53 protein-coding genes, 3 tRNA genes and 3 pseudogenes (2 of these 59 cut by a window edge) are annotated in these 55,972 nt (G+C 70.0%); 28 read left to right on the top strand and 31 right to left on the bottom strand.

Annotation, left to right across the window (positions count from 1 at the left end; translation table 11 throughout):
• The 3 genes in view from AB0B94_RS04925 to AB0B94_RS04915 are tightly spaced (at most 14 nt apart) and all read right to left on the bottom strand, a layout consistent with a single transcriptional unit that may run on beyond the window.
• Positions 1-191: the 5' end (the start) of a saccharopine dehydrogenase family protein gene (locus tag AB0B94_RS04925; protein ID WP_357268283.1), read on the bottom strand. It extends 961 nt beyond the left edge of the window; the window shows 191 of its 1,152 coding nt (coding positions 1-191); its start codon is at positions 189-191; its stop codon lies off the left edge, out of view.
• Positions 188-1,237 carry a saccharopine dehydrogenase gene (locus AB0B94_RS04920; protein WP_357268281.1) on the bottom strand — a complete coding sequence of 350 codons (1,050 nt, stop codon included), beginning with the start codon at positions 1,235-1,237 and terminating at the stop codon, positions 188-190. The genes AB0B94_RS04925 and AB0B94_RS04920 overlap by 4 nt, the downstream gene beginning before the upstream one ends.
• A gap of 14 nt (positions 1,238-1,251) precedes the next feature.
• A complete protein-coding gene (locus tag AB0B94_RS04915) occupies positions 1,252-1,947 on the bottom strand; it encodes a class I SAM-dependent methyltransferase (RefSeq protein WP_357268279.1) in 696 nt (231 codons plus the stop codon).
• A 652-nt stretch (positions 1,948-2,599) separates the two neighbouring features.
• Between AB0B94_RS04915 and AB0B94_RS04910 the strand changes: the two genes are divergently transcribed.
• The 5 genes from AB0B94_RS04910 (at position 2,600) to AB0B94_RS04890 (ending at position 7,908) form a co-directional block, all read left to right on the top strand.
• The gene (locus AB0B94_RS04910) at positions 2,600-2,980 is read left to right on the top strand and encodes a nuclear transport factor 2 family protein (RefSeq protein ID WP_357268276.1); all 381 of its coding nucleotides are present in this window, start codon (positions 2,600-2,602) and stop codon (positions 2,978-2,980) included.
• A gap of 20 nt (positions 2,981-3,000) precedes the next feature.
• Positions 3,001-4,734: a thiamine pyrophosphate-binding protein gene (locus AB0B94_RS04905; protein WP_357268274.1), complete on the top strand. Its 1,734-nt coding sequence runs from the start codon at positions 3,001-3,003 to the stop codon at positions 4,732-4,734.
• A 64-nt stretch (positions 4,735-4,798) separates the two neighbouring features.
• Positions 4,799-5,992, top strand: a complete 1,194-nt coding sequence (gene metK, locus AB0B94_RS04900; protein WP_357268272.1) for a methionine adenosyltransferase — start codon at positions 4,799-4,801, stop codon at positions 5,990-5,992.
• A 46-nt stretch (positions 5,993-6,038) separates the two neighbouring features.
• Positions 6,039-6,986, top strand: coding sequence for a carbohydrate kinase family protein (locus tag AB0B94_RS04895; protein ID WP_357268270.1), 948 nt, complete (start codon positions 6,039-6,041; stop codon positions 6,984-6,986).
• 49 nt (positions 6,987-7,035) lie between these two features.
• Positions 7,036-7,908: a hypothetical protein gene (locus AB0B94_RS04890; protein ID WP_357268268.1), complete on the top strand. Its 873-nt coding sequence runs from the start codon at positions 7,036-7,038 to the stop codon at positions 7,906-7,908.
• A 10-nt stretch (positions 7,909-7,918) separates the two neighbouring features.
• Here the strand turns inward: AB0B94_RS04890 and AB0B94_RS04885 are convergent, their stop codons facing one another.
• From AB0B94_RS04885 to AB0B94_RS04870, 4 genes are all read right to left on the bottom strand, one after another.
• Positions 7,919-8,941, bottom strand: coding sequence for a 3-oxoacyl-[acyl-carrier-protein] synthase III C-terminal domain-containing protein (locus tag AB0B94_RS04885; protein ID WP_357268266.1), 1,023 nt, complete (start codon positions 8,939-8,941; stop codon positions 7,919-7,921).
• A 37-nt stretch (positions 8,942-8,978) separates the two neighbouring features.
• Complete coding sequence (locus AB0B94_RS04880; RefSeq protein WP_357268264.1) at positions 8,979-10,295, bottom strand: MFS transporter; 1,317 nt, start codon at positions 10,293-10,295, stop codon at positions 8,979-8,981.
• Positions 10,296-10,747: 452 nt separating this feature from the next.
• Positions 10,748-10,820: transfer RNA gene (locus AB0B94_RS04875), tRNA-Arg, on the bottom strand.
• Between the two features lie 35 nt (positions 10,821-10,855).
• Positions 10,856-10,946 (bottom strand) — tRNA-Ser (locus tag AB0B94_RS04870).
• A 585-nt stretch (positions 10,947-11,531) separates the two neighbouring features.
• Here AB0B94_RS04870 and AB0B94_RS04865 point away from each other — a divergent pair.
• A complete protein-coding gene (locus AB0B94_RS04865) occupies positions 11,532-12,380 on the top strand; it encodes a hypothetical protein (RefSeq protein ID WP_357268262.1) in 849 nt (282 codons plus the stop codon).
• Between the two features lie 4 nt (positions 12,381-12,384).
• Here the strand turns inward: AB0B94_RS04865 and AB0B94_RS04860 are convergent, their stop codons facing one another.
• Positions 12,385-13,155 carry a CPBP family intramembrane glutamic endopeptidase gene (locus AB0B94_RS04860; protein ID WP_357268260.1) on the bottom strand — a complete coding sequence of 257 codons (771 nt, stop codon included), beginning with the start codon at positions 13,153-13,155 and terminating at the stop codon, positions 12,385-12,387.
• A 144-nt stretch (positions 13,156-13,299) separates the two neighbouring features.
• Between AB0B94_RS04860 and AB0B94_RS04855 the strand changes: the two genes are divergently transcribed.
• Positions 13,300-14,415 (top strand): globin domain-containing protein, encoded by a 1,116-nt coding sequence (locus tag AB0B94_RS04855; RefSeq protein ID WP_357268258.1) that lies wholly within the window; start codon positions 13,300-13,302, stop codon positions 14,413-14,415.
• A gap of 67 nt (positions 14,416-14,482) precedes the next feature.
• Here AB0B94_RS04855 and AB0B94_RS04850 read toward each other — a convergent pair whose 3' ends face one another.
• Positions 14,483-16,012: a peptide deformylase gene (locus AB0B94_RS04850; protein WP_357268256.1), complete on the bottom strand. Its 1,530-nt coding sequence runs from the start codon at positions 16,010-16,012 to the stop codon at positions 14,483-14,485.
• Positions 16,013-16,338: 326 nt separating this feature from the next.
• Here AB0B94_RS04850 and AB0B94_RS04845 point away from each other — a divergent pair, with 326 nt between their 5' ends.
• Positions 16,339-17,115: a hypothetical protein gene (locus AB0B94_RS04845; RefSeq protein ID WP_357268446.1), complete on the top strand. Its 777-nt coding sequence runs from the start codon at positions 16,339-16,341 to the stop codon at positions 17,113-17,115.
• Between the two features lie 101 nt (positions 17,116-17,216).
• Here AB0B94_RS04845 and AB0B94_RS04840 read toward each other — a convergent pair whose 3' ends face one another.
• Positions 17,217-18,950 carry a hypothetical protein gene (locus tag AB0B94_RS04840; RefSeq protein ID WP_357268444.1) on the bottom strand — a complete coding sequence of 578 codons (1,734 nt, stop codon included), beginning with the start codon at positions 18,948-18,950 and terminating at the stop codon, positions 17,217-17,219.
• A gap of 314 nt (positions 18,951-19,264) precedes the next feature.
• Between AB0B94_RS04840 and AB0B94_RS04835 the strand changes: the two genes are divergently transcribed.
• A complete protein-coding gene (locus AB0B94_RS04835; RefSeq protein ID WP_357268254.1) occupies positions 19,265-19,975 on the top strand; it encodes a class I SAM-dependent methyltransferase in 711 nt (236 codons plus the stop codon).
• A gap of 136 nt (positions 19,976-20,111) precedes the next feature.
• Here the strand turns inward: AB0B94_RS04835 and AB0B94_RS04830 are convergent, their stop codons facing one another.
• Positions 20,112-20,654 (bottom strand): YbhB/YbcL family Raf kinase inhibitor-like protein, encoded by a 543-nt coding sequence (locus AB0B94_RS04830; protein WP_357268251.1) that lies wholly within the window; start codon positions 20,652-20,654, stop codon positions 20,112-20,114.
• 110 nt (positions 20,655-20,764) lie between these two features.
• On the opposite strand from AB0B94_RS04830, the gene AB0B94_RS04825 reads away from it, so the two are divergent.
• Both AB0B94_RS04825 and AB0B94_RS04820 read left to right on the top strand, forming a co-directional pair.
• Complete coding sequence (locus tag AB0B94_RS04825) at positions 20,765-20,953, top strand: hypothetical protein (protein WP_357268249.1); 189 nt, start codon at positions 20,765-20,767, stop codon at positions 20,951-20,953.
• Between the two features lie 220 nt (positions 20,954-21,173).
• On the top strand, positions 21,174-22,208 hold the full coding sequence (locus AB0B94_RS04820; RefSeq protein ID WP_357268442.1) for a low temperature requirement protein A: 1,035 nt from the start codon (positions 21,174-21,176) through the stop codon (positions 22,206-22,208).
• A gap of 641 nt (positions 22,209-22,849) precedes the next feature.
• Here AB0B94_RS04820 and AB0B94_RS04815 read toward each other — a convergent pair.
• Positions 22,850-24,061, bottom strand: a complete 1,212-nt coding sequence (locus tag AB0B94_RS04815) for a helix-turn-helix transcriptional regulator (protein ID WP_357268247.1) — start codon at positions 24,059-24,061, stop codon at positions 22,850-22,852.
• A gap of 433 nt (positions 24,062-24,494) precedes the next feature.
• Here AB0B94_RS04815 and AB0B94_RS04810 point away from each other — a divergent pair, with 433 nt between their 5' ends.
• Both AB0B94_RS04810 and AB0B94_RS04805 read left to right on the top strand, forming a co-directional pair.
• Entirely contained in the window at positions 24,495-24,716 is a 222-nt protein-coding gene (locus tag AB0B94_RS04810) for a hypothetical protein (RefSeq protein WP_357268245.1), read from the top strand.
• A 2-nt stretch (positions 24,717-24,718) separates the two neighbouring features.
• Complete coding sequence (locus AB0B94_RS04805; RefSeq protein WP_357268243.1) at positions 24,719-25,033, top strand: hypothetical protein; 315 nt, start codon at positions 24,719-24,721, stop codon at positions 25,031-25,033.
• A gap of 500 nt (positions 25,034-25,533) precedes the next feature.
• Here the strand turns inward: AB0B94_RS04805 and AB0B94_RS04800 are convergent, their stop codons facing one another.
• From AB0B94_RS04800 to AB0B94_RS04790, 3 genes and pseudogenes are all read right to left on the bottom strand, one after another.
• Positions 25,534-26,409: a hypothetical protein gene (locus AB0B94_RS04800; RefSeq protein ID WP_357268241.1), complete on the bottom strand. Its 876-nt coding sequence runs from the start codon at positions 26,407-26,409 to the stop codon at positions 25,534-25,536.
• Positions 26,410-26,540: 131 nt separating this feature from the next.
• Positions 26,541-27,243: pseudogene (locus AB0B94_RS04795) on the bottom strand (HAD family phosphatase).
• Positions 27,240-27,833, bottom strand: a pseudogene (locus tag AB0B94_RS04790) (GntR family transcriptional regulator); the annotation flags it as partial. The pseudogenes AB0B94_RS04790 and AB0B94_RS04795, both read right to left, overlap by 4 nt.
• A 5-nt stretch (positions 27,834-27,838) precedes the next feature.
• On the opposite strand from AB0B94_RS04790, the pseudogene AB0B94_RS04785 reads away from it, so the two are divergent.
• Positions 27,839-28,123: pseudogene (locus AB0B94_RS04785) on the top strand (integrase); the annotation flags it as partial.
• A gap of 123 nt (positions 28,124-28,246) precedes the next feature.
• On the opposite strand, the gene AB0B94_RS04780 reads toward AB0B94_RS04785, so the two are convergent.
• Positions 28,247-28,333: transfer RNA gene (locus AB0B94_RS04780), tRNA-Ser, on the bottom strand.
• A gap of 161 nt (positions 28,334-28,494) precedes the next feature.
• Between AB0B94_RS04780 and AB0B94_RS04775 the strand changes: the two genes are divergently transcribed.
• Positions 28,495-29,493, top strand: a complete 999-nt coding sequence (locus AB0B94_RS04775) for an NAD(P)H-quinone oxidoreductase (protein WP_357268239.1) — start codon at positions 28,495-28,497, stop codon at positions 29,491-29,493.
• Here the strand turns inward: AB0B94_RS04775 and soxR are convergent.
• Positions 29,486-29,959 (bottom strand): redox-sensitive transcriptional activator SoxR, encoded by a 474-nt coding sequence (gene soxR / locus AB0B94_RS04770; protein WP_357268237.1) that lies wholly within the window; start codon positions 29,957-29,959, stop codon positions 29,486-29,488. The genes AB0B94_RS04775 and soxR overlap by 8 nt on opposite strands.
• Before the next feature lie 47 nt (positions 29,960-30,006).
• Here soxR and AB0B94_RS04765 point away from each other — a divergent pair, with 47 nt between their 5' ends.
• Positions 30,007-30,702 (top strand): transketolase, encoded by a 696-nt coding sequence (locus tag AB0B94_RS04765; protein ID WP_357268235.1) that lies wholly within the window; start codon positions 30,007-30,009, stop codon positions 30,700-30,702.
• A gap of 5 nt (positions 30,703-30,707) precedes the next feature.
• Entirely contained in the window at positions 30,708-31,601 is an 894-nt protein-coding gene (locus AB0B94_RS04760; protein WP_357268233.1) for a transketolase, read from the top strand.
• Here AB0B94_RS04760 and AB0B94_RS04755 read toward each other — a convergent pair.
• Positions 31,587-32,294: a glycosyltransferase family 2 protein gene (locus AB0B94_RS04755; RefSeq protein ID WP_238669965.1), complete on the bottom strand. Its 708-nt coding sequence runs from the start codon at positions 32,292-32,294 to the stop codon at positions 31,587-31,589. The two genes, AB0B94_RS04760 and AB0B94_RS04755, sit on opposite strands and share 15 nt — an antisense overlap.
• 123 nt (positions 32,295-32,417) lie before the next feature.
• On the opposite strand from AB0B94_RS04755, the gene AB0B94_RS04750 reads away from it, so the two are divergent.
• Both AB0B94_RS04750 and AB0B94_RS04745 read left to right on the top strand, forming a co-directional pair.
• On the top strand, positions 32,418-34,637 hold the full coding sequence (locus tag AB0B94_RS04750; protein WP_357268231.1) for a hypothetical protein: 2,220 nt from the start codon (positions 32,418-32,420) through the stop codon (positions 34,635-34,637).
• A gap of 226 nt (positions 34,638-34,863) precedes the next feature.
• Positions 34,864-36,465 (top strand): ricin-type beta-trefoil lectin domain protein, encoded by a 1,602-nt coding sequence (locus AB0B94_RS04745; RefSeq protein WP_357268229.1) that lies wholly within the window; start codon positions 34,864-34,866, stop codon positions 36,463-36,465.
• Positions 36,466-36,504: 39 nt separating this feature from the next.
• Here the strand turns inward: AB0B94_RS04745 and AB0B94_RS04740 are convergent, their stop codons facing one another.
• The 6 genes from AB0B94_RS04740 to AB0B94_RS04715 form a co-directional block, all read right to left on the bottom strand.
• Positions 36,505-37,104: a hypothetical protein gene (locus tag AB0B94_RS04740; RefSeq protein ID WP_357268227.1), complete on the bottom strand. Its 600-nt coding sequence runs from the start codon at positions 37,102-37,104 to the stop codon at positions 36,505-36,507.
• 57 nt (positions 37,105-37,161) lie between these two features.
• Positions 37,162-38,628 (bottom strand): HAMP domain-containing sensor histidine kinase, encoded by a 1,467-nt coding sequence (locus AB0B94_RS04735; RefSeq protein ID WP_357268225.1) that lies wholly within the window; start codon positions 38,626-38,628, stop codon positions 37,162-37,164.
• Positions 38,621-39,313: a response regulator transcription factor gene (locus AB0B94_RS04730; RefSeq protein WP_124822475.1), complete on the bottom strand. Its 693-nt coding sequence runs from the start codon at positions 39,311-39,313 to the stop codon at positions 38,621-38,623. Before AB0B94_RS04730 ends, AB0B94_RS04735 begins: the two co-directional genes overlap by 8 nt.
• An 89-nt stretch (positions 39,314-39,402) precedes the next feature.
• Positions 39,403-39,909: a hypothetical protein gene (locus AB0B94_RS04725; RefSeq protein ID WP_238669971.1), complete on the bottom strand. Its 507-nt coding sequence runs from the start codon at positions 39,907-39,909 to the stop codon at positions 39,403-39,405.
• Positions 39,910-40,020: 111 nt separating this feature from the next.
• Positions 40,021-41,034 (bottom strand): aminoglycoside phosphotransferase family protein, encoded by a 1,014-nt coding sequence (locus AB0B94_RS04720; protein WP_357268223.1) that lies wholly within the window; start codon positions 41,032-41,034, stop codon positions 40,021-40,023.
• A gap of 55 nt (positions 41,035-41,089) precedes the next feature.
• Positions 41,090-42,262: an acetyl-CoA C-acyltransferase gene (locus tag AB0B94_RS04715; RefSeq protein ID WP_357268221.1), complete on the bottom strand. Its 1,173-nt coding sequence runs from the start codon at positions 42,260-42,262 to the stop codon at positions 41,090-41,092.
• A gap of 112 nt (positions 42,263-42,374) precedes the next feature.
• Between AB0B94_RS04715 and AB0B94_RS04710 the strand changes: the two genes are divergently transcribed.
• Positions 42,375-42,803, top strand: coding sequence for a PH domain-containing protein (locus AB0B94_RS04710; protein WP_357268219.1), 429 nt, complete (start codon positions 42,375-42,377; stop codon positions 42,801-42,803).
• On the opposite strand, the gene AB0B94_RS04705 is transcribed toward AB0B94_RS04710, so the two are convergent.
• Together AB0B94_RS04705 and AB0B94_RS04700 are read right to left on the bottom strand one after the other, a co-directional pair.
• Entirely contained in the window at positions 42,796-43,707 is a 912-nt protein-coding gene (locus AB0B94_RS04705) for a rhomboid family intramembrane serine protease (RefSeq protein ID WP_357268216.1), read from the bottom strand. The genes AB0B94_RS04710 and AB0B94_RS04705 overlap by 8 nt on opposite strands.
• 94 nt (positions 43,708-43,801) lie before the next feature.
• Positions 43,802-44,332, bottom strand: coding sequence for a peptidylprolyl isomerase (locus AB0B94_RS04700; RefSeq protein ID WP_124859782.1), 531 nt, complete (start codon positions 44,330-44,332; stop codon positions 43,802-43,804).
• Between the two features lie 84 nt (positions 44,333-44,416).
• On the opposite strand from AB0B94_RS04700, the gene AB0B94_RS04695 reads away from it, so the two are divergent.
• Positions 44,417-45,196 carry a hypothetical protein gene (locus AB0B94_RS04695; protein ID WP_357268214.1) on the top strand — a complete coding sequence of 260 codons (780 nt, stop codon included), beginning with the start codon at positions 44,417-44,419 and terminating at the stop codon, positions 45,194-45,196.
• A gap of 82 nt (positions 45,197-45,278) precedes the next feature.
• On the opposite strand, the gene corA is transcribed toward AB0B94_RS04695, so the two are convergent.
• From corA to AB0B94_RS04675, 4 genes are all read right to left on the bottom strand, one after another.
• Complete coding sequence (gene corA / locus AB0B94_RS04690) at positions 45,279-46,427, bottom strand: magnesium/cobalt transporter CorA (RefSeq protein ID WP_357268212.1); 1,149 nt, start codon at positions 46,425-46,427, stop codon at positions 45,279-45,281.
• Positions 46,428-46,749: 322 nt separating this feature from the next.
• Positions 46,750-47,844, bottom strand: a complete 1,095-nt coding sequence (locus AB0B94_RS04685; protein ID WP_357268210.1) for a PLP-dependent aminotransferase family protein — start codon at positions 47,842-47,844, stop codon at positions 46,750-46,752.
• Between the two features lie 106 nt (positions 47,845-47,950).
• Entirely contained in the window at positions 47,951-48,409 is a 459-nt protein-coding gene (locus AB0B94_RS04680; protein WP_124770741.1) for an ester cyclase, read from the bottom strand.
• An 82-nt stretch (positions 48,410-48,491) separates the two neighbouring features.
• Positions 48,492-48,884 carry a CBS domain-containing protein gene (locus tag AB0B94_RS04675; protein WP_030487774.1) on the bottom strand — a complete coding sequence of 131 codons (393 nt, stop codon included), beginning with the start codon at positions 48,882-48,884 and terminating at the stop codon, positions 48,492-48,494.
• A gap of 109 nt (positions 48,885-48,993) precedes the next feature.
• On the opposite strand from AB0B94_RS04675, the gene AB0B94_RS04670 reads away from it, so the two are divergent.
• The 5 genes from AB0B94_RS04670 (at position 48,994) to AB0B94_RS04650 (ending at position 52,771) form a co-directional block, all read left to right on the top strand.
• Complete coding sequence (locus AB0B94_RS04670) at positions 48,994-49,446, top strand: NUDIX domain-containing protein (protein ID WP_357268208.1); 453 nt, start codon at positions 48,994-48,996, stop codon at positions 49,444-49,446.
• Positions 49,443-50,210 (top strand): hypothetical protein, encoded by a 768-nt coding sequence (locus AB0B94_RS04665; RefSeq protein WP_357268206.1) that lies wholly within the window; start codon positions 49,443-49,445, stop codon positions 50,208-50,210. The genes AB0B94_RS04670 and AB0B94_RS04665 overlap by 4 nt, the downstream gene beginning before the upstream one ends.
• Positions 50,211-50,287: 77 nt before the next feature.
• The gene (locus tag AB0B94_RS04660; RefSeq protein ID WP_357268204.1) at positions 50,288-51,019 is read left to right on the top strand and encodes a phosphocholine cytidylyltransferase family protein; all 732 of its coding nucleotides are present in this window, start codon (positions 50,288-50,290) and stop codon (positions 51,017-51,019) included.
• Positions 51,007-52,074 carry an iron-containing alcohol dehydrogenase family protein gene (locus tag AB0B94_RS04655; RefSeq protein ID WP_357268202.1) on the top strand — a complete coding sequence of 356 codons (1,068 nt, stop codon included), beginning with the start codon at positions 51,007-51,009 and terminating at the stop codon, positions 52,072-52,074. The genes AB0B94_RS04660 and AB0B94_RS04655 overlap by 13 nt, the downstream gene beginning before the upstream one ends.
• Positions 52,049-52,771, top strand: a complete 723-nt coding sequence (locus tag AB0B94_RS04650) for a CDP-alcohol phosphatidyltransferase family protein (RefSeq protein WP_091396866.1) — start codon at positions 52,049-52,051, stop codon at positions 52,769-52,771. Before AB0B94_RS04655 ends, AB0B94_RS04650 begins: the two co-directional genes overlap by 26 nt.
• A 255-nt stretch (positions 52,772-53,026) precedes the next feature.
• Here the strand turns inward: AB0B94_RS04650 and AB0B94_RS04645 are convergent, their stop codons facing one another.
• Positions 53,027-54,298 carry a glycosyltransferase gene (locus AB0B94_RS04645; protein ID WP_357268200.1) on the bottom strand — a complete coding sequence of 424 codons (1,272 nt, stop codon included), beginning with the start codon at positions 54,296-54,298 and terminating at the stop codon, positions 53,027-53,029.
• Positions 54,299-54,322: 24 nt separating this feature from the next.
• On the opposite strand from AB0B94_RS04645, the gene AB0B94_RS04640 reads away from it, so the two are divergent.
• Positions 54,323-55,183: a DNA-formamidopyrimidine glycosylase family protein gene (locus AB0B94_RS04640; protein WP_238669986.1), complete on the top strand. Its 861-nt coding sequence runs from the start codon at positions 54,323-54,325 to the stop codon at positions 55,181-55,183.
• A gap of 264 nt (positions 55,184-55,447) precedes the next feature.
• Positions 55,448-55,972 carry the start of a sugar transferase gene (locus tag AB0B94_RS04635; protein WP_186718385.1) on the top strand. Its footprint extends 1,047 nt past the window's final position, so 525 of the gene's 1,572 nt are visible here — the first part of the coding sequence; the start codon lies at positions 55,448-55,450; its stop codon lies off the right edge, out of view.

The raw sequence follows: 55,972 nt of genomic DNA, 5'->3' as shown, positions 1-55,972 counted from the left end.
CCGAGTTCCCGCGCGTCGGCCCGGCCGGTGAGCCCGAGCCGGTCGAGACAGGCCTGCGCCTTCTCGCGGCTGCGTCCCCAGACCGTGGTGCCGGTCGCGGTCGCGCAGACCAGGGCGAGCCCGCTCCCGGTCGACAGACCGGTGCCGAGCCAGTGAACCCGTCCGGTCGGCTCAGTGAGGGTGGATGTCACGACGGGCTTCCCATCAGGTCGAGTTCAGATGTCGCGGCGGCGAACCGGTCGTACGCCCGTCGCCAGACCGGCGTGTCGTCCCGCAGGGTGCGCAGGTGCGGCAGCAGGTCGGCGGAGAAGGCGGCACTCGCCTCACGCGGCAGCAACGAGGGCAGGTTGTCGATGGCGAGCAGGTCGAGCGTGGGCTCGGCACGCAGGTGGTGCACCGGACGGGCCCAGTCGGTCGGGTTCCGGTAGATCGGCAGCAGGTTGAACTCGGACGTCACGTCGCAGGTCACATCGCTGATCACCGACAACTTGCGAGCCGGGTCGTCGAGATCCTCCGAGCGCACGAAGGGCGGCGCGAGTTCGTTCGACAGCACGGTGTTGACCAGCACATCGTGGTCGAGGATCGCCCGACGGTCGAGGTCGCGGGTCTCGGCGAGGTCCCACGCCGTGGGCTCGACCCCGCCCACGGACAGCGCGTCTCGCGCCCCCCTGCCGCACCGGCCCAACGCACCGATCACCAAGGCCCGTACACGGGCGTTCCCGGACGCGACGAGAGCCTCGTCCAGTTCTGGGCGGCTCATCGTCCGTAGGGGCGGGACGAGCCGGCCCCGGAAGTGCAGGAGCGCCAACGCCGCGCCCACGTAACCGGCCCAGTAGCCGAACGCGGCAACCCGGCGGCCCGTGTCGTCGGTCAGGTATTCCAGGTCCAGCAGGGTTCCACCGGCCCGGAAGCGGCGCAGCAGCGCCGCCCCGTCACGCTGACCCTTGTAGGCGTGCCCGAAGAAGATGTGCCGGTGGCGCAGTGGCTCCGGCTCGTCGGCAGGGGCCTTGAGCCCCACGATGACGGTCTCGGCCGACGCCTCCGGCCAGGTGCCGGCCGCGACGACCCGGGCACCGGCCGCCGCGTACTCCCCGGTGTCGAAGATTCGGTGCGCCGACTCCTCGACGGTCAGCCGTACGCCGTCGGCGATCAGCACCCGGGCGTCATCAGGGGTCAGGACGGTACGGTGCTCGTCCGGGTTGATCTCTTCGCGTAACCACAGCTCAAGAACGCTCATCACACGCTTCCCGATCAGGCGTGCAGCTGTGCTACGACCACGGACCGCCGGCGAGGACCCGACTGCGGGCGCTGGTAGTGGAAGTGCTGGATCTCGACTCGGTCGAAGCCCGCAGCGAGCGCCTGCTCACCGAGGTAGCCGGTGGACAGCCAGTAGAAGCCCTTGACGTTCGAGGCCGCCTGCACCCAGGAGTCGTTCTGGGTGTCGTCGTTGGACGCCACGAACGAGGCCACGCCGGCAGGTCCCGGTTCGAGCCACGAGTGGATGCGCTTCAGGATCGGCTGAAGTCCGTTCTCGGGGTCGTACAGATGCCCGAGCACGCCGTCCATGTAGATGACCGACCACTTCTCGTCAGGCGTCCAGGTGTTCAGGTCCGCCTGCTGCGCCTCGAGGCCCTTGGCCCGGGCGAGATCGACCGCCTCCTCCAGCGCGTCAACCGCATACACGCGGTAGCCGGCCTTGGCGGTGTCCGCCTCCACGACGGCGTTTCCGCAACCGAGGCTGAGCAGACCGGTGGCCTTGTTGCTACGCAACTGGTTCACCAGGACGCCAGTCATCCAGCGGCGGTACTCGGTGGAGTAGGTCGACGGCGTCACCGAGTCGCCACGGGCTCCGCCCTTCTCCCAGATCTCGAAGAGATTCGGCTCCCCCTCGCCCTGCGGACGATAGAAATCCAGAAGTTCCGTGTTCTGTCGACTTTCCGTGCTCATTTCCCCCCCGTTTGCTACCGGTTGCTCACAGAATCACGTGACGAGTACGACCGCGCGCACCAATGGCACATCGACGCGGCGCATCGCCTTGACGGTTCAAGTGATTAGTCAGAATCCCCGTGTGTATCGAGACGACCAGGAAGCACCGGGCCACTCTCGCCAGTTCGGACTCCGGCCCGACAGAGATCGATGCAAGCACATGCACCCCTAGCTGTGCAAGCAATGTTTCCTAAGATGTGGGAACGGCGACTCGACGCCCAGGCTAAATGCCGATCGGCGACTGGAGAGCGCTCCACGTACCCCACGCCGGACGCGTGATGAGCTATCGTGCCGAAGGTCCGGCGGGTGACATTCCCGCAAAGTCGCAGCTCCTTGCCCGCCGCGTACGCATGTCGTCCCAGCACACGAAACGCCACCTTTTAAGATCACTTGCATCGATGCCAATGGAGGCACCGCATCACCTCGCCCCGCGCCACCGCCGCCCCGGACGAGCACCGTCTGTGACGAGCGCCACACGTAGCGGGGCAACGAATGTGCGGATGATGTCGGATCATGCACTTTGTCCACTAACGCGCCAGCCCGTCACCCCTCCCTGACCGGTGACCACCACGACCGGAGCCGCTCTGTGGTGAGCCGCGAATAATTGCCGGAGATGTCCGTGCCGCAAATGATGAATCGGATTCACCTCGACGACGTGGTGCGCACCTACTACCGTCGGGTCGACGCCGATGACATCGATGGGATGATGCTTCTCTTCGAACCGGACGCCATTTACGACAGACCGGGCCAGAAGTCCATTGTCGGGCGATCGGCCATATCTGCGTTCTACCGTTCTCAGCCACCTATTCGCAGCCGCCGGCACAACCTCTCATCCTTGATCATTGAAGGGTCGGAGGTGGCGGTGCACGGCACTGCCGACCGGATCACCCTGGACGGGCAGCACTCGACAATCGGCTTCGCCGACTTCTTCACCGTTTCCGGATCCGGCCTGTTCTCTCACCGCCGGACCTTCTTCTTCGTCCCATTCGCCTAGCGACTCCCATGGAGAGATCAATGAGCGCAGCTGAGGGTGCGGCGCGCGCCGGCGCGGAACTTCTGGTCGAAGCGCTGGTGCGGCACGGTGTCAACACGATCTTCGGCTTTCCCGGAGACACCAGCATCCACTTCTACGACGTCATCGCGAGGCGCCCGCAGGACGTCCGGCACGTGCTCGCCCGCGACGAACGCCACGCGGCGTACATGGCTGACGGCTATGCCCGTACCCTCCGCCGCCTCGGGGTCTGCGAAGCGCCCAGCGGCGCGGGCGCCGTCTATCTGGCCAGCGGTCTGGGCGAGGCATTCGCCTCCGGCATCCCGATCCTGGCGATCAGCACCGACAACCCGCATCGCAGCCGGGGCACCAGCGCCATCAGTGAGATCGACCAGATGGCACTGTTCAGCGGTGTGACCAAGTGGCGGCGAACCGTGGACCAGGCAGCTGACCTGCCCGGCGCGGTCGCCGAGGCAGTCACCGCAGCGACGAGCGGCCGTCCCGGCCCGGTAGTGCTGATCATCCCGGAGAACGTTCTGGAGGAGACCGCCGACCTGCCCGTCGCCACCGGCAGCAGCACGGTTCCCGCCGCACGACCCCTCGCCCCGACCGAGGCAGTGAACACGGTGGCCGAACAGATCGCACAGGCCGCACGCCCCGCGATCGTCGCCGGCGGCGGCGTGCACCTGTCCGGTGCCTGGCGCGCCCTCACCGACCTCGCGGAGCACGCGGCCATTCCGGTCGGCACCTCCATCCACGGCAAGGGCGCCCTCGCCGAGGACCACCCACTCGCCCTCGGCGTCGTCGGCGCCAACGGCGCCCGGGAGTACGCCAACGACTATCTGCGCAACTCCGACTTCGTCCTCTTCGCGGGAACCCGCGCGAACGCCACCGACACGGCCAGTTTCACGGCACCCCCACGCTCTGGCACCCGGATCGCGCACATCGACCTCTCTGCGCAGCGGGCCGGACGCAACTACCCCGGCAGCACGCCCCTGATCGCGGACGTCGGGACGGCTCTCGACCAGCTACGCCAGGCGCTACCCGCCGCCGACGAGCAGACGCGCGACAGTCGGATCCAGGCTCTCGCCACCGCCCGGCAACTGTGGGTCACGGCGAACTCGTCGCCACTGCCGGACCCCGGTGACCAGCGGCTCCAGCCGCGGGACGTGGTTCGTGCGCTGCATGCCGAATTCGGCGGGTCCACCTGGGTCGTGGCGGACGCCGGAACTCCCACGCCGTTCCTCGCCTCCTTCTGGGAATCGTCCGGCGACGGGTGGCGGGTAGTCATTCCTCGCGGTCACGGGCCACTGGGCTTCGCCATCTCGGCCGCGATCGGCGTCGCCGTGGCGCACCCCGGCGAGCGGATCCTCTGCCTCACCACAGAGGGCAGCGTGGCGATGGGTCTCGGCGACTGGGAGACGGCCGGCCGGCTCGGGCTGCCGATCACCTACGTGGTCCTGGACAACACCTCCCTCGGCTGGATCAAGATGATCCAGCACCTTTACGCCGGCGGGCGCTACTTCGCGGTCGACCCCGGACGAATCGATCCCGTCCTGCTCGCCAACGGCATGGGACTGCCCGCGGCACGAGCGTTCGACCCGGAACAGCTCAGCGTGATGATCAAGGAGGCGGCCACCGGAAGTGGCCCGTCCGTCATCCACGTCCGGGTTCCCGAGCACATGGACAATCCGCCGCCGGTGGAGGCGTGGCAGGCAGCAATCGCCGGCACCGCCACGCAACGCCCAATCCACTGAAGACCCTTGCCCCTCCGCCGGCGCGCCTGACCCTGGAACGCGTCGATATCGAAAGGAAAACGTCGTGGCACGCCGCCTGTTCACCTCCGAGTCGGTCACGGAAGGCCACCCGGACAAGATCGCTGACCAGATCAGCGACGGAATTCTCGACGCCCTGCTCGCACAGGACCCGCGAAGCCGCGTCGCGGTGGAGACCCTGATCACCACGGGCCAGGTGCACGTGGCGGGCGAGGTCACCACGCAGGCCTACGCCAACATTCCCGGCATCGTTCGCGACACGATCCTGCGGATCGGTTACGACTCGTCGAAGAAGGGCTTCGACGGCGCTTCCTGCGGCGTGAGCGTCTCCATCGGCTCGCAGTCGCCCGACATCGCGCAGGGTGTCGACGCCGCCATCGAGAAGCGCGAGGGTGGGACCGCCGACTCGCTGGACAGCCAGGGCGCCGGGGACCAGGGCATGATGTTCGGGTTCGCCTGCTCGGAGACGCCGGAGCTGATGCCGCTGCCGATCGCGCTGGCGCACCGCCTGGCCCGCCGGCTGTCGGCCGCCCGTAAGGACGGGACGATCCCCTACCTGCGTCCTGACGGTAAGACGCAGGTCACCATCGAGTACGACGGTCTGCGTCCGGTGCGTCTGGACACGGTGGTGGTGTCGTCGCAGCACGCCGCCGACATCTCGTTGGAGTCGCTGCTGACGCCGGACGTCAGCGACCACGTCATCGCTCCCGAGCTGGAGGCCCTCGGCCTGGACGTCGAGGGTTACCGGCTGCTGGTGAACCCCACGGGCCGGTTCGAGATCGGCGGTCCGATGGGTGACGCGGGCCTGACCGGTCGAAAGATCATTGTCGACACGTACGGCGGTTACGCCCGCCACGGTGGTGGTGCGTTCTCCGGCAAGGACCCGTCGAAGGTGGATCGTTCGGCGGCGTACGCGACGCGCTGGGTCGCCAAGAACGTGGTGGCGGCCGGCTTGGCCGAGCGGTGCGAGGTGCAGGTGGCCTACGCGATCGGCAAGGCCCACCCGGTGAGCTTGTTCGTGGAGACGTTCGGGACCGAGAACGTGCCGGCCGAGCGGATCGAAAAGGCGATCAAGGAGGTGTTCGACCTGCGTCCGGCCGCGATCATCCGCGACCTGGACCTGCTGCGTCCGATCTACCAGCAGACCGCCGCGTACGGCCACTTCGGCCGTGAGCTGCCGGACCTGACGTGGGAGCGCACTGACCGCGCCGCCGACCTGAAGAGCGCGGCGACCAGCTGACATGGGGCGGCTCTACGTCACCGGATCGATCGCCACGGATCACCTGATGCGTTTCCCCGGCCGCTTCTCCGATCAGTTCCTCGCGGACCGCCTGCACGCGGTGTCGCTGTCCTTCCTGGTCGATGAACTGGTGATCCGCCGTGGTGGCGTTGCCGCCAACATCGCGTACGGCATGAGCAGGCTCGGTCTACGACCGAGCCTGGTCGGCGCGGTCGGGCGCGACTTCGCCGACTACCGGTCGTTCCTGGAACGGCACGGCGTCGATTGCTCGCCAGTGCTCGTCGTCGATGGCGAGCACACTGCCCGTTTCATCTGCACGACTGACGAGCAGCAGTGCCAGATCGCGTCCTTCTATCCCGGCGCGATGGCCGAGGCCCATCGCCTGGACCTGGCCGCCGTCGTCGGTGGAGACCGAGCCGCACCGGACCTGGTGATCATCTCGCCCGACTCGCCGGACGCCATGCTGAGACACGCAGCCTGCTGCCGGCAGGCCGGCTGGCCCTTCGCAGCCGACCCGTCGCAGCAGATCGCCGGGATGCCGGGTGAGCAACTGCGTGCCTTCATCACGGGGGCCCGCTACCTGTTGACCAACGAGTACGAGTTCGACCTGCTTCTGGAGAAGTGCGAACTGACCGAGAAGGGTCTGCTCGGGCTGGTCGGCACCGTGGTGACCACGCTCGGCCCGCGAGGCGTACGGATCCGCGACGAACACGGCGACGCCACGGTGCCCGCCGCGTCGGTCCCGGTGGTGGTCGACCCCACCGGCGGTGGCGACGCCTTCCGAGCCGGGTTCTTCGCCGGCATCGACTGGGGCCTGTCGCACATCGACGCCGCCGCGATCGGATGTCAGCTCGCCTGGTACGCCCTGCAACACGAAGGTGGTCAACAATACGACGTGACTGTCGAACAGCTCTGCGCCGAGCTCGCCAAGCATTACCGTATCGACCTGGCCGATGCCGTGCGTGCGGCCGTCGGCCGCACCGACGCCAGCTGAACGCCCCACTGTCGAAGGCAGTGCGCACATGTTGCTCCATGGAGAAGCCTTGTACGAGATCACCGAGACCCGGATCTCCTATCACCGGGGTGACATCGCCGCAGAAGCGCGGATCGAGGCGGTCCTGCCAGCCGGCTCCGGGCGCTGGGCCGTCGTCACCGACGCGACCCCGTTCCACCCGGTCGACGCCGCCTGGCCGGACCAACCGGGAGATCACGGCAACCTGACCGTGGGCGATCAGGTCACCCCGGTCGTCGACACCCAGATCGTCACGTTCCGGCCGGCAGACGGTGCGGTGTCCATCGGGCCTGAGGTGACCGCACGCCGTGGCGACACCGAGCACGTGTTCGCTGTCGCTCACCTCATCGTCAAGCAGCCGGAGGAGTCCTGGGTCGGTCGGACCGCCCAGCTGACGGTGGACGATCATCGGCGTCGGTGGTTGAGCGCCGCCCACACCGGGTGCCATCTGGTGGCGTACGCGTTCAACGAGGCCACCGACGAACTGTGGAGCAAGGACGCGCCCCGGGATTCCCGGGGAAGCCGCAACTTCGACGCCGCCGCGCTGATCGACAGCCGGCACGACCTGGGCAGCAGCGTGGACCGCTATCGCCTGGGCAAGTCTCTACGACGCAAGGGTTTCGACCACGCCGGGATGCTCGCCGGCCTCGACACGTACCTCGCTCGCGCCAACGATCTGCTGGCCTCCTGGGTCGCCGCCGATGCCCCGGTTCATCTCGTCGGATCGTCGGACAGCTTCACTGCGGAGCGGGTCTGGCGCTGTGAGATCTCGCCGGTGGCGACGATGCCGTGTGGCGGCACACATGTCAGCAGCCTCGGGGAGCTGCGTTCCATCGAGATTCGCGCCGAGTACCTGGAGCCGGAGAAGGAGATGCACCTCATCGCGGCCTCTCTGCCGCGATGAGCGGAGGCGGTCAGACCTCCAGGAGGGTACAGAACCAGTGCATGCCGTACCCGATGCCGGCCAGTGCCACCACGTCGCCCTTCTGCAGATCGCCGCGCTCGACGTAGGTGTCCAGGCAGATCAGCTGGTCAGCGGCGCCACAGTGGCCGATTGACGCCCCCAGCTCGAAGTTGGTCCGATCGAGCGGCAAGCCGACCGCCTCGGCCACGTCGACCATCGCCTTGTAGTTGTCGTTGAGGTAGATCAGCCGGGTCAGCCGGGCCCGGTCGACACCGGAGCGCGCGAAGGCGTTGTCCACGACCAGGGCGACCCGCTGGTTCAGCTCGCGGGTGAACCGTGTGAAGTGGTCGGGGTCACGGCGGAACTGCCGGTAGACGGCGGCGAGCCGGTCAAATTCGAGGTTGCCGAGGCCCTCCGGGGCGATCGGTGCCGCCGCCCCGCCGTACTCCACCCGGAAGAAGTCGACGCATTCGGGATCAGTGAACTGGTCGGTCGCCAGCCACCGCAACGTCGCATGGTTCCGCCTCAACACCGCGGCGGCGGCCCCGTCGCTGGAGACACACGTGTTGGTGTTCATCCGGTTGGCGTGCCCCTCACTGACCTGGTTGATCGCGACGAGGAGGACGGTCCGCACGTCGTCACGGACGGCGAAGGTCCCGGCGATCTGCTGGAACGCCGTCACCGTGGCGGCGCAGGCCTGAGTGAGCAGCAGGGTAGGCGTCCCGACCATTCCCAGCTCCCGGGCCACGGCCGAGGAGACGTCCCACTGCAGGTAGTCAGGGACGTCGCTGGCGGCCACCACGAGCAGATCGATCTCGCCGACCTCGATCCGCGCCCGCTCCAACGCCTGGGCGGCCGCCCGGGCGCCGAGGTGCGCCGACGTGGTGCCGTCGACGACCCGATGGAACGTGCGATAGCCCCACGCCATCACACGCTCGGGATCCTTCACGTAGCTCGGTGCCACCTCAGCGACATCCTGCGGCTCCCCTAACGCGGCACCCAGCGAGACGACACCGAATTGCACGGGCGGCATGGCACTTCCTTCCTTGTGGCGGTACTCCACGCTCGGGTCAGGCCCCTCCGGCCCGGCTGGGCACCCCGGCGTCACCGGATTCCCGGGAACGGGGCGGACGCTGTGTCAGCACCGATGTGAGCACCCCGGCGACGAGAAGGACGGCTCCGAGGACCAGCCAGCCGACCGGCCCGCGACCGACGACGGCAACCGTGAGCAGCCCCGGGCCGATGACCGCGAAACCACCCGCGCCAAGGTTGTACAGACCGAGATAGAAATTGCGTCGATCAACCGGGGACAGCCCGAAGGACACGCCCCATCCACCGGCCGACTGCCACAGCTCCCCGAAGGTCAACGCCACCGCGGCGAGGAGCAGCACAACCGTTGCGCCCACGTCGCCCAACCCGCCCGACACCGCTGCCAGGACGCAGAACACCGCGAGGGTCACACCCGCGCGGCGCTGGAGCCGACCGGCATGACCGAGGTCGTCACCACCACGGCTGAACCGGACCTGCAGCGCAACGGCGAGGACGGTGTTGATGAGCAACACGACTCCGACGACCGGCTTGGGCGCCGACGTCTGCGTCACGATCCACAGCGGCAGTGCGACACCCAGGATCGCAGCGTGCAGGAACAGAATGCCGTTGAGCAGGGTCAGCGACACGAAACGCAGGTCCCGCCAGGGGAGTGCCCCGACACTGGCACCGCGCTCACGTACCGCGACGCCCCGCGGTAGCTCCGAGCGCACCCGCAGCAGCAAAAATGCGGTGATCAAGAAAGCCGCTGCGTTGACCAGTACGAATCCGATGTACGCCGACGCGTCGGCCAGGGTGATAAAGAGTGTAGCTGCCAGCGTGGCGAGGGAGTAGGCCGTGTTGCGTACCACCGAAACGGCTGCCATCGTCCCGACCGGCGTATCGTCCTCGGCGATCGAACCGGCAATGGATTGCAGCAGGGGGGTGGCCGCGTTCTCGGCCATGCCGATGAAACACGCCGCTATCAAAAATCCGCTGAAATCGTCGACCAGCGGATAGGCGAAGAAGCCTGCGGCGCGCCACAACTGGAGCACGATGAGCATCCGGGGCGCTCCGACCCGATCGGCGAGCCGGCTGATGGGTACGACGCAGACCAGCCCGCACAGCGCCGCGATCGACAGGCCGGTACCCACCTGCGTGCTGGTCAGTCCGATGACCTGCGTGTAGAAGAGGATTGACCCGGTGAGGAAGATCCCCCGACCCGCCGCGTCGATGAAGACCGCCAGCAGGAAGGCCCTGGCCGCTCTGCCACGGGACAGCCGGCGGATCAGATGCAGGTCGAGTCCGAGTAAGCGGTTCAACGCCGTCGGCCGCGAACAATCGTGGCGGGCATATTCCATTGGGCCGCCACATCGGCGCTACCCCGAATGAAGCCCGCGTGGCGATCCTCACGGACGCCCATGTGAATCGTCAAGTGCGCATGTCGAATCATTCGCCGACCCTTCCCCCGATGTTCGGCACCACAACGCTCACGCGGGAAACAGTCCAAGGCGACGGTCTGATTGACCCACGGCGATACGTGTTCGGATCCTAGAGCGACAACGCAGCGGCCACAATGGATGTCCCACAGCGCCGCTGTGAAGTAACTCTCACCAACCGCAACGGCCGGCGGCGCACGCTGGGCAGCCACCCGCGCGTCGGCTGGGCGAGGCGTCGTAGGCCGCCTCGTTGGCATCGGTGGCCCCCGTCCGGGGGAGAGCGGGGGCCGCTGGCACACAGGCGCTGACCTTGGCGGATACGAAAGAACCCCCGACCCTGCCGTTTGGCTGGTCGGGGGCTTTCCACTGCTCTGTGCGCCCGAAGGGACTCGAACCCCTAACCTTCTGATCCGTAGTCAGATGCTCTATCCATTGAGCTACGGGCGCTTGTGCTCAGCCAGTCTACACACCCGGCTTTCGCGCGGAGACTCCGGGATTCGAACCCGGGAGGGGCTTTAAGACCCCAACCGCATTAGCAGTGCGGCGCCATAGACCAGACTAGGCGAAGTCTCCCTGGTGATCCTCAGACCACCGCGCCCGAGGATACAGGTCGCCACCCACCGGGAGCAAAACGACTTCCGGGGTACGCCCACCGCGACCCGTCCGCCCTCCGTGTTTCCACGCTGTGCGCCGGCGTGATCGGGACTACGCTCCATCGATATGCAGGAGCAGCCGCCCAGCGAGTCGACCCGTCGAGAGCCTGCTGAACGAGCACGTCAGCGCTCCCCACGGGCCACCTTCCGGCCGCCGACAGTGGCCGAGGAGCCCACCGAAACGGTGGAGCCGGCTGAGACGCCGGCACCGCCGTCAGCCGCCCCGGCGGGCCAGCGTCCTCGACGGGCCAAGGCTGCCCCGCCGGTGCTCTTTCAGCCTCCGGCACCGGACCGCCCCCTGCCTCGACAGCCTCGGCGCGCACCGACCGAACCGACCACCGAGGCGAGCGTGGAACAGCCGCAACAGCCGGACGGCGATCAAGCAGGCCCCGCAACAGGAGTCGCAGCAGCCCCCGCAGCAGGCGTCGCACGGACACCGCCGAAGGCCCGGACCGCCCCCGTTCGCAAGGCTGCCCCCCGGACGGCAGCCGGGACGCCCGCAGAGGTGACCCCGACCACTGCGGCACCGCGCAAGCGCGCCGCGAAGACCACCAAACGCGCGGTCACCCCACGCACTAGCACCACGCCGACAGAGCCCGCCCCCGAACCCGTGCACGCACAGCAGACGGCACCATCCGAGCAACAGACGGCGCCCGCCGAGCCCCGGCTGGCACCGGCGGCACCCGCCGTGCGGCAGGCTGAGCCGGCTCTGGGGCGTACCCCGGAATCGGAGCTGCGCGCGGTCGCCGCGCGCGTGCTCGACCACCCTGGCTTCGCACCGGAGCTGTTGGCTCTGGCTGCGGTGCGGACGTTCGGGCCCGGCGCGGCCGGGTGGGCCGCTGGGTTGCGCGACCGCTATCCGGACGCCTCGGCGGACGGCCTGGCCCGGTTGGCGGCCCGGCGGTTCGTCCGCTCGGCGGGTGCGGGTGGGGCGGCCTCCGCGTTGGCCGGCTTCTTCGCGCCGCTGGCCGAGTTGGTGGCGGTGCTGTGGACGCACTCGGAGCTGGTGCTGCACCTGGCCGCGGCGTACGGCAAGGATCCGACGCATCCGGACCGGGCCGTCGACCTGCTGGTGCTGACCCAGGTGCACCCGGATCGGGCGAGCGCGGCGGCGGCTCTGGCCGCCGCCGAGACGGCTGGTGACCCGGTCGAGGGGGCGTGGCCGCGGGCGGCGGAGGCGGCTTGGCGGTTGGCCGCGCCGCTCACGGCGCAGGCCGGTGGTTGGGTGGCGCTGCGGCTGGTGGCCCGGTTGCTGCCGGGCGCGGCGGTGCTCGCAGCGGCGTTGGGTGACGCGGCCGCGGCCGACCGGCTCGCGGCCCGCACGGTGGCGGTTTACCGACCTGACCGGCGTTGACGGGTCAGAGCCAGTCGAACCACTCCCGGGGCAGCAGCGCGTAGCCGACGAAGGCGAACACGTCGAGCACCGTGTGCGCGATGATCAGCGGCATCACCCGCCGGGTGCGCAGGTAGAAGAGGCTGAACACGACGCCCATGATCGCGTTGCCGACGAACGCGCCGAAGCCCTGGTAGAGGTGGTACGAGCCGCGCAGCAGCGCACTGGCCGCGATGATCGCGGCCAGCCGCCACTGGAGCTGACGCAGCCGGGTGACCAGGTAACCGACCACGATCACCTCTTCCAGCACGGCGTTCTGCACGGCGGCGAGGATCAGCACCGGAACCGTCCACCAGACGTCCGGCAGCGCGGCTGGCACCAGCGTGGCGTTGAGGCCCAGGTGGGCCGCCACCCAGAACAGCGCCAGCCCGGGTAGGCCGATGAGCGCCGCCAGGCCGGCGCCGCGCGCCACGTCCTGACCGGGCCGCCGGGCGTCCAGGCCGAGGGTCCGCGCCGGGTCGCCGGGGTCACGGCTGAGCAGGTGTACGGCGAGCAGCACCGGCAGCAGCGCGAACACGATGCCGAGCAGTTGGTACGTGAGGTCCAGCCAGGGGCGGGCCGACGCCGAGGTGTTCAGTGAGGCGGTCTGCTTGGAGAGCGGACCGTCGGCGGTCAACTTCGCGATGATCGAGACCACCGCGTAGATCGCTGACTGGCCGAGGGACAGGCCGAGGACCAGCAGCGTCTCGGTGCCCAGCAGTCGGCGGGACACCGGGCGGGTCAGCTCAACTGTCACCGCACCACTCTGCCCGACATGCGGCGAAGGTGACATGGCCGACCGGCCACCATGAGCCGATCGCACATTCTGTGCGACCAGTCGACACGCTCCGTGGAGATTCTATGGGCGCCCGATCCGTTGCCGTCTGGAGAAGGAGCGTCAGTGGACAACCTCGCGCGGTTGCTGAAGGAGAGCTGGACCCTGGTTGAGGACGACCGGGTCCGGCTGAGCGGTCACTTCTACGCTCGGCTGTTCCTGCTCGACCCCGCCCTGCGGCAACTCTTCCCGGTACAGATGACCGGCCAGGGCGACCGCCTACTGGAAGCGATCATCACGGCCATCCACACTGTCGACGACCCGGAGAGCTTCGACGAGTTCCTCCGGGCGCTGGGCCGAGACCATCGCAAGTACCACGTCGACGAGCGGCACTACGCCACGATGGGCGTCGCGCTGCTGGACGCGCTGCGCAGCACCGCCGGCGACGGCTGGAACCTGGAGTACGACCAGGCGTGGCGGGAGGCGTACGCGGCGATCGCCGCCCTGATGGTGGCCGGTGCCGCCTCCGACGACGACCCGCCGTTCTGGCACGCCGAGGTGCTGACCCACGAGCGGTACGGCCCGGACACCGCCGTGCTGACCTGCCGGGCGTTGCAGCATCCGCTGCGCTGGCAGGCGGGGCAGTACGTGAGCCTGGAGGTGCCGCGCTTCCACCCCCGGGTGTGGCGCAACTACTCGGTGGCGAACGCCCCGAACGACGACAACGTGCTGGAGTTCCACGTGCGGTCTCCGGGGGCCGGCTGGGTGTCCGGTGCGCTGGTGCGGCGGGTGCGGCCGGGTGACCTGCTCCGCCTGGCGGCGCCAATGGGGTCGATGACCCTGGACCGCGCCTCGGAACGGGACATCCTCTGCGTGGCCGGCGGCGTCGGGCTGGCGCCGATCAAGGCGCTGGTGGAGGAGTTGGCCACCTTCAACCGGACCCGGTGGGTGCACGTCTTCTACGGTGCCCGGCAGGCGGCCGACCTGTACGGCCTGGACGGGTTGCAGGAGTTGGTGGCCGTGCACCCGTGGTTGTCGGTCACCGCCGCGTGCAGTGAGGATCCGGACTTCGACGGCGAGCAGGGCGAGATCCCGGAGGTCGTGGCCCGGTACGGCCCGTGGACCACGCACGACTGCTTCGTCTCCGGTGCCGCCCGAATGGTCCGGTCCACCCTGCGGGTGCTCGCCGCGGACGATGTGCCGCCGCCGCACATCCGTTACGACACCTTCGGTGACCTCTAGACGTTCCTCCCCCCACACCGGGGCGCGTGCCCCTGCCCCCTGGGGCACGCGCCCCGGCCCTTCCTGGTCAGTAGCGCCAGGGGCGCCCGGTCTCGCGGTACTCCTCCACCGGCACCAGTGGCACGCCGGGTGCCATCCGGTCGACGTACAGCCGGCCCTCCAGGTGGTCGATCTCGTGTGCGACCAGCCGGGCCATGCCGAATTCGAACGACGTGATGATCCGGCTGCCGTCCCACTGGGCGTGTTCCACGTCCAGTCGCAGCGGCCGGGGCACCAGACCTCTGTGGTCGAAGAAGGAGAGGCAGCCCTCGTACTGCTCGTCGGTCTCCGGGTCGGCGTCGACCACCCGGGGGTTGAGCAGGACGACCGGCTCCGCCGACCGGTCGGGGGGCCGCACCACGGCCGCCGCCCGGCCGATGCCGAACTGCGGGGCGGCGACGCCCACCCCCTTGCTGAACGGGTGCAGCTCGTCGAGCCGGGCCAGGGCCATGGTGAGCCGGTCGACCACGTCCCGGGCGACGTGTTCCTCCCCGGGCAGGTCGAACGGGCGGGCCCGCTGGCGGAGCAGGTCGTCCCCGCGTTGCACGATGCCGAGGCCGCGCATCCGGTCGCTGGGTCGGACCCGGGCGCCACCGGGGCCGATGTCCGGTTCGGTGTCGGGTCGGGCACGGAACCGCCACTGCATCCGGTAGCGGGCGTTCAACGGGGGGTCGTCGGTCTGCCAGTCGTAGATCACCCGTTCGCCCTCGTCGTGACGCTGCGGCGCCGTCCGCAGCGGGCCCTCCTCCGCGCTGAGCGAGGTCTCCACGCCCCAGACCTGCGGGTCGAGGGCCACGGGCAGGTCCAGGCGTACGGCGAGCTGCCGGGTGGGCAGTCGGACGGCTCGCTGGAACCAGGGGCCCCACTTCTCGTGCCCGACGCTGTACGCGTACTCGATGGTGGCCCGGTCGCCCGGGTAGAGGGGGAAGCGTCGCTCCCCGTTCTCGAAGAGCAGCCAGATCTCCTTGAACGCGTCCCGATCGTGCTTGGCTCGCCAGTGCATCGGCTCCGGGTCTCCGCCGCCGTCGTCTCGACGGGCCTGTATCTGCAGCTCGGCGAAGGTGAGGGGGTGCTCCCGATGGTGCCGGTTGGAGCGGCCGGGGTCGTTCGGGTAGCGGTCGACGGCGACCCGGACCAGGTAGCGGGTGACCGGCTCGGTGCCGGCGTTGTACAGCTCACGGTGGATGACGCACCGGTAGCCGTCGTCGGCGTGGGTGAGGGTGGCCAGTTCCCGTTCCACGACCAGGCCGGTGCCGGGTGGCAGCCACTGGCCTGGCAGGTACGGCTCGCGGTGGGGCTGACCCGCCCGGGCGTGCCGTAGGTCGTCGTACTCCCGGAAGCGCTGCCAGATCGCGCCGCTCGCCTCCAGGACGGCCTCCGCGCGGCGGGCGAAGTCCTCGGTTGGGCGGTGCCGGCGCCCCTCGACGTGACTCACGTAGGACGGGTCGAACCCCATCAGGACGGCCAGTTGCTTCTTGGACAGCCCGCGCCCGGTCCGTTGCCGGGCGAGTTCGGCCGCGAAGGAGTCGGCAGCCCGTTCGAGGGGTGAGGTAGTCATCAGCTTCCTCGTGGCCGGGGCTATAAGTTTCACGTTCCGTACGCGAGCACACACGCAAGTGGCATATTTTCGACACACCGCTTGACAATTCACCGACGGCCATCGATCGTGCGACGGCGTTTCCCAGCACTGACTCCGGGTAGTACGCGAAGCGCTACTCCCGTCGAACACGGGGTGACCTGGGCCTCCGGGATGCGACCAAGGTGAGCCTTCCCTTACGGCCGCGGGCGTGGTTAGGCTAGCCTTAGCTCAGGACGGCACTGGTTCGTCCGCCGGGGCGCACTCCTCGGTCACACAGACAGGGGACGATTCGGGTGACAGCGGTGATGCCACGGCGGGAGGCCGCCACCACGCCGCTCGCCCCCGTCACCGCGGCGCTCCGGGCCATGTTCGGCACCGACGACCTCCCCGGCCTCGCCCGGGGCCTGCTGGTCGACGACGAGCTCGGCTGGGCGCCCGCCACCACCCTGATCGACGGCAGCCGACTGCCGGAGCTGCTGAACGGCGCCGCCGTCCGCTGGGGCGGCACCCCGCACGCCTGCGCGGCGCTGGCCTGGAAGTCCTACAGCTACTGGGCCGCGCTGCCGGTGGTGCTCGGCTGGGCCTCCGCCCGGCGGGTCCCGCTGCTCGATCCGGCCGACCTGCTGATCCACTTCGAGGACCATCGGCAGCTGCTCACAATGGGCATGCGCCGGGGCACCACGGTGGCGGTGCTGCCGAACGACCCGCTGGCGCTGGCCGGCCTGCCGGAGGTGCGGGTCGTCGCCGACGAGGCGGAGCTGCTGGCCGCGCTACGCGCGTCCCTGCTCGACGCCCACCTGGCGCCGCTCATCACGGCGATCCAGTCCGAGGTCCGGGTGGGCACCCGGACGCTGCTCGGCTCGGTAGCCTCCGGCATCGCGCACGGCATCCTGCGGGCTGCGGACGCCCTGCCCGGCTCCACCGTGCAGAGCATCGACACACTGCTCGGCGCACTCGACCTGGCCGACCTGATCGAGTTGGTGCCGGAGCCGACCGGTGAGCCGACAGTGCAGCGCCGCACCTGCTGCCTCGCCTTCACCCTCCCCCGCCCGAAGGTCTGCCAGGGCTGCTGCGTCCGCTAGGGCCTGTTTCATAAGGGCGGGCGAGCCGAGGCGGAGTCCGGGCAACGACCGGCCAGTTCTTATGAAACAGGCCCTGGGCCAGGCTGGGCCGCACTGCTCGCTCAGTCGGTCAACGACCGGACATCCCACACCCACACGCCGCCGGTGAAGACCGGTTGGATCCCGGTCAGCTCGGTCATGCCCCGGCGCAGCGCCTCCTCGTGCTCGTGTGGCCCGAGGATGACCACCCCGGCCCGCCAGTAGCGCAGGTCGTCGACCGCTCGGACCCGGCTCTGCGGGGTGATCGGCGGCACCGCCCCGGTGCGCCTGATGGTGGCGAAGAAACTGCTGGTGGGTCGAGGAGTCGCACCGAACAACGCGACCTTCGGCGGATCGGCGTTCGGGCGGGTGTCCGGGCCGAGGAAGTAGCCACGGGCCAGCGGCATGTCCAGCCGGGTCGAGGCAGACCAGCGCAGCGGCTCGGCGTAGGTGGTGTCCGGCAACGGCAGGGTCACCACACTGCGCCCACCGGCCACGTAGGGCCGCCACGCCCCACTGGTCACGAAGCTGGGGACCGGTTCGAGGTGGGCCACGGGCAGCGGGGTGGGGAGGATCGGCAACAGGGCCATCGTGAGCACGGTGGCGGTGACGAAGCGGACCTGTCCCCGAGCGGCCGGGTGCGCTTCGGCCAACTCACGGGCCCGTTCGGCACCGTAGGCGAGCAGCAGCCCGATGATCGGGGTGATCGCCAACGCCCAGCGTGTCGGCACCACCGAGTGCAGGATGGGCAGGTTCTCCAGCGCCGCCCACGGGCCCGGCACACCCGTACCCCGGTTGTCGAAGCGGACCTCCCGACCGAGCGAGAGCACCGCGAAGAGCAACCCGAGCGCGGCCAGCGCGAGCACCACGATCGAGCGGCGCAGCCACCAGACCACTGCGATCACCAGCACCACCAGCGCCCAACCGAAGAAGCTGTTCTCCTCGGTCGGGTTCTTGGCCAGGCCCGCGGCGGTGCGCGCGCTACCGGCCAGCGATTCCCGGGAGTACGCGACGAACGAGGCCACGTCGCTGGAGTAGCCGCGGATCAGGCGGGACAGCCCGGAGTACGCGTCAGGTCCGAAGAACTGGACGTACAGGGGGTACGCGAGCAGGAGCCCGGCGACCCCGGCGCCGACGGCCAGCCCGGCGAGGAAGGAGCGGGCCCGCGACCGTAGATCCGGCCGGCCGAGGGCGAGCACCCCGACGATCACGCCGAGCCCGATCGCGGTCATCAGCAGGATCTCCAGGTTGAGGAACGCCTGCCAGACGATGACCAGGGCGAGGAGGACCCCGTTGCGCAGCCAGCGGCCCGGTTCAGCGAGTCGCAGCGTGCGCCAAATGATCAACGGGACGACGAACTGCGACACGATGTTCGGGTGCCCATTGGCGTGCGACACCATGGCCGGCGCGAACGCGCAGAAGCCGGCGCCCAGCCACGCCGGCCCCCGACTGCCGATCAGGACCCGGGAGAGCAGGAAATACCAGGCCGCGGCTGTGGCAATCATGCCGGCGGTGAGAAAGATCAGAAATGACGCCCGCGGCCCGAACAGCACTGTGATCGGCGTCATTGGCAATGAAATGGATAATACGGACGTATTGGCCATCAGATTGACGCCGTCGGGGACGTTCATCTGATTGGAATGGAACGGGTACGCAAAGTGCGTGACGACTCGAGTACCGTGAGCCATCATCCATTCGAACTGCGACTGATCGGACTGGTTGTCCCGCACATCGCTGCCCGGGTCCAGCCAGAGTCGACAGGTGACCCAGAAGCCGAGCAGCACGAAGCTCAGCACGGCGGCCAGATCGGCCCACATCCCCCTGCGGGAAGGCCGAACAGCGCCGGAGGCCCCCTCCGCCGACGACGTGGCGGCCGGGCCGCCACTGTCGCTGGGCACGTCCGGTTCAGGAGTAGTCATGACAATTCATAGGGTAGTCAGCGTATGGCACCGCCGTGACATGTTTCGGGGTACTGCCGTACTATGTGCCGGGTTCGCCGACCGCCGATCACGAACCCACCCCCCGACCACAATTCGGCCACCCCGATGCCTCGATTCTTTCGCCGTCTCAGCGGATGATTCACTCTGTCGGTCCAGGATCGGGTCGAGTTCATATCGTGAGGAATCGACGCATGGCAGAAATCACTGGGGATCAGCGCGTGCAGTCCGAGGTGCTGGAAGGCCTGGCAACCGCTGTCAACCACCGTCGCTGGTTCATCGAACTGGCCGTGCCGTACCTCGGCGACGACCCGATCGAGATCGGCAGCGGCCTCGGTGACTACGCGCTGGAATGGTCCGAGCGGCTGCCGCGGTTCACCGCCACCGAGGCCGACCCGGACCGGCTGGTGCAGCTCAAGGAGCGCCTCGCCGACCGTCCGAACATCGACGTCCGGCAGATGCTGCTGCCGCACAACGACCGGGGCGACTACAGCGCGGCCGTCTCGTACAACGTGCTGGAGCACATCGAGGACCACGTGGGCGCGCTTCAGAGCATGCGCGACCTGGTCCGACCCGGCGGCGCCGTGATCGTCATCGTGCCCGCGTTCCAGTTCGCGATGGGCCCCGCCGACATCGCCACCGGGCACGTCCGCCGCTACACGAAGAAGACGCTCGGGGCGGCGATGACCGAGGCCGGCCTGACCATCGAGAAGATGCACTACGCCAACGCGCTCGGGCTGATCGGCTACTTCATGGCCACCAAGGTCTTCCGGCTGATGCCGAAGGAGGGCCCCATGGTCAAGGTGTACGACACCCTGGTCCTGCCCGCCACCAAGGCCGCCGAGCAGCTCGTCCTCCCACCCTTCGGCCAGTCCGTCTTCGCCGTAGCCCGCGTCCCAGCCTGACCCCGCCCCGCCCCGCCCCGCCCCGCCCCGCCCCGCCCCGCCCCGGCGATCTTGCACTTCCTGTCGTCGTTATGCCCTGCTATGTCAGGAATGTCGGGACAGTAAGTGCAAGATCGCGGGAGCTGAGGGGTCCGGGTTAGTCCTTGATCTGGTAGGTGGGGCGGATCACCGCTCGGGCCACTGTGTGGAACGTCAGGTTGAAGCCGACGTAGGCGGGGCTGGCGTCCGGGGTCAGGTCCAGGCGGTCGACGTCCAGGGCGTGCACGGCGAAGACGTACCGGTGCGGGCGGTCGCCGGGCGGCGGCGCCGCCCCGCCGTAACCCTGCTCGCCGTAGTCGTTGCGCACCGAGAACGCCCCACCGAGGTCGGTGCCCGCCGCGCCGCCAGCCCCGGTGGGCAACTGGGTGACGCTCACCGGCACGTTCACCAGCACCCAGTGCCAGAAACCGCTGCCGGTCGGCGCGTCCGGGTCGTAGCAGGTCACCGTGAAGCTCTTCGTCTCGGCGGGGAAATCCGACCAGGTCAGCTGCGGCGAGACGTTGTCGCCCCCGGTGCTGCCATGCGCGTGCCGGGCGTCCATCGGCTCGCCGTTCTGCACGTCGTCACTCGTCAGCGTGAACGAGGGCACCGTCGGCAGCAGCTCGTACGGGTCCGGGGCGATCGGTCGTTCCAGGGTCATGGGGACGCGTCCTTCCGATGTGCGGAGATACCAGCCCCTTCTTACCCCGCCACGGCCCTCCCGACGACCGGAAGCGCGCGCTGACCGACTGTGGTTTCGCGGAGCTACGTTTGAGTTCGGGCAACGTTCCGCAGGGGGACATCGTGGCCGGCATCTGGCGGGACTTCGTGGTGGCCGTCCTCACCGCGTTCCGCCGCCGGGACGAGCGAGCCGTCGCCGACGAACGCCGACGCGCGGTCGAGCGACTGGCCGAGGAGACGATCCGCCGGGAGCAGCGAGCCACCGACCCGCCGGAGTGACCGACAGTCGGGGTGCCGGACTGCCTCGTTGCAACCGGTGAAGATGACCTGATGGGGCGGACTTTCGGGGCACGACCGATGGCGACCCCGGAGACACACCGACCCATTCTGTTCGAGATCTTCTTTGACCTGGTCTTCGTCTTCGGCCTGATCCGGGTCACCACGTTCATGAGCCAGCGGCCCGCGCCGGTGACCCTGACGCAGGGATTTCCTCGTACTCCTGCTGCTCTGGATCTCCTGGCTGGTCTACTCCTGGCTGGGCAACCACGTCCGGATCGATGTCGGGTTGATCCGTGCCGGCGTCACCGTCGCGATGGCGGCCGTCTTCCTCGTCGCTCTCGTCATCCCTGACGCCTGGGGGACCGGACCGGGTACGACGCGGTCCCGACTGATCCTGGTGCTGGCCTACATGACGCTTCGAGTTGTCGATCTGGTTCTCTTCCGCTGGGTGTCGGCGGGCAACCGGCAGCTGCGCAGGACCATTCGCCTCTACGCCCTCTCGACCACGTTGTCCTGGATTCCGCTCGTCCTCGGCGCCGTGTTCGGCGGCACCGCACAGATCCTGCTCTGGGCGCTGGCCCTCACCATCGACATGGGCGGCGGGGTGGTCTCCTCGATGCTGAGCGGGTGGCCCGTACGCAGCCCCGGCCACTTCGCCGAGCGGCACAGCCTCGTGGTGATCATTGCGCTCGGGGAATCCCTGATCTCGGTCGCCGCCGGCGTCGGGATTGAGCGGATCCGTGGACCGATCCTGCTGGCCGCGCTCCTCACCCTGGCCGTCACGGTGTGCCTGTACTGGCTCTACTCCGCGAGCGCGGCAACCTCCAGGCACGCGCTGACGACGGAGTCCGGGCTGCGGCGGGCCCACCTGGGTGCCGACGCCTACAGCGTTGCCCACTTTCCGGTACTCGCCGGGACCATCTACGTGGCGCTGGGAGTCGAGCAGGTGCTCGCCGGCCTGGCACATGAGGAGTCCCACGGCATCTCGGCCTGGATGCCCGCCGTCGCGTTGTTCGGCGGGACCGCCCTGTTCCTCGCGGGCCGGGCGGCGTTCCTGAGTCTCAGCGTCCGGTGCGTCCGGCCGGGGGAGTTCGTCGCTCCCGTCGTGGCGCTGCTGTTACTGCCCGCCGGCCGATACCTGCCCGGCCTGGCCGCGCTCGGCCTGCTCACCGTGTTCCTCGTCGCGCTGCTCAGCTACGAGGCGCGGACCAGGCGATCCGCGACGAACGACCAGCCACAGAGTTCACCGGAGTGACCGGGCTGATCAACGCGCCCACCCAACGAACCGCTCGAACAGTTCGCCAGCGCCGACGGCGGGCAGTTCCGTGACCACCACAGCGTGCAGACTGCCCAAATACATGGACAACCCGATCCGGTCTCGGCCGTACGCTTCGGACAGCCGTACTCGCGCCGGAGCGCAGGGCCACGGGGTGTCCTGCTCGCAGGTACGGCAGGTCCACTCGGGCCGCCGCGGGATGTGTTGGTCGGCGAGGCGGCTCGGCAGGACAGCGGCTGCCCGTTGACCCTGCGCCGCTCGGGCTCGCACGGCCGCCCTGGCGGTGGTGGGGACCTCGCCCATCACCGGCCAACACCGCCGTCGCGATATTCGGTGGATCGCCGGCGGGCTTGAGCCAGCAAGCGGGCTCGGGCGGCCTCCTGCTCTGCCTGTTGAATCGCCGGACCGATGGCGCGCAACGGCGCAGGAACCGCCAGACGCCTGGCACGCCGGTAGAGCAGGTTGAACGGCCACATCATCGCGGGTGCCCTCCCGTCTCAGGGCGGCGGCATCGCCTCAAACCCGGGCAAGGCCGCGCACCCACTGCAATCGTGAGAACACGCTAAGCAGCAACGATGGGCGCAAAGGGTACGCAGCGTACCCAGCGACAAGGGGTACCCCTACAGCTCTGGAACCGCGATTCGGCTCTCCAACTGGATCGCCTCGGCGCGGATGGCCGCCGGCGCCTCGCGGGCCAACCGGCCTGCCAACTCCTGAGCCGCCGGCGAGTATCGGACCGTCTCAGGAGAGGTGGACTCCGCCAGACCCAACAGGTGAAGCGTCGCCTCCCTCGCCCCTTCCAGGTCGGCAGAGCGGGCAAGCTCGACGTAGTGCCGACCCCGGCGTTCGGTCGACGGGATCGACGCCGGATCGAGCGAATGTGCTCGCCGCTGCGCCTCGTCAGGATCGCCCAGGTCGACAGCACACATCACCGCGTACACGTCGACCAAAGGCCGCGACACTCGGGTGCGAAGACCGACGAATCCCGCCGGCAGGGCCTGCTCGACCACCCGACGAGCGGCATCCCAGTCTGACCAGGCACCCTGGTCGCCGGTACGGGCCCTCGTCAACGCAGTACAGAGGTACAGGTCGGCCAACACCTCGGCCCACTCGCTGTCACCATCCGCGACCCGTGGCTCAATCAGAGCGCGAGCCTCCCGCAGCCGCTCCAACGCCTCGTCGCCGCGACCGACCGCCCGCAACAAGTGGGCTGCGTACCAGGTGGATTGGGCGATGGCGAGGGGGTCGTCAGCGTCGAGGGCCGCCGCCATACCGCGGTCGACGGTCAGCCAACACAGCTCGCGGTCACCGTGCCAGGCAAGGTAAGCCTGCGCGAGGTGATGCGCCTGGGCGAGCAGAGCGAGGCTGTCCCGCCGGTCGTCGCCGGTGTGCAGCCGGGCCGCCCGTTGAGTGGCTTCGAGCAGTCCGGGCAGGAGGACGCTCACTTCGGTGCGTTGATGCCGAGAGGTGTGCCAGGTCTGCCACGCAGAGTCGACAGCGCCGCGCAAGTACTCGGGGGACTCTGGTTCACCTGAGACGGTGATGTGCCAGGCGGTCAGCGCACGACGGACGTCGCCTATGGCAGGGTGACTGGGACGCCCGTCCAGAGACAGGGTCACCTGCGGCCCGAACAGATCACCAAGGTCTCGTACGCCGAGGTGCGGCGCGATCTGCTGAGCGGCCCGCAGGGTCAGGCTTCGGCGCCCGTTCTCCACGAACTTGATGGTCGTCGGCGACAGCGCGGCAAGGCCGGCGAGTTGTTCGCGGGAGAGGCCGGCGGCTCGACGAAGCCGCTCGACACGCTGGCCGGGGGTGGGTTGCTGATCCGCCATGAGGCACCTCGCCGTGTCGGGTACATCGCGTACCCCGACCGTACGCCGCGATGAGGCACTCGTCGATGCCTACTCGCTGCGGTAGTTGATTCACTCGCATTCACTGGTGTCGGCCTATTCTTGAGCACCGAACACCCCGGCTTCCGGGAAGCCGAGTGGATCAAGCTCGGCGTTCGGGTTGGCGGAGGGTGTGGGAGGTAACCGCCACCACCGACACACGGAAGCGCCCCCGGTCATACCGGCCGGGGGCGTTTCGCGCTATGCCTACGAACTCCTGGACTGTCGCATTGACGACCCGACTAGGGTGTTTCGCCGCAGGTGTCCCATACCGTGCTCAGTCTCGGTCTGATCCCGTTGATGTGGCTGTGACCGAGCGCGCCTGTTAGTCGATCTTCTGGGTATGTAACCTCAAGAGGCAAGGAGCGTTTACCAAGTGTCACGCCCCAAGCACAGGTACAAAGAACTTGAGGACGTTCTCCAGGACGCCGAGCGCAAGGACTGGAGGATCACCGGCGGTGGGAGGAGCTACTTCAAGATGTACTGCCCCTGTCCGGAGAAGCACTGGAAGACCGTGAAGTGCACCCCCTCGGGGGCGAACTACTTGAGAGACCTGATCGGGCAGCTCAAGCGGGCTACATGCTGGGAGAAAGGTTGATCATGCGGCAGCATCGCATCGCGATCCAGATGACGCTCGAAAGCGACCCTCACGGGACTGACGCGCAGTACGAAGACTTCCTCGACGCCGTCCAGGAGCACCTGGACGAACTGGAGCACGAGGTGCAAATGGCCGCGAGTCTCGCTGACCGCACGGTCGAGTTCGCCACGAGCATCGAGGCCCCTGACTTCGAGAGCGCCGCCAACGCCCTGCTAGTCCAGATCCGCACAGCTCTACACGCGGCCGAGTGCCACACTGACGACTGGCCGCAGTACGTAGCGACCGACCGCAACCTGCGGGAGCTGCAAGAGGTCTGATCTAACGCCCAACTATGCGCCCTCGGCTGTGATGGCTGGGGGCGCTTCGTCGTCTACCGACACATCGGGTGGTGCTAAGGCCGTCCCCCCGCTGAGACCAACGCACACGATGAGCAGACCCAGCCCATCGCCACGCTTCGATCCATCAACGGCAACAGTGCCGCGTAGTACCCCCACCAGCATTCAGCCCCCGTCGGGAAACGAGGGCTGAGCTGCGTCAACGTAGATCACCAGCAGGCGGAGGGTGTGGGATTCGAACCCACGAAGACATCGCTGCCTTACCGGTTTTCAAGACCGCGCCGCACACGGCCCTGACCTGCTGTTATGTGCGCTACCCGGCACAATTGCCGACACGCATGCGGCACGGCGGTCTACCAGGAGACGCCTATCAAGCGCGCCTCTCGCGTCCGCCGGTTCCGGGTGAGACGTCGGCACGGCGCTCAACGCGCATGGTGGTGCAGCACCCCCCTTCCAGCGTGCCGCCCAGTCCTTTGAGCATGCTACGGATGCTTCACAATAACGCCGGTCGAAAGCCACTGCACGAGAAGAACCGCAAGGTGCACAGCCGCCTCAGCTTCCGGATTAGTCATTCGTCGAGAATTGGGGCCGCCGCCATGCCGAGAGCGCTGGGCATTCCACAGCGACTCCATCATGGTCACTGCGGCTGCAATGTCCTGCGGGGTGCCATCCTTTGCAGGCAGCACCAATTTCCACTTCGGGTTAGCCCGAAGTTCCCCAATTACTCCACCGAGCGTAGCGTTGCCACTCGCAGCCTTCTGTTGTAGCACCAACGGGCATGCAATCTCTTCCACGGCCCGAATTGCTTCGGTGAAAACTTTGTCAGGATCGGGCTTGCGGCCATACGTGGCCACCCATGCCTGCCGCATGTAGTCGGCCGCTGTCAGAGGTGCCGCCTGGACTGCCATCTTGAAAGCCCCATCGGCCTCTTCGCTGACACGACGTTCGAGGCCTCGGTTAGCGGTGTCGATCCGATACAAGGAGCTGCCTTCGAGCAGCAGCAACGCTAGCTTGAGGACGGCTTCACGCCATTCTGTCTGGTTCCAGTTATCGAACGGATCGCTCGCCCGATTATAAGGGTCCCATCCGGGGTGAATCTGTAGCGTGGCATCAACTGCATCGAGCAACAGGTTGGTATCGATGTTCACCAAAGCAAGGACTTCGGAGTGATTGTCCCCGTGCGGCAGAAAGATTTGAAGCCTGACTGCGACCCTACTCGCTAGCCCGCGCGGCTTCTCCAGAGCCTCGAAGAGCCAAGCACGCATCGGCACTTCGAGCCAAACGGGAACGCCGTCATGAAGCACGTCATCGATTGGCTTCCCGGCAAGCCGGTCTGATAGTCGCTGAAATGGGCGCACGGCACGTCATGCTACCTTCCAATTGTCGAGACGGGAAGCCGACTCGACTCAACCTTGGCAGCCATTCGAAGACAACGACTTGGAGTCAACATCCACTACCGCCCGATTACGGGGGGAAGCACCACCAACGCTCACGTATCGCCTCCCGAATAGCGCGCCAGCAGAACGTGAGCCAACTGATCCATGCCAGTGATGACAACATCCGCCCCGGCGGCCCAAACGCGCCAACCTTAGGTCGCCGGTTTGCGTAAGCGACTATCCGCACCCCAGCGGCCCGCGCGCCAGTGATGTCTGACAGGGAGTCGGCGATAAGGACGCAGCGGGCCGCTGGCTCGCCGAATGCGTGCACCGGTTGCAGGATCGGTTCGGGGTTGGGCTTCATACGTTCCGGCTCGGCGTATGCACGACCGATGACCGGCGAGATGTACCCGGCGAGCCGGTGCGCCGCTAGGTAGGCGGCTACCGCATTGGCCGAGTTGTTGCTGACCACCGCCATCGGCAACCCGGCTTGACGGGCGGCCACGATGGCCTCCCGGCCGTATGGCGTTGGCTCGGCAGTCTCGACGGCCCGGCGCTCGGCCGCACAGAGCGCATCCTCCACCGCTCGCGTGGTGCCGTCGTCGCCGTCCACGGCGGTGCGGCGCAGCACCTCAAGCGGGTCCGGCTCGCTGGCGAGGTCTGGCGGCACCTCGACACCGTGCCGCCGCAGCACGTCGACCAACTCGGCGGCAACCTGCGGGGCCGGTAGCCGGCGAAGATGCTGCACACCGGCCCATCAAAATCGAGCAGCACCGCGCCAACCTCGCCGAGCAGCCGGCCCAGGTCGGCGCTCATTCGTCGTACCTGTAGGCGATGGTCGACCACACCGAGTCGAACCACTGGCGGGAAGCCTCCACAAACTGCGTTCCATGCGAGGCATCGTCGTCGGTCACCGCGTAGTGAAACAGCGGCACGTCCTTGCCCATCAGGTCATAGATCGCCATCGGCTCGCCCTTGATCGAGACGGTGCGCTCAACGACCGGGTAGAAGCCATAGAACACCTCCTCGCCGTTCAGGATGTAGAGCTTGAACAGCGGAGACGCCCGGTGCATCCGCACATCAACGGTGGCTGACCGGATGAGCCCGAGGTCGCCCCGCTCGCCGACCTGATCGATGATGCCGTCTGCGGCCCGGCGGGTGATCCGCTCCGCGCGTTCGCGTACTGCTGGGTCGTCTGCCTGTGTCTCGGCCCGCGACGGCAGCACCATTGGCGCAGCCATGTCGGAGAACAGGACTCGCACCGCGATCGTCTCCGGCGCAAGCCGGCCGACGCGCACCTTGTCCAGTGCTGCGGCGAGCGCGTCACGCAGCGTCTCACCGGAGAAGCCGGCGAAGTCGATGGTGACGTGAGGCCGGTCGAATGAGGCCTCAATGTGCGGTCGCAGCCCTACGCGCCTGGCGACAGGCGCGCGCGGCAGCCCTGACACCGGTTCAGCAGCGCTCGCCACTGGCACACCGGCCCTACGACCTGCGGCACGCCGCCGTGTCGCTCTGGCTCAACGCCGGAGTACCGGCTACCCAGGTCGCCCAATGGGCCGGACACAGCGTGCACGTGCTGTTGAAGGTCTACGCCTCGTGCATCGACGGCCAGGACGAGGCCGCTCGGAAGCGAATCGAGGGAGCACGAGGCACCGACGACCAGGCCGAGAATGGGCCGGGCGACGCCGACACGTAAACGACCGACCAGTGAGACACGGCGACATCGAGCGAGACAAAGTGAGACTCATTCATCATCAATGAATGCGCCCCCTGACCAGCGTTCGCGCTGTTCAGAGGGCGTTGTTGCTGTCCAGATGAGCGGAGGGTGTGGGATTCGAACCCACGAAGACATCGCTGCCTTACCGGTTTTCAAGACCAGCGCCATCGGCCACTAGGCGAACCCTCCTGGGCCGCCACCCGTGGGCGTACGGCCACGCATAGTCTGCCACGGCTCGCTCCGGACGGCCCGGCGTCCCTCCCCGGTGCGCCGGCCAGGGCGTCGGCTCGGTCCACAGTGGGCCAGACGGTGCGCCTGCGGCACCCGGTGAGATCGGGAAGACTGGGCCCATGCGAGCCATCACGATTCCGCAGCCCGGTGGACCCGACGCGCTGGTCTGGGCCGAGGTGCCCGACCCGGAGCCGGGCCCAAACGAGGTGATCGTGGACGTGCGGGCAACCGGCATCAACCGCGCTGACCTGCTGCAACGGCAGGGGCACTACCCGCCGCCGCCAGGCGCGCCAGCGTACCCCGGGTTGGAATGCTCCGGGGTGATCACGGAGGTCGGCGCGGAGGTCGCCGGGTGGGCGGTCGGGCAGCAGGTCTGCGCGCTGCTGGCCGGCGGCGGGTACGCGGAGCGGGTGGCGGTCCCCGCCGGGCAGTTGCTGCCGGTGCCGGCGTGCGACCCGGTCGACGCAGCGGCGCTGCCCGAGGTGGCCTGCACTGTCTGGTCGAACCTGGTCCAGGTGGCGCGGCTGGGCGCGGGCGACACGCTGCTGGTGCACGGCGGCGGCAGCGGGATCGGCACCTTCGCCGTCCAGCTCGGGGCGGCCCTCGGTGTGACAGTGCTGAGCACCGCGCGGGAGAGCAAGCACGCCCGGCTGCGTGAGCTGGGCGCGGCACACCTGATCGACTATCGGGAGCAGGATTTCGTCGAGGAGGTCCGGCGGGTCACCGACGGGCGCGGTGTGGACGTCATCCTCGACATCATGGGTGGGTCCTACCTGGGGCGGAACGTCTCCGCGCTGGCCACCGGCGGTCGGCTCGTGGTGATCGGGATGCAGGGTGGGCGCAAGGCCGAGTTGGATCTCGGCGCGCTGCTGACCAAGCGGGCGAGTGTCACCGCGACGTCGCTACGGTCCCGTCCGCTCGCCGAGAAGGCGGAGATCGTCCAGGGCGTACGGGACGAGGTGTGGCCGTTGGTCGAGGCGGGCCGGATCCGGCCGATCGTGGACCGGCGGCTGCCGATGACCGAGGCGGCGCAGGCGCACCGGCTCGTCGAGTCGAACGACCACTTCGGCAAGGTGCTACTCACCCGCCCACCGGGCGGCGGGTCAGCCGTCAGTTGAGCGAGCCTGCCAAGGTCGGGTCGTCGGTCGGTCGGGGCAGCACCAGCCGGGCGCCCGGGCCCTCGCCGGCCAGCGTGTCCTCCGGGTTGTTGAGCGTGCAGCGTTGCAAGGACAGACAGCCGCAGCCGATGCAGCCGTCCAGGTCGTCGCGGAGCTTGGTGAGCAGCCGGATCCGCTCGTTCAGCCGGCTGCGCCAGCTCGCCGACAGCCGCGCCCAGTCCTGCGGGCTCGGGGTGCGGGCCTCGGGGAGCGAGTCGAGTGCCTCCCGGATCTCGTCGAGCGAGACGCCGACCTGCTGGGAGATCCGGATGAAGGCGACCCGCCGCAGCTCGACGCGGGCGTAGCGGCGCTGGTTTCCGCCGGTGCGGTCGGCGCGGATCAGCCCGAGTCGCTCGTAGTAGCGCAGCGCCGACGGTGCCACCCCGGAGCGGGCGGACAGCTCACCGATCGTCAGTAGATCCGGCATCACCAGGTCCTTGAGTTGAAGTCCACTTCAACTCACACAGTAGTGGCATGACCACCACACTGCCCACCGACAGCAGCGCCCGACTGCCCGCGCTGATCCGACGACTGACCGGCGACGAGAAACACGCGCCGAGCGCGCACTCCACCGTCGACGTGCTCCAGGTGCTCTACGACCGGGTGCTGCGGGTCAGCCCGGACACCACCGACGACCCGGAGCGGGACCGGTTCCTGCTCTCCAAGGGCCACGGACCGGCCGCCTACTACGCGGTGCTCGCCGCGCACGGCTTCATCCCGGACGCCTGGCTCGACGACCTGGCCGGACCGGAGAGCCGGCTCGGCCACCACCCGGACCGACTCCTGGTGCCCGGGGTCGAGATCGGCTCCGGCTCCCTCGGGCACGGGCTCGGGCTGGCCGCCGGCACCGCGCTCGGCCTGCGCGCCCAGGGGCTGCGCAAACCCCGGGTGTACGTGCTGCTCGGCGACGCCGAGCTGGACGAGGGGTCCAACCACGAGGCGATCGCGTACGCGGGAGCGACAGGTCTGGACAGCCTCACCGCGGTGGTGGTCGACAACGAGTCGGCCAGCCACGGGTGGGCCGGTGGCATCGCCAGCCGGTTCACGGTCAACGGGTGGACCGCCGACACCGTCGACGGCCGGGACCACGAAGCCCTGTACGCGGCGTTGACCGGGCACCGACCAGGACACCCCCACCTGGTGGTCGCCCGCATCGAGAGCGAGGGATGACCGACATGCGTACCGCATTCATCGACACCACCACTGCGCTCCTCGACGAGGATCCGCGTACCGCACTGGTGCTGGCCGACATCTCGGCGAGCCAGTTCGCCTCCGCCGGCCACCGCCACCCGGACCGGGTGCTCAACGTCGGGATCCGGGAGCAACTGATGATCGGGGTGGCCGGCGGGCTCGCCCTGACCGGGCTGCGTCCGATCGCGCACTCGTACGCGACGTTCCTGGTGGACCGGGCGTACGAGCAGATCAAGTTGGATCTGGACCACCAGGGCGTGGGCGCCGTCCTGGTCAGCATCGGCGCGTCGTACGACGGGTCGGCTGAGGGCCGCACCCACCAGTCGCCCGGAGACGTGGCGCTCTTCGACTCCCTCGGTGACGGCTGGACGGTCCGGGTGCCCGGCCACCCGGACGAGGTGGCGCCGCTGCTGCGCGACGCCGTGACCACTGACGATCCGATCTACCTGCGGCTCTGCGAGCAGCGCAACGCCGAGGCGTACCCGGACGCCACAGGGCTACGGGTGCTCCGGCGGGGCGGGACGAATGCGCCCCTCGTGGTGGCTGTCGGACCGATGCTCGACCCCACGCTGGCGGCGACAGAGGGAATTGACGTGACAGTGGCGTACACCCACACGCCCCGGCCGCTCGACACGCCCGGGCTGCGGGCGCTCGCCAACACCGACGTGGTGCTTGTCGAGCCGTACCTGGCGGGAACGTCGAGCGCGCTCGTCAGCCGGGCCCTGGCGGACGTACCGCACCGGCTGCTCGCCCTCGGGGTGGGTCAGACCGACCTGCGACGGTACGGCGATCCGGCCGACCACGCCCGGTGGCATGGGCTGGACGCCGACGGCCTGCGGCGGTCGATCAGCGCGTTCCTGGGGTCAGTTGGCGGCTGAGACGGCAGGGCGGCGGCGAGCGCGCTCGCGCCCGAGGATCCAGATCGCCTCGACGCCGTCCTTCCAGGTGATCTTCTTGCCCTCTTCCCGGCCGCGCGCCCGGTAGCTGATCGGCACCTCGTACGGCCGGATCCGGCGACGCAGCAGCTTGCCGGTCACCTCGGCCTCCATGCCGAAGCCGCGCGAGCGCACCTGAAGCGACCGGTAGAGCGCCACCGGCATCAGCTTGAAGCAGGTCTCCAGGTCGCCGATGTACGAGTTGAACAGCACGTTGGCCGCCATCGTGACGCCCTTGTTGCCCATCACGTACCAGAAGCTGTAGGCGCTGTGGCTGCCGAAGGTGCGATTGCCGTAGACCACGGTGGCCCGGCCGTCGAGCACCGGGTCGAGCAGCTTGGGGATGTCCTGCGGGTCGTACTCCAGGTCGGCGTCGAGGATGACCATGTAGTCACCCTCCGCGCTGTCGACAGCCGTCTTGATGGCGGCACCCTTGCCGGCGTTGCGCTGGTGGGTGATGACCCGAAGGCGCGCGTCGTCGGCGCGACCGAGGACCTCGCCGGTGCCGTCGCGGCTGCCGTCGTCGACGACCACCAATTCGATCTCGCAGGGATAGTCAACCGCCAATGCCTGCTTGAGGGCATCCGCGATGCGTTCTTCCTCGTTGTAGACCGGCATGAGGATCGAGAGCTTCACGGGGATCTCCACGGTGGCGGCAACACGTCGGCCATAGCCTAGCCTGGTTGGTTTGTTTACCGCGTACCGCTACCGCTGGGCAGTCGGCGCGGCGGCCTCAGATCAATGGTGTTTACTTCCGCCATGTCGGCTGCCGGCTCCCTGCTCGCGGTGGTTCCCGTCGCCGCGGTGGTCCTGCTCATCGTCGCGGCGATGCCACGCGAGGCTGGCGCGGTGGCACCGCTGCGGCTCGCCGTGGTGCGCGCCGTCCTGCTCACCGGGGCGTACGCGGTGCTCGTCGTCGAGGTGCTCGGCGCGTCGCACGCGCTGACCCGAGGCGCGTTCACCGTCGCCTGGCTGCTCTTCCTGGTCGCGGCCTCGGTGGCGGCCGGTCTGCGCTGGCGACGGGCGACCCCCCTGGGGCCGCCACCAGCCGCTGCACCGGTGCCGGTCAGCGCTGCGCCGGCAGTCAGCGCCGCACAGCGGCCGGTGCCGGTCGGCGCGGCGGCGTCCGGTGGCGGACCCGACGTGTCCGCCCCGGCCGCGGAGCGCAGTGAACCCGCCCCCGCGCCGACCCGGGCTGGTCGGGGGTTCGCTGACGTTCGTGCCGTGGCTGTCGACGCGTGGCGTACGGCCCGACCGGGTGAGCGGCTCCTCGCCGGCACGGTCGGCGCGCTGGTCCTGGTGGAGCTGCTTGTCGCGCTGCTGGCCGAGCCGAACAACTTCGACTCGCAGACGTACCACCTGCCGAAGGTGGAGCACTGGGTGGCCCAGGGCGACCTGGACTTCTGGCCCACAGCCATCCACCGACAGGTGACCATCCCGCCCGGCGCCGAGTACCTGCTGCTGCACCTGCGCCTGCTCACCGGCGGGGATCACCTGCACAACCTGGTGCAGTGGGCGGCCGGGGTGGTCTGCCTCCTGGTGGCCGCGCGGATCACCGCCCAGCTCGGTGGCGGCCGGCGCGCCCAGTTGCTCACCGCGTTCGTTCTGGCGACCACGCCGATGGTGGTGCTCCAGGCGACCAGCACGCAGACCGACCTGATCTGCGCGGCGTGGGTGGCCTGCGCGGCGACGGTGACGCTGGACGGGCTGAGTCGACGGACCGGCTGGGGCACGCTGCTCGGGCTGGGGGCGGCCACCGGGCTGACCGCTGTGACAAAGACCAGCGGCCTGATCGCTGTCGGCCCGCTGCTGGTGCTCTGGGGACTGGCCCAGTTGCGGCTGGCCCGAACCGGTCGATCGGCTCCGGCGGGTCCGGCGACGGCCGCCGGGGGCCGGTGGGCCTGGCCGGTCGGCGGGCTGGCCCGCACTGTCGGCGGTTCGGTGCTGATCCTGCTGGTCGCTGCCGTGGTGGTCGGCCCGTTCCTGGCCCGGGTGACCGCCGAGTTCGGGCACCCGCTGGGGCCGCCCCGGCTGCGCGAGTCCATCCCCATGGAGCGGCACGACCCGGCGTCGATGGTGGTCAACGCGCTGCGGATCGGGCACACCGCGTTCGACACGCCGCTGGCGCCGCTGCGTCGGGCCGGGGCTGAGTTGATCATCAGTGGCGCCGAGGCGATCGGGGTCGACCCGCAGGACCGCGCGATCACCTTCGGGCGAGAGCTGTTCCCGGAGCCGGCCTGGTATCCGGACGAGGACAGGGTGGCGTTTCCGCTGGCCGGGGCGCTGGCGGTGATCGGTGCGGTGATCGCGCTCGCCCGACCACGGCGGATCGCTCCCGAGCGGGCCGGGTCGCTGCGGGCGTACGCCGTGGTGGTGCTGGTCGCCGCACTGCTGCACACCGCGATGATCAAGTGGCAGCCGTGGGGCAATCGGCTGCTGCTCTACGCCGTGGTGCTCGCCGTGCCCCTCGCCGGTCTCTGGCTGGACGCTCTCCTGCGCAACCGCGCGGGTGGGCGTCGAACGGTTGCCACAGCGGCGGCCGTCACCGTGCTGGCCACCTCGGCGCTGGCCGGGGTGCTCGCGCTGTCGTACGGCTTTCCCCGCCGGCTGGTCGGCTCCGGCTCGGTCTTCACCACCTCGGACTGGGACACCCGGTTCCTGCGCCGCCCCCAGTGGGCCGACGAGTTCCGCTGGGCGGCGACGGCGGTCCAGGACAGTGGTGCGCAGCGGATCGGGCTGGTGCAGCAGAACGACAACTGGGAGTACCCGTGGTGGCTGCTGTTGCGGCAGCCCGACGGCGGTTCACCGGACCTGGTGGCGTTGCAGTCGGTGCTGCCGGAACGACCGGCGGCCGACCCCTCCTCGGTCGACGCGATCGTCTGCACCGGCAACAAGGCGTCCTGCGTCAAACTCGTCCCGGCCGGCTGGCGGCTGGAGTTCCGCGGCTACGTCGGCTACGCCCTGCCGCCGCACCGCTGAACCGCAGCGGGCCGCACCGCAGCGCTCGCCGCCGTCGCCACGTCGGTCGCCGCGCTCAGCCGGGCCGCTGAACCAGAAGCCGGCCGGCGCGGGCCCGGATAGTCCGATGCGGGCGGTTCTGCATTCCGCGCGCAAGGATCTGAGGAGCATTCACATCCATTGATCCGCACGTTACCGTCTGGTAACTCAATCGACGTCCCGCGATTGAGCCGAAAGGAGTGCGTCGATGCCTGCAATCCCCGCCAGGCCCGAACGCGCGACCCGACGACGGGCCAGCACCGTCGCCGTCGCCGTCGCCGCTCTCGTCCTACCGATGCTCGCCGGACCGGCCACCCCCGCCACCGCCGCCGATCGACCAGCCGTCCAACCACTGCCCGCCAACCTCGAAGCCATCCGGGCCGCCGAGGCGACAGCCCTCTACGGCAGCCCGGCGATCCGCCCGATCGAACAACGCCGCACCGCGTTGATCACCATGGGTGACAGCGAGATCTCCGGTGAGGGGGTCGGCAACTACGTCCCCGGCACCCACCAGGACGGCAACTGGTGCGACCGCTCCTACGACCAGGCGGTGTTCCGCACCGGCATCGCGTCGGACGCGCAATACAACATCGCCTGCTCCGGTGCCACCCCCTGGAACCTGATCGCCGGCGGCCCGACCCAGCACAACGAGCTGAACCAGGGCGACTACCTGGGCATCAAGGCGCGCAACACGCACGTGAAGCTGATCTGGGTGGTGGTCGGCGCGAACGGTGACGGCACCATCCAGTTCGGTCCGGTCGCCACCGACTGCGCCGTCCGCCGGGTCTTCTTCCAGGGCGCCTGCTACCCCACCTACACCGACCAGTGGACCATTCGCACCGACGGCAGCCGGCAGGCAGTGGAGTCGGCGCTGACCGACATCCGGCAGACCATGACCAACGCCGGTTACCTGCTGTCGGACTACGAACTGGTGCTGATGTCGTACCCGAGCCCCGGCAGCCCGGACGTCGAGGACAACCCCAACTTCCCCGGCTGGTACTCCGGCGGTTGTCTGCTCTACCTGGCCGACGCGGCCTTCGCCCGGAACAAGGCGGTGCCGATGTTCGAGTCGGCGCTGCGCTCGGCCGCGGCGAACACCGGCACTCGCTACCTGGACGCCAGCCGGCTCTTCCACGGGCACGAGGTGTGCACCGACAACACCTCGGTCCGTGGCCTCTTCATCGAGGTCGGCATCTGGAACGAGAACGCCGCCCGACAGTCGTTCCACCCCAACGCCCGCGGGCACGGCATGTTCGCCCAGTGCATCACCCAGTTCTGGAACTCCGGCCAGACCCGGGCCAGCTGCGTCGACCCGGCCAGCACCGGCGGTGGCGTGCTCTACCCGGGACTGCTGGAGTTCAAGCAACTGCGCAACCTGGCCACCGGCACCTGCGTCGACGGCAAGGGGTACGACTCCCGCAACGGCACCGCGCAGCAGCCGTACTCCTGCCACGGTGGGCGTAACCAGGGCTTCTGGTACGACTCGGCCCGACGGTCGCTGCACTCGGAGCTGTCCCACGACCGGTGCCTCGACGTCGCCAACAGCTCGATGACCGCCGGCACCGCTGTCAACATCTACGACTGCAACGGCACCGGCGCGCAGCAGTTCGTCTTCCTGGGCAACCAGCTCAGGCCGGCGAGCGCCACCAACCTCTGCGTGGCGTTCGACAACCCGCTGCTGGGCAGCTCTCGCCTGCGGTTGGCGAACTGCTCCAGCAGCACCCGGCAGCAGTGGTCGTTCGAGGCCCGTACCGCCGCCAACCCGGTCGGCTACGGGCACGACGACTTCATCGGCTCCCGCGTCTACTGACCTGGGCAGGGGCCCTGGTTGACGCCAGGGCCCCTGCGCTCACTTGGCGCGGGGAACGAGGATGAGCCGGGCCACGCCCTTGTCGCCGTCCTTCGCGCCGGCCACGCCGAGCGTCGCGCCGACTTTGACCTCGCTCGGCTGCACTGTGGCCCGCCGCTCGACCACCCGCAGGTCGTCGCCGAAGGTCCACGTCATGGTGAAGCCGTCGGTGGACTTGACTGTCATCGAGTCGCCGTCGATCGCTGTCACCTCACCGCGCTGCACGGCGACGGTCTGCGTACCGCCGTCCTTCGTCTTCACCACCGCCTCACCGTGCAGGGTGTTCTTGCGCAGCAGCACGCGGGCCTGGCGGCGCTTGCGCCACTCCTCACCGCGCTTCTCCCGGGCCTTCTCCTGCGCGCTGGGGGACGCACCGGGCGTCGGCGTGGCCGGTGCGGCGACCGTCAGCACGTCCAGGTCGTCGGCGTCGAAACCCATCGCGGCCAGCGCCTGACCCTCGACTCCCATGGCGGCGGCGACCTCGACGGCGACATCCCGGGCGGGCTGGCTGGCCACCTCGGCCGCGCCGCAACCGCTGACGCCGAGCGCGACCGCCGCGAGCAGTGCCGTGGTGCCGGTGGCGATACCCCAACGTGGCATGACTTTCCCTCTCTGTCGGTGGAGCCCCCAGCCTTCCCGGGAACGACGAGCGGAGCGTCAGGCCGATGTTCGGGTCAGGTAAGGATCACCGGGCAGCCGGACGGTGAAGGCGGCACCGCCCTCCGGCGCGTGCCCCGCGGCGATCTCCCCGCCCAACCGGCGGACCAGCCCGGCGGCCAGCGCCAACCCCAGTCCGCTGCCCACCTTGCGCACCCCCCGGTAACGCTCGTGCAGCGCACCGCGTTCGAAGGCCACCGCCAGGTCGTCGTCGGTGAAGCCGGGCCCGCCGTCGCGAACCTCCAACACGCCGCCGTGCCCCGGGTCCGCGCCGGCCGGCCGGACCGCGAGCACCACCGGCGACCCCGGGGGTACGACCCGCAGCGCGTTCTCCAACAGCCCGTCCAGCACCTGCCGGATCCTCCCCGGATCGGTGTACGCGGGCACCGGCTGACCGGGCGTCTCCACCCGGAACGGCACGCCCACCGCCGCACACCGACCGGACCAGGTCGGCTCCGCGTCCACTGCCAGTCGGGTCAGGTCCACCGGCACCGGTTCGAGGGGAAAGTCGGCGGCCTCCAGCCGGGCCAGTGCCAACAGGTCGCCGATCAGCCGGTCCAGGTGTTGCGCCTCGGCCAGCATCGTCCGACCGGTGTCGACAGTGTCGTCGGCACCGAGCACCCCGTCGGCGAGCGCCTCGGCGTACCCCCGGATCGCGGTCAGCGGGGTGCGCAGCTCGTGCGAGACGGAGAGCAGGAACTCCCGCTGTCTGCCCTCGCTGGTGGCCAGCGCGGCAGCCAGCCCGTTCAACGCCTCAGCCAGGTCGGCGACCTCGTCCGGCGGCTCGACCGGCACCCGGACGGCGCGGTCACCGGCGCGCAGCCGGGCGGCGGCGGTGGCCGCGACCCGGATCGGCCGGGCCAGCCGACGGGCCAGCAGCAGCCCGGCCACCACACCGGCGGTCAACCCGGCCAACAGCGGCAACCACAGGCTGAGCAGCACCCGGGCCCACAGCCCGTCGGCCAGCGGACGGGAGAGCACCACCCCGTTGCCGCCGGGCAGGGCCCGACCCTCGACCAGGGCCCGCTCACCGTTCACCGAGCGGCGAGCGGACACGTTGCGGCCCTGCCCGATCCGCTGCACCACCCGCTGTGGCAGACCCGCCCGGTCGACAGCGCCACGGCGGATCAGGTACGCGTCGATGCCCTGGTCGCGCAGTTGTTGGATGAGCCGTTCCTCGTCGGCGCTGCGACCCCGGTCGAGGCGGGTCCGCAGCACCTCGGCGGCGAGTCGGGCCTGGGCGGCGAGCGCCTCCTGCTCGCTCCGCTCCGCGCCACGGATCGCCAACGGCACCGCGACGATGGCGGTGACCAGCACCGACACCAGCGCCACCGCGCAGGTGACGAGCACCGCGCGGGCGGTCAGCGTACGACCGGGTCGGCCTCGTCGGGGTGTTGTGGGTTTGACGGCGCCGACCACCGGCAGGGCCATGGTCGGCGACTCGACGTGCCCGCTGTGGTCAGGCATCTACCGCGTACCCGACGCCGCGGTGGGTCCGGATCACGCTCGCCGGGCCGAGTTTCGCCCGCACCTGGGCAACGTGCACGTCCACCGTCCGGGTGCCGGCGTGCGCCGCGTAGCCCCACACTCCGGCCAGCAACTCCTCCCGGGTGAAGACCCGGCCGGGCCGGGCCATCAGGTGGGCCAGCAGGTCGAACTCGGTGGAGGTGAGCTGCACCGGGGCACCGGCGGCGGTGACAGTGCGGCGGGCCGGGTCGAGCGTCACCGGGCCGACGACACGTGGCCGGTCAGCGCCCTCCGGGCCGCCGGCGGATCGGCGCAGCACCGCGCGGACCCTGGCGACCAGCTCCCGGGGGCTGAACGGCTTGGTAACGTAGTCGTCGGCGCCCAACTCCAGGCCGACGATCCGATCCACCTCGTCGTCGCGGGCGGTGAGGAAGATGACAGGGGTCCAGTCGCCGGCCTCGCGCAGCCGGCGGCAGATCTCGGTGCCGGGCAGACCCGGCAGCGCGATGTCCAGGACGCAGGCCACCGGACGCAACCGGCGGGCCGCGCTCAGACCGGCCTCGCCGTCACGCTCCAGGTGGACGCCGAACCCGTCCCGGGTCAGGTAGAGCCGGACCAGGTCGGCGATGGCCGGCTCGTCCTCCACGACGAGGACGAGCCCGCGATGCGGTGGTTCGACTGTCACCGGCCCATGATTGCCGACCCGGTGGGCTCGGCGCGATCGGCGCGTGTTCGAGTTCGGTAAAGGCGGTGCGACGCCCGATCAGGGTCAGCTCACCAGGACGGTGCGAACATCCCGGGCCGGGCGGCGGCCGGCGCGTCGCCGATGCTGGCGACGACCCGCGCGCCGGGCGGCCGCAGGCGGGTCCGGAACGCCTGGTTGAGCAACGCGTCGAGCTGCCAGACCTGCTTCGGGTGAGTGGTCCGGATCAGGAACCGCTCACGGATCCCGTCGATTGCGGTGGCCGCCATCTCCACCGACTGCAGCCGCGGGTCCGGGCTCCAGGTGACGTTGCTCAGCTCGCGCAGCTCGGTGTTGAGGTGCAGGCGCAGTCGGTGCAGGAGCCGGGTCTGCTGGGTCACCACCAGGCGGCGGTGCGTGAGTAGCAACAGGTAGTCGCCGGTGACCGGGCGGTCGGGGCGGCTGCAACGGGTGACCAGGATGGTGGCGTCACCGGAGCCGACGCAGCGCCGGAAGACCGGCATGTGCCGGCTCACCGTCTGCACGGCCAGGCCAGCCTCAGCGGCGGCCGGGAGGAACGTTCGGGAGAAGACGTCCATGACCTGCCCAACGACGTCCCCAGCAGGGTGACGTGGGTCACGCAGGTTTTTTGGAAGTTCCACGCCGCCTGTCGCACTGCCTGTCCGACTTCCGACTCAGGCGGATCATGGTCAGGAGTTGGGCTGAAGTGGACTGGCGGCGAACAGCTCTTCCAGCCAACCCGGGACCGCGTCGGCGTACTCGGCGCGGGACTCCTCGGGGGTGTCCAGTGCCCGACGCCAGGAGAGCGAGCGGCTGACCGGCCCCAGACCGATCGCGAGGTCGGCGGCCTCCACGAGGGTCCGCCGGTCGTACCGGTCGGTCCACGCCTCCAGGTAGGCGTCGCGCAACCGGGCCAGTTGGGCGTCGTCGGCGGCGAGCTTCCCCCCGTGCCCGACGGCACGCAGGGTCACCAGCAACGTGCCGAACGGGTGCGCCACCGAGGCGTCACCCCAGTCGAAGTAGCGGTAGCCGGCGTCACCGGCGAAGACGTTGCCGTCGTGCAGGTCGTCGTGTTGCACAGTGGCCGGAATGCCGATGTCGGCGAGCCGGCGGCACCGCTGCGCGTACGACGGCAACTCGGCCCGCAACCGCTCGTGCACCTCCGGACGGAGCCCGCCCTCGGCGCCGATCAGCAGCGCCTCGCGATCGTCGAGCAGCTCGGCGAAGAGGTCGGCCAGCACCTCCGGACGCTGATCCGGCACGCCCAGGGCGACCAGCTCGTCGGCGCGCGGCGCGCTCGCCAGTTGCAGTGCCGCGTACCCGGGCAGCGCCCGCTCCCAGTGCGTCAGATCGGGGTCACGCGCCAGCACGTCACGCAACGACTCGCCGCCGTCGGGCAGCAGTGACCAGCCCTGCGTCGGGTCCACAGCGATCGGCGTCAGCACCCGGTCGGGCGTCAACTCGGCGAGCGCCGCGATCAGGACCGCCTCGTGCACGGTGCCCGGGTTGTTGGCCTTGAACCAGACCGGGCCGTCGTCAGTGGGCACCCGCCAGACCAGCGACCAGGGTCGCAGCCTCGGCTCCACCAGCCCGGTCACCCGCCGGCCGGCCCGGCTCAGCTGCGCGTCGACCCAGGATCGGGCCCGCACCTGCCACTGCTCGTTGGACCAGTCGGGGGTGCGCTCACCGGCGATCGTCGTCACGCTGGGCACCTTAGGCGGCCGTCCCGCGTCGAGGCGAGGCGTTTCCCGCCCCGGGTCAGACCAGTTCGACGATTGTGGCATTGGCCATGCCGCCGCCCTCGCACATGGTCTGCAGGCCGTAGCGGATGCCGTTGTCCCTCATGTGCTGGAGCATGGTGGTCATGATCCGGGCACCGGAGCCGCCGAGCGGGTGGCCGAGGGCGATCGCTCCACCGCGCGGGTTGAGCCGCTCCGGGTCCGCCTCGGTCTCCGCCAGCCAGGCCAGCGGCACCGGGGCGAACGCCTCGTTCACCTCGTACACGCCGATCTCCTCGATGCCCAGCCCCGCGCGGCGCAGCGCCTTCGCGGTGGCCGGGATGGGCGCGGTGAGCATGGTGACCGGGTCGTCGGCGGCGACCACCGCTGTGTGGATCCGGGCCAACGGGCGCAGGCCGTGGCGGCTGGCCCAGTCGGAGGTGGTCACTGCGAGGGCCGCGGCGCCGTCGGAGATCTGGGACGCGGAACCGGCGGTCACCACACCGTCGGCCCGGAACGGGGTGGCCAGCTCACCCAGCTTCTCCAGGGAGGTCTCCCGGCGGATGCCCTCGTCGGCGGCGAACTTGCCACCGTCGGCGAGCGGCACCGGCGTCAGCTCCGGATCGAACGCGCCGGCGTCCTGCGCGGCGGCGGCCTTCTCGTGGCTGGCCAACGCGAACTCGTCGAGCTGGGTGCGCGAGAGGCGCCACCGCTGGGCGATCAGCTCGGCCCCGACCCCCTGGTTGAACGGCAGCGGCGCGTCGTCGGCGAAGCCCTCGACGCCCCGGTAGCGGGCGCGCAGCTGGTCACTGAACGGCATGCCGCCGGCCACACTGGAACCCATCGGCACCCGGGTCATCGACTCGACGCCGCCGGCGACCACCAGGTCGGCCTGACCGGAGAGCACCGTCGCGGCGGCGAAGTGCAGGGCCTGCTGGCTGGAGCCGCACTGCCGGTCGACTGTGGTGCCGGGCACCGTCTCCGGCCAGCCGGCGGCGAGCACGCCGTTGCGGGCGATGTTCCACGACTGCTCGCCGACCTGGGACACGCAGCCCCAGAAGACATCGTCGACCTGGGCCGGGTCGAGCCCGGTGCGCTCGGCGAGGGCGCGCAGCACGTGCGCCGAGAGATCGACCGGGTGGACGCTGGCGAGGCTGCCCCTGCGCCGCCCGACCGGGGTACGTACCGCGCCGACGATGACCGCGTCACTCATGTTTACTCCCCGGTAACTTGGGCTGCCCCGATCCTACGTCGTCCATCGACCGGTGGTCCGGCCACACCCGCACGAGGTGCCGGAATCCGACGGCCGCTGGCATGCTGGGCGGGTGAATGAGACCTCCCCGGCACAGGAGTGGCGGGTGCCGTCGAGCCTGCCGGCGGCGAAGCTGGCCGGCGCCGTCCTGCTCGTCGCGCTCGGGCTGCTCTTCGCCGACGGCGACGCCGTCCGCCTGGCGTTGGCCGTCCTGGCCGCCGCCGCGCTGGCATGCTGGGCGGTACGTGACCTGGTCGCCCCGGTCCGATTGGCGGTGGATCCGGCCGGGCTCACAGTCATCCACGGCTTCGCCGGCCGGCGGCTGCTGCAGTGGTCGGCGGTCGAGGCGATCGCCGTCGACCGGCGACCCCGACTGGGGCTGACCAGCGAAACCCTGGAGATCGACGCGGGCAACTCGCTGCACCTGTTCGGCCGGTACGACCTGGGGGCCACCCCGGAAGAGGTGGCCAGCGCCCTGCGCGCCGCCCGCCCGGTCAGGTGAGCAGGGCGGCGGTCCGGAAGAGCACCAGTGCGAGCAGGATCAGCAGGATCAGCGCCCCACCGGTGACCTGCACCAGCGTGCGCCGACCACGCGGCGCGTACGCGAGCACCAACGCCATCAACGCGCCGACCACCAGCCCGCCCAGGTGCCCGGGGATCGAGATGCCCGGCACGGCCAGCGTGAACACCAGGTTGATCACCAGGATCGGGATGATCCGGGAAATGTCCCGGCCCAACCTGCGCTCGATGATGATCAGCGCGGCGAAGAGACCGAACACGGCCGTCGACGCGCCGACGGTGGCCGCCCGCGGGCTGCTGAACAGGTAGGCGGCCACGTTGCCGCCGAGGCCCGCGATCAGGTAGAGCGCGGCGAACCGCACCCGCCCGAGGTTGGCCTCCAACGACCGGCCGAGCACCCACAGCGCCCACATGTTGAGCAGCAGGTGGAGCACGCCGTAGTGCAGGAACATCGCCGTGACCAGCCGGTACCACTGGCCCTCGGCGATCCCGCCGAGCGTGTAGTCGGAGAGGTAGGCCCGGCCGAGCACCGCACCCCACTCGGTCAACGGCGTGCTGCCACCCATCAGGCCGCCGAAACCGGAGCCGCCCACCGCCGCGTCCCCGCCCCGGGCGGAGGCGATGGAGACCAGCAGGAACAGCACGTTCAGCGCGATCAGCGCCTTTGTGACATAGCCGTGCCGGCCGGCCGTACCGCCGCCGAAGGCGGTACGCGCCGGCCGGACACTGCGACGCCCCTCGTCGACGCACTCCGGGCACTGGTGCCCGACCGAGGCATCCCGCATGCAGTCCGGGCAGATCGGCCGGTCACAGCGGGTGCACCGGACGTAGGTCTCCCGGCCGGGGTGCCGGTAGCAGACCGGGGTGGTCGGCGGAGATTCGCTCACCGGGCCGACCCTCCCGCCACCACCACACGGTCCACCGGCACCGGCCGTGCTCCGGAGCGCTCAATCATGCGAGCAAAGGTACCTCGCCAGTCACTCAGGAAGCGGACCGCTCGATCTCGACCCGCTCGATGACGACGTCCTGGAGCGGACGGTCGCTCGGACCGGTCGGGGTGCTCGCGATCGAATCCACAACCTTCACCGACTCCTCGTCGGCGACCTGGCCGAAGATGGTGTGCCGGTTGTTGAGGTGCGGCGTCGGGGACACGGTGATGAAGAACTGCGAACCGTTGGTGCCCGGTCCGGCGTTCGCCATCGCCAACAGGTACGGACGGTCGAACCGCAACTCCGGGTGGAACTCGTCGGCGAACTTGTAGCCCGGTCCGCCCCGGCCGGTGCCGGTCGGGTCGCCCATCTGGACCATGAAACCGCTGATCACCCGGTGCGAGATGGTGCCGTCGTAGTACGGACCACTGCCCGGCTGACCGGTGCGCGGGTCGGTGTACTCACGGTTGCCCTCGGCCAGGTCGACGAAGTTGCGGACGGTCTTCGGCGCGTGGTTGGGGAAGAGCTCCAGCCGGATCGGGCCAGCGTTGGTGTGCAGGGTGGCGTAGACAGCCTCGGCCACGGGTACTCCTCACTCGTTGGTCAGTTCCATGCGGATCCTCCCATGTGCCCGATCTGGCATCGCGGAGGCATCCGAAGGTGGAGGATGACGAAGGAACAACTCCCAGGAGGTAGGACCGTGTTTGGATTCGGGCGGCGTAAGTCCCAGGGGCAGCAGGCCTTGGCCGAGCTGAACCAGAGCATCAACCACCTGATGCTGGCAGCCAACCACGCCGCGAAGGGCGCTGGCGCGACCGTCGGCCCGCGGGTCCAGGTGGCCCGGGGTTACGTCGCACCGACCGCCGCGTTGGTACGCGACCGCGCGTCGACCGGCTGGGGGACGACTCTCACCACGCTGGCACCGCTGGCGGCGGCTGCTCGTGACGGCGCCGCGCAGGCAGGGCCGCTGACCAGGAAGGCCAAGTCGAAGACCATGCGGATCACCGGTAAGAAGAAGCAGCCGCGTCGTCGCGGCTCGATGATGACCGGCCTGTTGGCGGCGGGAGCCATCGCCGGCGTGGCCGGCGCGGTCGCGCTGCGTCGCCGCCGGGAGCAGCAGGAGTGGGCCGAGTACGACCCGACCCGCAGCACCCTGGAGCCGATGCGCGACGAGGTCGACTCGATCGAGGTGCGTACGCCGTCCGCGGCCCGGGGGTCCGACGGGTCCGCCATGTCCGGCGCGGCGGGGATGACCGGCGCGGGCAGCTCGGCGGTGGCCGGCGGCTCCAGCGCCAGCACCACCGCCCCGGCCAAGCAGACCGGTGTCCGCCCGACCGACAAGGTCCCGTCGGTCGCCGAGGGCGCCACCGACGTCTCCGGTCGGCCGACCGACGACCTCACCAAGGCGCTGGGCAAGGACACGGCGCGCACCAACGGCCGCCGCTGAGGTCACCAGCAGCGCATCGGGCGCCGGCGAGTGGGTCCCCCACCTCGCCGGCGCTTCCGCGTGAGCGGCGCTGTCGCAGGGATCAGAGCCAGCCGTTGCGGCGGAACCAGCGGTAGAGGGCCAGTGAGACGCCGAGCATGAGGGCGAGGGCCACCGGATAGCCGTACGTCATCTTCAGCTCGGGCATGTTGTCGAAGTTCATGCCCTCGACACCGGCGATGGAGGTCCAGACCGCGGCGATGGCCGCCCACGCGGCGATCTTGCGCATGTCGTTGTTCTGGTCGACGGTGACCTGGGCCAGCCGCGCCTGGAGGATCGAGTTCAGCAGGTCGTCGTAGGAGTTCACCTGCTCCACAGTGCGGCTCAGGTGGTCCTGCACGTCCCGGAAGTACTTGCGGATCTCCTTGGGCACGTCCCGGTTGACCTGCGAGGTCAGCGTCATCAGCGGCCGTTGCAGCGGCACCACCGCCCGCTTGAACTCGACCAGCTCCCGCTTCATCTGGTAGATCCGCTGGATCCGCCCGTGGCCGTTGCGGTCGAAGACCTCCGCCTCCAGCACGTCCAGGTCGTCCTCGATCTGCTCGGCCACCTCCAGATAGAGGTCCACCACCCGGTCGGTCACCCCGTACGCCACCGCCCACGGGCCGTGCAGCAGCAACTCCTGTTTGGTCTCCAGGTCGGCGCGGATCGGGGCGAGCCGGCAGGCATCGCCGTGCCGGACGCTGATCACGAAGTTCGGGCCGATGAAGAGCATCACCTGCCCGGTCTCCACCACCTCGGAGTTCTCGGTCAGCTCGGTGTGCTCGCAGTAACGGGCGGTGCGCAGCACCAGGAAGACGACGTCGCCGAACCGCTCCAGCTTGGGGCGCTGCTCGGCCTTGACAGCGTCCTCGACAGCCAGCTCGTGCAGGCCGTAGGTCTCCGCGATTGCTGTCATCTCGGCCAGCTCCGGCTGGTGCAGACCGATCCAGACGAAGCCGTGCTCCTCGCGGCGGGCAGCGGCCAACGCCTCCGCGTAGGTCCAGTCGCCGGGCTGTCGCCTGCCGTCGACGTAGAGCGCGCAGTCGACCACGGCGCTGCGGCCGGTGCCCGTCGGGGCCGGCACGGGCGGCGAGCCGTCGGCGTTGAGGATCCGGGTCATCGCCCGGACCGGGGAGGGCCACGCCCGAGGTCGCAGCACCCGACCGGTGGTCGACGGTGCCGTCCGGTCCCGCTCTGTCCGATCCGTCATCGCGTCACCTCCCGCGCTCAGCTGCGGCTTGCAGGCTACGCCGATCGCGGTCGAGGACCGGTGTGACGGCGGTCGCGTGGGGGCGGCGCCGGGCGGGCCGGGCCGCATCGGGGGGTGTGCGGGGGACGACACGGCCCACCCGGCACCTGTGGGGGCGGGAGGTTGTGCTGCCGCGTCAACCCGGCGGGGCCGGCCCGGAGGCCGGGCGGTGAACTCCGCAGTTGGCGGGGTGACGCTCGCAGCATTGTGGGCCAGCCGGCCGCCCGGAGGGGAGACCCGGGACGGCCGGCATCGTCGTTCTGTCAGGAACCCGACAGTTAACTCAGCTGCGGACGGCCTCGACGGCCGAGGCTAGTCGCCGGACACCCTCGTCGATCCGGTCCGCGGTCACCGCCGAGAAAGCCAGTCGGAGAGCGTGCCGCCCGCCGTCCAGCACGAAGTCACTGCCCTTGACCACGGCGACCCCGCGCTCGGCGGCCGCCGGGGCGAGCCGGTCGACCAGCACGTCCTCCGGGAACTCCACCCAGAGGAAGTAGCCGCCGTCGGGCTCCACGAACCGCGCCTGCGGCAGGTGCCGGCGCAACGACTCGGCGAGCACCTGGGCCCGCTCGCCGAGCGCCGCCCGGACCGTCTCGATCGAGCGGTCGATGTCACCGGAGACGCAGAACTGGTGCACGATCGCCTGGGACACCATCCCGGGGGAGATGTAGAGGCTTGTCGCGTTCTTCGCGATGGACGCGATCAGGTCGGCCGGGCCGACCAGGTAACCGACCCGCACACCCGGGCAGACCGTCTTGGTGAAGCTCGACGCGTGCACCACCACGTTGCGGGTGTCCAGCGAGAGCATCGACGGCAGCGCCTCGCCCCGGAAGCGGATGTCCGCGTACGGGTCGTCCTCGAAGATCGTGAACTCGTACTCGGCGGCCAGGTCGAGCAGCTCCCGACGCTTCTCCTCCGACAGCGTCATGCCGGCCGGGTTCTGGTAGTTCGGGATGACGTGCGCGAGCCGGGGGCGGACCCCGGACTCCAGCAGCTTGCGCAGCTCGGCGGTGTCCAGGCCGTCCGGCTGGACGGCGATGCCGTGCAGCTCACTGCCCATCCGCTGGAGGTTGAGCAGCGTCCGGTCGTACGTCGGGCGCTCCACCACCACCGCGTCGCCGGGGCGGACCAGGTGGTCGAAGAGGAACGCGTCGGCCTGAAGCGACCCATTGGTGACCAGCACCTGGTCGGCCTCGACCCCGTGCTTCTCGGCGATCCACTTTCGCAGCGGAAGGTACCCGACGGAGGTGCCGTACGCCGTCACCCCAGCGGGGTCGGCGTCGAAGGCGCGGACGGCGGCGGCCTTGAGCCCCTCGACATCGACGATGTCCAACGAGGGAGCCCCACGGGCAAAGGAGATCAACTGCTCGGCGGTCATGGATATTGAGCGTACGGGCGGCGGCGGGGGACGCGCGGTCGGCACGGCGATGTCCGCATCCTGAGCCACCGGGTCGGGTGACGGCACTCCACCGGTCGGCGGCAGATCAGACCGGAAGGGCGAGCGCGTCGTGCTGCGCGGCCCGGGAAAGCCCCTCCAACTGCACGCCGAGCGCGTCGAGGAGCTGACTCCAGTCGAAGTAGGAGCGCCAGGCGGTGATCCGGCCCTTGCGGGCCCGGACCACGTCGGCCACCTCCCAGCTCACCAGCCGGCCGGTGGGCGCGACGGTGCCGTATGGCGAATGCAGGGTGCCGGTGTGGGTGCCGGTCAGCCGCAGCTCGACAGCGGCGCCACCGCCGGTGCGGACCGCGCCCATCGGGTCGACCCGCAGATCCGGAAAGGCGCCGGTCCAGGTACGCAGCAGCGCGGGCAGCTCGATCGGACGGACCGTCACGCCGGGCATGGCGTAGAACGCCTCCGGGGCGTAGAGATCCGGCAGCCGGGCCACGTCCCGACGCAGGAGCATCGCGTACTGCTGCTCGACCAGCCGCTCCGCGTCACGCATCGGGACCTCCCCCACGGGCCACGGCACCTCCGCGCCCGCAAGGGATGTCTACCCATCGATCCGGCCCCGCACACCACCCCGGTCAGGTCGTGGCGACCGCCTGGCTCTCCGACCAGACCCGCATGATGTCCCGCACTGAGATCACGCCGGCCACCTCCCGGCCGTCGAGCACCACCAGGTGCCGAAATCCGCCCCGGGCCATCGCGGCGGCGGCCTCGGCCACCGTCCACTCCGGCCCCGCGTAGACCACGTCCCAGGTCAGGTGGGCGCCGGTGCGTTCCACGTCGCAGTCGAGGCCGGCGCCGATGGCCTTCAACACGTCACGTTCGGTCATGATCCCCACGCCCTCGGAATCAGGGTCGATCACGACCGCCGACCCGACACCGCGGGCCGACATCATCCGGGCCGCCTGGCGGAGCGTGTGCTCCGGACCGACGACGAGGACCTGGCTGGACATCGCATCCCGTACCTGCATCACACATCACCCCTTTGGGACGGTGGCATTCGGTACGGACATGGTGGTCGGTGGATGTTTCCGGGACAAGAGCGGCATCGCACAAGCTGCGGACGCTGGCTACTGTCGGATGGTGTCCACCGAGCCCCTGCGCTGCGCCGGCGCGCTGATCGTCGACCATGACGGCCGCATCTTCTTTCAGCGCCGCTCACCACACCGACGCCTGTTTCCCAACTGTTGGGACATCGTCGGTGGTCACGTGGAGCCGGGCGAGGACATCGACGAGGCACTGCGCCGGGAGATCACCGAGGAGACCGGCTGGGTGCTCTCCCACGTCCTGGGCCAGGTGGGCGAGTACAGCTACGTCGGCGACGACGGCCTGGCCCGGACCGAGTACGACTTCCTGGTCCGCGTCGACGGCGACCTCGACCGCCCAATGCTGGAGGCCGGCAAGCACACCGAGTACCGCTGGCTGGCCGAACACGAGGTGACACTGCTTGACGAGCACCGCGACGTCAACAACGGGCTGATCCGGCGGATCGCGGAGGAGGGCTTCGCCGTCCTGCGGTCGATCGGTCTGTGAACACCGTCGAACTGGCGCCCCACCGGATCGCCGGGCTGCTCGCACCGGCCGTGGACCGGACCTTCCGCGCCGGCATCCTGGCCGGCCGGGACGGTGGTGGCGCCGAGTTGTCCCAGCGCTACGGCGGGATCACCGCCACCGGCTTCCTGGTCGACCTGCGCACCCGGCTGGCCGCACCCGGCGGCACTGTCGACGGGCCCGGGTTCGCGGCGATCACCCGCTACCAGGACCCGGTCGCCTGCCGGCGGACAGTGGACAAGCAGGTGGCCCACGGGATGATCTACCGCGGCCCGGGCGGCGCCCTGTCCGCCACCGAGCGGGGCGCCGCCTTCCTCGCCGAGCTGTACCAGGTGCACGCCGAGGTGACCGAGGAGTTGTGGGCCGGCCACGACGACCGGGTGGCCCGGCTCGTGGCAATGCTCGGCCGACTGCTGTCGTACGCCCTGGTGCTGGCCGACGAGGAGGCGAACCCGGTCGCCTCGGCCTTCGCCGCGCTGGCACCCCCGTACGAACCGGACGGCACCCCGTCGGGCGTGCTGCTGCTCAACCGGCTCAGCACGCTGCGACACCACCGGGCCGACGCGCACGCCGCCGCCTGGACCGCCGCCGGGCACACCGCGTCGAGCATCGCCGCCCTGCCTGCCGGTCCCGAGCGACTCGCCATCGAGCTGGAGACCGACCGGCGGGCCGCCGGCCCGTACGCGACGCTCAGCGCGGAGGAGCGCCTGACGATGCTCGCCGACCTGGCGGCACTGCCCGGCTGACCGGTTGGCCGGAGCGGCGCACCCAGCCGGCGCTATCCTCCACCGGTGACGGGAGCAGGACTAGGGAGGATGTCGCGATGATCGGAATGGTGCTCGCGGCCGGAGCGGGACGACGGCTGCGCCCGTACACCGACACCCTGCCCAAGGCTTTGGTGCCGGTGGACGGCGAGACGACGATCCTGGACATCGCGCTGGGCCACCTCGCCGAGGTCGGGCTCACCGACATCGTGATCGTCGTCGGCTACGCGGCGGACGCGGTCGTCTCCCGCCAGGCGGAGCTGGAGAAGAAGTACGGGGTCACGCTCACCCTGGTGCACAACGACAAGGCCGAGGAGTGGAACAACGCCTACTCGCTCTGGCTGGCCCGGGAGTACTTCGCGCGTGGGGTGCTGCTGGTCAACGGGGACACCGTGCACCCGGTGAGCATCGAGAAGACCCTGCTGGCCGAGCGCGGCCCGGGCATCCTGCTGGCCGTGGACACCCTCAAGCCGCTGGCCGAGGAGGAGATGAAGACCACCTTCGACGCCGCCGGTCAGCTCACCCGCATCACCAAGATCATGGACCCGGGCGAGGCGTACGGGGAGTACATCGGTGCGACGCTGATCGAGCCGCAGGTCGCCGACGCCCTCGCCGACGCACTGGAGGCGACCTGGCGGCGGGACCCGAACCTCTACTACGAGGACGGCTACCAGGAGTTCGCCGACCGGGGCGGGGAGGTGCGGGCGGCACCGATCGGTGACGTCCCGTGGGTCGAGGTCGACAACCACGCCGACCTGGCCCGCGCGCGGGAGATCGCGTGCCGCTACTAGCTCGGAGCGTCCTCACCCCGCTGCACATCGACGTGCGACGCGGGGCGGTCGCCGACCTGGGCGCGATCCTGGCCGACGGGCGGATCTCCTCCGGGGGCGACGTCGCGGTGGTGGTCGGCCCGGGTCAGGGCGCCCAGATCGCGGAGCTGATCCGACCGTCGCTGCGCTCGGCGGACGTCTTCACCGTCTCCGGCGGAACGCTGGACGCGGCCGACGACCTGGGCGGCAAACTCCGCGCCCGGTCCTACGACGCGGTGGTCGGCATCGGTGGCGGCAAGACCATCGACGTGGCCAAGTACGCGGCGACCCGCCGAGGGCTGCCGATGGTGTCGGTGGCGACCAGCCTCGCCAACGACGGCATCGCCTCCCCGGTGGCCAGCCTGATCACCGACGGGATCAAGGGCTCCTACGGCGTACACATCCCGATCGGGGTGATCGTCGACCTGGACTTCGTGGAGAGCGGCCCGGACCGGCACAACAGGGCCGGCATCGGCGACGTGATCAGCAACATCAGCGCGCTGGCCGACTGGGAGCTGTCCCGGCAGGTACGCGGCGAGCCGGTCGACGGACTGGCCGCCTCCCTCTCCCGGGCAGGTGCCGAAGCCGTGCTCAACCACCCCGGTGACATGAGCGACGACGCCTTCGTGATCGTCCTCGCCGAGGCGTTGATCTCCAGCGGTCTGGCGATGGCTGTCGACGGCACCAGCCGTCCGTGCAGCGGCGGCTGCCACGAGATCATGCACGCTGTCGACTCGCTCTTCCCGGGGACCGCCTCGCACGGCGAGCTGGCCGGGCTGGGTGCGCTGTTCTGCACCTGGCTGCGCGGAGACCTTCGCCGCTTCCGGGAGATGTCGGCCTGCCTCGCCCGGCACCGTCTGCCCCGGCTCCCCGCCGAGGTGGCGCTCACCGACGACCAGTTCATCGAGGCGGTGCAGTTCGCGCCGCGTACCCGGCCGGACCGGTACACCATCCTCGAACACCTGGCACTGTCGCCTACCGAGACCCGGGAGCGGCTGGCAGACTACGCCGGTGCAATCCGCGACCAGCTTGGCTGACCCCCGTCCCACCGTCGCCGACTTCCACCGGGTGAACCGGGGCGGCGGCCTGTTCAGCGAGTCGATCAGCCAGTGGCTGGGGGCCGTCTTCGCGCTCGTCGCCCAGCGGCTCGGGCTGCGACCGACCGCGTTGACCATCACCAACCTGGTGCTCGGGCTGGCCACCTCGGTCACCGTGGTGGCGCTCGCCGGCCCGGTCGCCGCCGGGGACGTACCGGCCTGGGTGGTCGGCCTGCTCGCCCTGGTCGGCTGGCAGGTGGCGTACTCCCTGGACTGCGCGGACGGGCAGCTGGCCCGGGTGACCGGTCAGGGCAGCGCTGCCGGCGCGCGCGTCGACGTGCTCTGCGACGTGGCCGCGCAGATCGCCCTGGTGGCGGCGCTGGCCGCCACCGCCGTGGCGCAGGAGCCGGGCACGCCGACCTGGCTCGTGGCGACCTTCGCGGGCACCTGGATGGTCAACCTGGTGACGTCGGTGATGCAGGCCGGCCCGAACGCGGCCAGCATGGTCACCTCGACCTCGCTGCCGGTGCGCCTGGTGAAGCTGGTCCGCGACTACGGCGCTGTGGTGTTCGTGGCCGCCGTGGTGCTCGCCGTGGCCCCCGCGCTGGTCCTCTGGGTGATGGTCGCCTTCACCATCGTCAACGGCGGTTTCCTGCTGGCGAGCATCGCCTTCTCCGCCCGCGCCTCCCTGCGCTGACCCAGACCCACCCGCGCGCTGCGCCGTCGGGTCGCGCCGCCCGGCGCGCAAGATCGCGCCGCCCGCCCCCATGATCGTGCTCGATCCAGGATGTAGGCCCATCCGATCGTTCCGAGGCCACTACTTCCTGGTTCGAGCACGATCATGCAGCCGAGGGGCGCACACCGCGCAGGGCGGGGTGAGGTGAGCAGGGCGGCCGAGGGGCGCAGGCGGCGAGGCCCAGCGAGGTGGGCCGGCGGCGCAGGGCGGGGTGAGTCAGACGTGGTTGGGGGTTCGGGTCAGACCCGCGTAGATGTCGATGAGCTGCCCGGTGACCACGTCGGGGTGGAAGATGCGCTCGTAGCGGGCGCGGGCGGCCACTGTCAGCCCGGACGCACCGGCACGGGCGACCGGCAGCGCGGCCGCGAGCGCGGCCGGCTCCGGGGCGACCACCCAACCGGCCTCGCCCAGACCGATCCCCGCCGGCATTGCCGGCCCGCCGCCACCCCCGGCGACAGCGGAGGCGTTCTCGGCGGGCCCGGTGCCGGCGGGCTCGTGCGGGGCGTCGGCCCCGACCAGGTACGGAATGCCGCCCAACGCCGTGCCGAGCACCGGACGGCCGCTCGACAACGCTTCGATGATCACGGTGGGCAGCACGTCGTGCCACATCGCGGCGGCGATGACCACAGCGCTCGCCTCGACCGCTGCCCGCACGCCGGCCCGGTCGAGCTGACCGAGGTAGACCACGTCGGGCCGCTCGGCGGCGGCTGCCTCCACGAGCTGGCGCAGCTCGCCGTCACCGGCCACCCGCAGCGTGCCCAGCGAACCGACCGGGTGCCGGCGCCAGGCGTCCAGCAGCAGGTCGACGCCCTTCTCCGGGGAGAGCCGGGCCATGTAGAGGAAACCGTCACCGAGCGGCGCCGGCCGGCCCGGGTCGGGTACGGAGTTCGGCTTCACCACGATGCGATCGTCGGGAATGCCGTACTCGCGGAGGTGATCGGCGATCGCGGAGGTGAGCGCGATGTAGCGGTCCACCGAGCGCCAGGTGCCGCGGTGTACGGCAAGGGTGGTCGCCATCAGCGCGCTCTGCACCGCCGAGTCGCGGTAGCAGCGGTGCTTGATCGCCGGCACCCCCAACGCCCGGCCCTTGCAGTCCTGACAGATCACGCCGTCGCGGAAGTAGATCCCCGACGAGCAGACCTGCCGGTAGTTGTGCACCGTCTGCACCACCGGCACGCCGTGCCGGTGCGCGGTCCGCACCACCCAGGGCGAGATCAGGGGGTACGGGTTGTGCAGGTGCAGAACGTCAGGTTGGTGCTCGGTGAGCAGCCGGCTCAGGTCGTGTTGGGCGCGCGGCGCCCAGATCGGCGAGATCGGCAGCAGCGTCTTCGCCGCCGTCGACATCGACGGGATCTCGTCCGAACTGCGAATGAAGGGCAGCACCTCGACGCCAGCGGCGGTGAGCTGGGCGATCTCCGAGTCGACGATCGTGTTCTCACCGGAAGGCTGGGCTTCCCGGTACCGGTTGTGTGCCACCACGATTCTCACGGGAAAGAAGGCTACCGTTGTGTCGTGCCCGAACTACCGGAGGTTGAGGCGCTCGCGGGTTACCTGCGTCAGCGCGCGGTGGGGCGGCGCGTCGATCGGCTGGAGATCGCCGCGATCAGCGCCCTGAAGACGTACGAGCCGGCACCGACCGAGGTCGCCGGCCGAGCGGTGGTCGACGCCAGTCGGCACGGAAAGTTCCTCGACGTCCTCTTCGAGGGCGGCCTGCACCTTGTGGTGCATTTGGCGCGGGCAGGCTGGCTGCACTACCGGGAGGCGTTCCCCGCCACCACCCCGCTGCGTCCGGGCAAGGGCCCGATCGCGGTGCGGGTACGCCTGGATGACGGTTCCGGCTTCGACCTCACCGAGGCCGGCACCCAGAAAAAGCTGGCCGCATATCTGGTCACCGACCTCGCGACGGTCCCCGGGGTGGCGAAGCTGGGCCCGGACGCGCTCGCCGCGGACCTGCCCCTCTTCGCCGAGCGGCTGCGGAGCAGGCGGGGGCAGGTCAAGGGGGTGCTGACCGACCAGTCGGTGCTGTCCGGGGTGGGCAACGCGTACTCCGACGAGATCCTGCACGCCGCGAAGCTGTCCCCGTTCGCGATCACCGATCGGCTCACCGACGCCCAGATCGCCACCCTGCACGCCGCCACCAGACAGGTCCTCGGCGACGCGGTCGAGCGGTCCCTCGGTCAGCGGGCCGCGGAGCTGAAGGGCGAGAAACGCTCCGGGCTGAAGGTGCACGCGCGCACCGGCCTGCCCTGTCCGCTGTGCGGGGACACAGTGCGCGAGGTGTCGTTCGCCGATTCCAGCCTCCAGTACTGCCCCACCTGCCAAACCGGCGGCAAGCCGCTCGCTGACCGTCGGTTGTCTCGCCTCGTACGGTGAGTAATTGCACTTCAGGACTACGGAGCGGAATCGCCCTCCCTGAGCGGAAGCTCCGGTCCGCCCTTCTCGCCACGCGCGCATCCATCGGTATAGTGGCCCGGTCCCCGGCTTCTGAAATGGTGCGGAGCCGGCCAGATCCCGCCAGCACCGTCGGTCGCCAATCTCCTTCGGGGCGACGACCGGTCGGAGCCCGCGTGGGAGACTGGGACGGTGGGCGACCCGGGCCTTCACGCCGAGTGAGCGGCCCGTGTCATGCGGGAGGACATGGGTGAGGTGACGGCAAGCCTCCAGCGCCCGGTAACCAACGAAGGCCGGAGCAGACTCGTGCGGCACGTCGACAGCTTCGAGATCCAGCCGCCGACGCCGCCGTCCCACAACGGCGTTCCTCGGTCGGCGTGGACGAGGGCGCGACGCCGTGTCTCCCGCTGGCACCGCCCCTACATCGCGATCCTGCTGCTGCTCGACTTTGGCGCGGCGGCGTTCGCCAGTTGGATCGCGATCCAGCTCTTCGACCAGGCCGCCTCCGGTTTCTCCGGCACCCAGCAGGACCCGACCTGGTTCCACACCGTCTCCTACCTGCTGCTTCCGCTCGGCTGGGTGGTGATCCTCTGGAGCAACCGGGCCTACGACCGGCGCTACCTGGGGCTCGGCCCGGACGAGTTCAAGCGGGTGATCCGGGCATCGGTGACGGTGGCCGCGAGCGTCTCCTTCCTCGCCTTCTCCACAGTCACCCAGCTCTCCCGTTTCACAGTGGGCACGGCACTGGTCGGCGCGACGCTGTTGATCCTC

Source organism: Micromonospora sp. NPDC048986, assembly GCF_040649335.1.
GTDB lineage: Bacteria > Actinomycetota > Actinomycetes > Mycobacteriales > Micromonosporaceae > Micromonospora > Micromonospora alfalfae.
Note: the sequence above shows the minus strand (reverse complement) of the source record. Positions and strands in the feature narration are given on the sequence as shown.

What these genes read in the sequence shown, in the direction of transcription:
- AB0B94_RS04920 (WP_357268281.1), bottom strand. Translation starts at nt 1,237, where the DNA reads ATGAGCGTTCTTGAGCTGTGGTTACGCGAAGAGATCAACCCGGACGAG.
- AB0B94_RS04915 (WP_357268279.1), bottom strand. Translation starts at nt 1,947, where the DNA reads ATGAGCACGGAAAGTCGACAGAACACGGAACTTCTGGATTTCTATCGT.
- AB0B94_RS04910 (WP_357268276.1), top strand. Translation starts at nt 2,600, where the DNA reads ATGTCCGTGCCGCAAATGATGAATCGGATTCACCTCGACGACGTGGTG.
- AB0B94_RS04905 (WP_357268274.1), top strand. Translation starts at nt 3,001, where the DNA reads ATGAGCGCAGCTGAGGGTGCGGCGCGCGCCGGCGCGGAACTTCTGGTC.
- AB0B94_RS04895 (WP_357268270.1), top strand. Translation starts at nt 6,039, where the DNA reads ATGCGTTTCCCCGGCCGCTTCTCCGATCAGTTCCTCGCGGACCGCCTG.
- AB0B94_RS04885 (WP_357268266.1), bottom strand. Translation starts at nt 8,941, where the DNA reads ATGCCGCCCGTGCAATTCGGTGTCGTCTCGCTGGGTGCCGCGTTAGGG.
- AB0B94_RS04880 (WP_357268264.1), bottom strand. Translation starts at nt 10,295, where the DNA reads ATGGAATATGCCCGCCACGATTGTTCGCGGCCGACGGCGTTGAACCGC.
- AB0B94_RS04850 (WP_357268256.1), bottom strand. Translation starts at nt 16,012, where the DNA reads ATGACTACCTCACCCCTCGAACGGGCTGCCGACTCCTTCGCGGCCGAA.
- AB0B94_RS04845 (WP_357268446.1), top strand. Translation starts at nt 16,339, where the DNA reads ATGCCACGGCGGGAGGCCGCCACCACGCCGCTCGCCCCCGTCACCGCG.
- AB0B94_RS04840 (WP_357268444.1), bottom strand. Translation starts at nt 18,950, where the DNA reads ATGTGGGCCGATCTGGCCGCCGTGCTGAGCTTCGTGCTGCTCGGCTTC.
- AB0B94_RS04835 (WP_357268254.1), top strand. Translation starts at nt 19,265, where the DNA reads ATGGCAGAAATCACTGGGGATCAGCGCGTGCAGTCCGAGGTGCTGGAA.
- AB0B94_RS04830 (WP_357268251.1), bottom strand. Translation starts at nt 20,654, where the DNA reads ATGACCCTGGAACGACCGATCGCCCCGGACCCGTACGAGCTGCTGCCG.
- AB0B94_RS04815 (WP_357268247.1), bottom strand. Translation starts at nt 24,061, where the DNA reads ATGGCGGATCAGCAACCCACCCCCGGCCAGCGTGTCGAGCGGCTTCGT.
- AB0B94_RS04805 (WP_357268243.1), top strand. Translation starts at nt 24,719, where the DNA reads ATGCGGCAGCATCGCATCGCGATCCAGATGACGCTCGAAAGCGACCCT.
- AB0B94_RS04775 (WP_357268239.1), top strand. Translation starts at nt 28,495, where the DNA reads ATGCGAGCCATCACGATTCCGCAGCCCGGTGGACCCGACGCGCTGGTC.
- soxR (WP_357268237.1), bottom strand. Translation starts at nt 29,959, where the DNA reads ATGCCGGATCTACTGACGATCGGTGAGCTGTCCGCCCGCTCCGGGGTG.
- AB0B94_RS04765 (WP_357268235.1), top strand. Translation starts at nt 30,007, where the DNA reads ATGACCACCACACTGCCCACCGACAGCAGCGCCCGACTGCCCGCGCTG.
- AB0B94_RS04760 (WP_357268233.1), top strand. Translation starts at nt 30,708, where the DNA reads ATGCGTACCGCATTCATCGACACCACCACTGCGCTCCTCGACGAGGAT.
- AB0B94_RS04750 (WP_357268231.1), top strand. Translation starts at nt 32,418, where the DNA reads ATGTCGGCTGCCGGCTCCCTGCTCGCGGTGGTTCCCGTCGCCGCGGTG.
- AB0B94_RS04745 (WP_357268229.1), top strand. Translation starts at nt 34,864, where the DNA reads ATGCCTGCAATCCCCGCCAGGCCCGAACGCGCGACCCGACGACGGGCC.
- AB0B94_RS04740 (WP_357268227.1), bottom strand. Translation starts at nt 37,104, where the DNA reads ATGCCACGTTGGGGTATCGCCACCGGCACCACGGCACTGCTCGCGGCG.
- AB0B94_RS04735 (WP_357268225.1), bottom strand. Translation starts at nt 38,628, where the DNA reads ATGCCTGACCACAGCGGGCACGTCGAGTCGCCGACCATGGCCCTGCCG.
- AB0B94_RS04725 (WP_238669971.1), bottom strand. Translation starts at nt 39,909, where the DNA reads ATGGACGTCTTCTCCCGAACGTTCCTCCCGGCCGCCGCTGAGGCTGGC.
- AB0B94_RS04715 (WP_357268221.1), bottom strand. Translation starts at nt 42,262, where the DNA reads ATGAGTGACGCGGTCATCGTCGGCGCGGTACGTACCCCGGTCGGGCGG.
- AB0B94_RS04695 (WP_357268214.1), top strand. Translation starts at nt 44,417, where the DNA reads ATGACGAAGGAACAACTCCCAGGAGGTAGGACCGTGTTTGGATTCGGG.
- corA (WP_357268212.1), bottom strand. Translation starts at nt 46,427, where the DNA reads ATGACGGATCGGACAGAGCGGGACCGGACGGCACCGTCGACCACCGGT.
- AB0B94_RS04685 (WP_357268210.1), bottom strand. Translation starts at nt 47,844, where the DNA reads ATGACCGCCGAGCAGTTGATCTCCTTTGCCCGTGGGGCTCCCTCGTTG.
- AB0B94_RS04680 (WP_124770741.1), bottom strand. Translation starts at nt 48,409, where the DNA reads ATGCGTGACGCGGAGCGGCTGGTCGAGCAGCAGTACGCGATGCTCCTG.
- AB0B94_RS04675 (WP_030487774.1), bottom strand. Translation starts at nt 48,884, where the DNA reads ATGCAGGTACGGGATGCGATGTCCAGCCAGGTCCTCGTCGTCGGTCCG.
- AB0B94_RS04670 (WP_357268208.1), top strand. Translation starts at nt 48,994, where the DNA reads ATGGTGTCCACCGAGCCCCTGCGCTGCGCCGGCGCGCTGATCGTCGAC.
- AB0B94_RS04660 (WP_357268204.1), top strand. Translation starts at nt 50,288, where the DNA reads ATGATCGGAATGGTGCTCGCGGCCGGAGCGGGACGACGGCTGCGCCCG.